At 62.9% G+C, this 47,656-nt stretch carries 47 protein-coding genes (1 of these 47 only partly in view); 20 read left to right on the top strand and 27 right to left on the bottom strand.

Translation table 11 applies throughout. The features are described 5' to 3' along the window. From GV819_RS23845 to bioB, 7 genes are all read right to left on the bottom strand, one after another. A protein-coding gene (locus tag GV819_RS23845; protein ID WP_161758497.1) for a phenylacyl-CoA dehydrogenase crosses the window boundary here: on the bottom strand, nt 1–590 show its 5' portion. 1,216 nt of this gene lie to the left of the window's left edge; 590 of the gene's 1,806 nt are visible here — the first part of the coding sequence; the start codon lies at nt 588–590; the stop codon falls past the left edge of the window. Between the two features lie 295 nt (nt 591–885). Continuing rightward, complete coding sequence (locus GV819_RS23850) at nt 886–1,182, bottom strand: pyrroloquinoline quinone biosynthesis protein PqqE (protein WP_161758498.1); 297 nt, start codon at nt 1,180–1,182, stop codon at nt 886–888. A 107-nt stretch (nt 1,183–1,289) separates the two neighbouring features. Next, entirely contained in the window at nt 1,290–1,970 is a 681-nt protein-coding gene (gene bioD, locus GV819_RS23855; RefSeq protein ID WP_161758499.1) for a dethiobiotin synthase, read from the bottom strand. Next, a complete protein-coding gene (gene bioC / locus GV819_RS23860; RefSeq protein WP_161758500.1) occupies nt 1,967–2,779 on the bottom strand; it encodes a malonyl-ACP O-methyltransferase BioC in 813 nt (270 codons plus the stop codon). Before bioC ends, bioD begins: the two co-directional genes overlap by 4 nt. Continuing rightward, nucleotides 2,772–3,503, bottom strand: coding sequence for an alpha/beta fold hydrolase (locus tag GV819_RS23865; protein WP_161758501.1), 732 nt, complete (start codon nt 3,501–3,503; stop codon nt 2,772–2,774). The genes bioC and GV819_RS23865 overlap by 8 nt, the downstream gene beginning before the upstream one ends. Then, entirely contained in the window at nt 3,496–4,674 is a 1,179-nt protein-coding gene (gene bioF / locus GV819_RS23870) for an 8-amino-7-oxononanoate synthase (protein ID WP_161758502.1), read from the bottom strand. The genes GV819_RS23865 and bioF overlap by 8 nt, the downstream gene beginning before the upstream one ends. A 132-nt stretch (nt 4,675–4,806) precedes the next feature. Continuing rightward, nucleotides 4,807–5,862 carry a biotin synthase BioB gene (gene bioB / locus GV819_RS23875; RefSeq protein WP_161758503.1) on the bottom strand — a complete coding sequence of 352 codons (1,056 nt, stop codon included), beginning with the start codon at nt 5,860–5,862 and terminating at the stop codon, nt 4,807–4,809. A 91-nt stretch (nt 5,863–5,953) separates the two neighbouring features. Here bioB and GV819_RS23880 point away from each other — a divergent pair, with 91 nt between their 5' ends. The 5 genes from GV819_RS23880 to rarD all read left to right on the top strand — a co-directional run bounded on the left by GV819_RS23880 (nt 5,954) and on the right by rarD (nt 11,721). Further along, the gene (locus GV819_RS23880) at nt 5,954–6,694 is read left to right on the top strand and encodes a ComF family protein (protein ID WP_161758504.1); all 741 of its coding nucleotides are present in this window, start codon (nt 5,954–5,956) and stop codon (nt 6,692–6,694) included. Nucleotides 6,695–6,758: 64 nt separating this feature from the next. After that, nucleotides 6,759–7,523 (top strand): TOBE domain-containing protein, encoded by a 765-nt coding sequence (locus GV819_RS23885; protein WP_161758505.1) that lies wholly within the window; start codon nt 6,759–6,761, stop codon nt 7,521–7,523. A gap of 83 nt (nt 7,524–7,606) precedes the next feature. Next, a complete protein-coding gene (locus tag GV819_RS23890; RefSeq protein ID WP_161758506.1) occupies nt 7,607–9,508 on the top strand; it encodes a PhoX family protein in 1,902 nt (633 codons plus the stop codon). A gap of 168 nt (nt 9,509–9,676) precedes the next feature. Then, a complete protein-coding gene (locus tag GV819_RS23895; RefSeq protein WP_161758507.1) occupies nt 9,677–10,651 on the top strand; it encodes a serine/threonine protein kinase in 975 nt (324 codons plus the stop codon). 182 nt (nt 10,652–10,833) lie between these two features. After that, nucleotides 10,834–11,721 (top strand): EamA family transporter RarD, encoded by an 888-nt coding sequence (rarD, locus tag GV819_RS23900; protein WP_161758508.1) that lies wholly within the window; start codon nt 10,834–10,836, stop codon nt 11,719–11,721. 225 nt (nt 11,722–11,946) lie between these two features. Here rarD and GV819_RS23905 read toward each other — a convergent pair whose 3' ends face one another. Further along, nucleotides 11,947–12,465: a glycine cleavage system protein R gene (locus GV819_RS23905; protein ID WP_161758509.1), complete on the bottom strand. Its 519-nt coding sequence runs from the start codon at nt 12,463–12,465 to the stop codon at nt 11,947–11,949. 598 nt (nt 12,466–13,063) lie between these two features. Between GV819_RS23905 and GV819_RS23910 the strand changes: the two genes are divergently transcribed. After that, the gene (locus tag GV819_RS23910) at nt 13,064–15,241 is read left to right on the top strand and encodes a malate synthase G (protein ID WP_161758510.1); all 2,178 of its coding nucleotides are present in this window, start codon (nt 13,064–13,066) and stop codon (nt 15,239–15,241) included. Between the two features lie 73 nt (nt 15,242–15,314). Here GV819_RS23910 and GV819_RS23915 read toward each other — a convergent pair whose 3' ends face one another. Continuing rightward, nucleotides 15,315–15,761 carry a response regulator gene (locus tag GV819_RS23915; RefSeq protein WP_161758511.1) on the bottom strand — a complete coding sequence of 149 codons (447 nt, stop codon included), beginning with the start codon at nt 15,759–15,761 and terminating at the stop codon, nt 15,315–15,317. A gap of 335 nt (nt 15,762–16,096) precedes the next feature. Here GV819_RS23915 and GV819_RS23920 point away from each other — a divergent pair, with 335 nt between their 5' ends. The 7 genes from GV819_RS23920 to GV819_RS23950 all read left to right on the top strand — a co-directional run bounded on the left by GV819_RS23920 (nt 16,097) and on the right by GV819_RS23950 (nt 24,370). Continuing rightward, nucleotides 16,097–18,031: a putative nucleotidyltransferase substrate binding domain-containing protein gene (locus GV819_RS23920; RefSeq protein WP_178126073.1), complete on the top strand. Its 1,935-nt coding sequence runs from the start codon at nt 16,097–16,099 to the stop codon at nt 18,029–18,031. Beyond that, the gene (locus GV819_RS23925) at nt 18,028–18,735 is read left to right on the top strand and encodes a 3'-5' exonuclease (protein WP_161758512.1); all 708 of its coding nucleotides are present in this window, start codon (nt 18,028–18,030) and stop codon (nt 18,733–18,735) included. The genes GV819_RS23920 and GV819_RS23925 overlap by 4 nt, the downstream gene beginning before the upstream one ends. A gap of 133 nt (nt 18,736–18,868) precedes the next feature. Then, on the top strand, nt 18,869–19,387 hold the full coding sequence (locus GV819_RS23930; protein ID WP_161758513.1) for an RNA polymerase sigma factor: 519 nt from the start codon (nt 18,869–18,871) through the stop codon (nt 19,385–19,387). Beyond that, nucleotides 19,384–20,361 (top strand): FecR domain-containing protein, encoded by a 978-nt coding sequence (locus GV819_RS23935; RefSeq protein WP_161758514.1) that lies wholly within the window; start codon nt 19,384–19,386, stop codon nt 20,359–20,361. Before GV819_RS23930 ends, GV819_RS23935 begins: the two co-directional genes overlap by 4 nt. Nucleotides 20,362–20,541: 180 nt before the next feature. Then, the gene (locus tag GV819_RS23940) at nt 20,542–23,001 is read left to right on the top strand and encodes a TonB-dependent siderophore receptor (RefSeq protein WP_161758515.1); all 2,460 of its coding nucleotides are present in this window, start codon (nt 20,542–20,544) and stop codon (nt 22,999–23,001) included. A 62-nt stretch (nt 23,002–23,063) separates the two neighbouring features. Then, complete coding sequence (locus GV819_RS23945) at nt 23,064–24,185, top strand: PepSY-associated TM helix domain-containing protein (RefSeq protein WP_161758516.1); 1,122 nt, start codon at nt 23,064–23,066, stop codon at nt 24,183–24,185. After that, a complete protein-coding gene (locus GV819_RS23950; RefSeq protein ID WP_161758517.1) occupies nt 24,182–24,370 on the top strand; it encodes a hypothetical protein in 189 nt (62 codons plus the stop codon). Before GV819_RS23945 ends, GV819_RS23950 begins: the two co-directional genes overlap by 4 nt. Here the strand turns inward: GV819_RS23950 and GV819_RS23955 are convergent. After that, nucleotides 24,317–24,769, bottom strand: coding sequence for a hypothetical protein (locus GV819_RS23955; RefSeq protein ID WP_161758518.1), 453 nt, complete (start codon nt 24,767–24,769; stop codon nt 24,317–24,319). The genes GV819_RS23950 and GV819_RS23955 overlap by 54 nt on opposite strands. 100 nt (nt 24,770–24,869) lie before the next feature. Here GV819_RS23955 and GV819_RS23960 point away from each other — a divergent pair, with 100 nt between their 5' ends. Next, nucleotides 24,870–25,499 carry a glutathione S-transferase N-terminal domain-containing protein gene (locus GV819_RS23960; RefSeq protein ID WP_161758519.1) on the top strand — a complete coding sequence of 210 codons (630 nt, stop codon included), beginning with the start codon at nt 24,870–24,872 and terminating at the stop codon, nt 25,497–25,499. A 162-nt stretch (nt 25,500–25,661) separates the two neighbouring features. On the opposite strand, the gene creD is transcribed toward GV819_RS23960, so the two are convergent. The 4 genes from creD to GV819_RS23980 all read right to left on the bottom strand — a co-directional run bounded on the left by creD (nt 25,662) and on the right by GV819_RS23980 (nt 29,836). Continuing rightward, a complete protein-coding gene (gene creD / locus GV819_RS23965; RefSeq protein ID WP_161758520.1) occupies nt 25,662–27,038 on the bottom strand; it encodes a cell envelope integrity protein CreD in 1,377 nt (458 codons plus the stop codon). A 96-nt stretch (nt 27,039–27,134) separates the two neighbouring features. Then, the gene (gene creC / locus GV819_RS23970) at nt 27,135–28,553 is read right to left on the bottom strand and encodes a two-component system sensor histidine kinase CreC (protein WP_161758521.1); all 1,419 of its coding nucleotides are present in this window, start codon (nt 28,551–28,553) and stop codon (nt 27,135–27,137) included. Continuing rightward, a complete protein-coding gene (gene creB / locus GV819_RS23975) occupies nt 28,553–29,233 on the bottom strand; it encodes a two-component system response regulator CreB (RefSeq protein ID WP_161758522.1) in 681 nt (226 codons plus the stop codon). The genes creC and creB overlap by 1 nt, the downstream gene beginning before the upstream one ends. A 102-nt stretch (nt 29,234–29,335) precedes the next feature. Beyond that, nucleotides 29,336–29,836, bottom strand: coding sequence for an ATP-dependent zinc protease family protein (locus GV819_RS23980; protein ID WP_161758523.1), 501 nt, complete (start codon nt 29,834–29,836; stop codon nt 29,336–29,338). A gap of 237 nt (nt 29,837–30,073) precedes the next feature. Between GV819_RS23980 and GV819_RS23985 the strand changes: the two genes are divergently transcribed. Continuing rightward, on the top strand, nt 30,074–30,961 hold the full coding sequence (locus GV819_RS23985; RefSeq protein ID WP_161758524.1) for an acyltransferase: 888 nt from the start codon (nt 30,074–30,076) through the stop codon (nt 30,959–30,961). On the opposite strand, the gene GV819_RS23990 is transcribed toward GV819_RS23985, so the two are convergent. The 4 genes from GV819_RS23990 to GV819_RS24005 all read right to left on the bottom strand — a co-directional run bounded on the left by GV819_RS23990 (nt 30,962) and on the right by GV819_RS24005 (nt 33,970). After that, nucleotides 30,962–32,116: a glutathionylspermidine synthase family protein gene (locus tag GV819_RS23990; protein WP_161758525.1), complete on the bottom strand. Its 1,155-nt coding sequence runs from the start codon at nt 32,114–32,116 to the stop codon at nt 30,962–30,964. Next, complete coding sequence (locus GV819_RS23995) at nt 32,113–32,835, bottom strand: DUF1190 domain-containing protein (RefSeq protein ID WP_161758526.1); 723 nt, start codon at nt 32,833–32,835, stop codon at nt 32,113–32,115. Before GV819_RS23995 ends, GV819_RS23990 begins: the two co-directional genes overlap by 4 nt. Nucleotides 32,836–32,845: 10 nt before the next feature. After that, complete coding sequence (locus tag GV819_RS24000; RefSeq protein WP_161758527.1) at nt 32,846–33,274, bottom strand: DUF350 domain-containing protein; 429 nt, start codon at nt 33,272–33,274, stop codon at nt 32,846–32,848. Nucleotides 33,275–33,412: 138 nt separating this feature from the next. Then, on the bottom strand, nt 33,413–33,970 hold the full coding sequence (locus tag GV819_RS24005) for a DUF2780 domain-containing protein (RefSeq protein WP_161758528.1): 558 nt from the start codon (nt 33,968–33,970) through the stop codon (nt 33,413–33,415). Between the two features lie 214 nt (nt 33,971–34,184). On the opposite strand from GV819_RS24005, the gene GV819_RS24010 reads away from it, so the two are divergent. The 4 genes from GV819_RS24010 (at nt 34,185) to GV819_RS24025 (ending at nt 36,884) form a co-directional block, all read left to right on the top strand. Continuing rightward, entirely contained in the window at nt 34,185–34,778 is a 594-nt protein-coding gene (locus GV819_RS24010; RefSeq protein ID WP_161758529.1) for a fasciclin domain-containing protein, read from the top strand. Between the two features lie 57 nt (nt 34,779–34,835). Then, the gene (locus GV819_RS24015) at nt 34,836–35,480 is read left to right on the top strand and encodes a sigma-70 family RNA polymerase sigma factor (protein ID WP_368668931.1); all 645 of its coding nucleotides are present in this window, start codon (nt 34,836–34,838) and stop codon (nt 35,478–35,480) included. Then, nucleotides 35,477–36,151 carry an anti-sigma factor gene (locus GV819_RS24020; RefSeq protein ID WP_161758531.1) on the top strand — a complete coding sequence of 225 codons (675 nt, stop codon included), beginning with the start codon at nt 35,477–35,479 and terminating at the stop codon, nt 36,149–36,151. The genes GV819_RS24015 and GV819_RS24020 overlap by 4 nt, the downstream gene beginning before the upstream one ends. A gap of 148 nt (nt 36,152–36,299) precedes the next feature. After that, nucleotides 36,300–36,884, top strand: coding sequence for a hypothetical protein (locus GV819_RS24025; protein WP_161758532.1), 585 nt, complete (start codon nt 36,300–36,302; stop codon nt 36,882–36,884). Nucleotides 36,885–36,946: 62 nt separating this feature from the next. Here GV819_RS24025 and GV819_RS24030 read toward each other — a convergent pair whose 3' ends face one another. Then, nucleotides 36,947–37,267, bottom strand: a complete 321-nt coding sequence (locus tag GV819_RS24030; RefSeq protein WP_306108856.1) for a type II toxin-antitoxin system YafQ family toxin — start codon at nt 37,265–37,267, stop codon at nt 36,947–36,949. Continuing rightward, on the bottom strand, nt 37,227–37,517 hold the full coding sequence (locus GV819_RS24035; RefSeq protein WP_161758534.1) for a type II toxin-antitoxin system RelB/DinJ family antitoxin: 291 nt from the start codon (nt 37,515–37,517) through the stop codon (nt 37,227–37,229). Before GV819_RS24035 ends, GV819_RS24030 begins: the two co-directional genes overlap by 41 nt. Nucleotides 37,518–37,959: 442 nt before the next feature. On the opposite strand from GV819_RS24035, the gene GV819_RS24040 reads away from it, so the two are divergent. Next, on the top strand, nt 37,960–38,232 hold the full coding sequence (locus GV819_RS24040) for a hypothetical protein (protein ID WP_161758535.1): 273 nt from the start codon (nt 37,960–37,962) through the stop codon (nt 38,230–38,232). A 101-nt stretch (nt 38,233–38,333) separates the two neighbouring features. Here GV819_RS24040 and fdhA read toward each other — a convergent pair whose 3' ends face one another. From fdhA to glyA, 7 genes are all read right to left on the bottom strand, one after another. Beyond that, nucleotides 38,334–39,533, bottom strand: coding sequence for a formaldehyde dehydrogenase, glutathione-independent (fdhA, locus tag GV819_RS24045; RefSeq protein ID WP_161758536.1), 1,200 nt, complete (start codon nt 39,531–39,533; stop codon nt 38,334–38,336). A gap of 186 nt (nt 39,534–39,719) precedes the next feature. Further along, nucleotides 39,720–40,577, bottom strand: a complete 858-nt coding sequence (purU, locus tag GV819_RS24050; protein WP_161758537.1) for a formyltetrahydrofolate deformylase — start codon at nt 40,575–40,577, stop codon at nt 39,720–39,722. A 155-nt stretch (nt 40,578–40,732) separates the two neighbouring features. Further along, nucleotides 40,733–41,365: a sarcosine oxidase subunit gamma gene (locus GV819_RS24055; RefSeq protein ID WP_161758538.1), complete on the bottom strand. Its 633-nt coding sequence runs from the start codon at nt 41,363–41,365 to the stop codon at nt 40,733–40,735. Nucleotides 41,366–41,500: 135 nt separating this feature from the next. Next, nucleotides 41,501–44,518, bottom strand: coding sequence for a sarcosine oxidase subunit alpha (locus GV819_RS24060; protein WP_161758539.1), 3,018 nt, complete (start codon nt 44,516–44,518; stop codon nt 41,501–41,503). Further along, on the bottom strand, nt 44,515–44,844 hold the full coding sequence (locus GV819_RS24065) for a sarcosine oxidase subunit delta (protein WP_161758540.1): 330 nt from the start codon (nt 44,842–44,844) through the stop codon (nt 44,515–44,517). Before GV819_RS24065 ends, GV819_RS24060 begins: the two co-directional genes overlap by 4 nt. 14 nt (nt 44,845–44,858) lie before the next feature. Continuing rightward, complete coding sequence (locus GV819_RS24070) at nt 44,859–46,109, bottom strand: sarcosine oxidase subunit beta family protein (RefSeq protein ID WP_161758541.1); 1,251 nt, start codon at nt 46,107–46,109, stop codon at nt 44,859–44,861. A 23-nt stretch (nt 46,110–46,132) separates the two neighbouring features. Beyond that, a complete protein-coding gene (gene glyA / locus GV819_RS24075) occupies nt 46,133–47,386 on the bottom strand; it encodes a serine hydroxymethyltransferase (RefSeq protein WP_161758542.1) in 1,254 nt (417 codons plus the stop codon). Nucleotides 47,387–47,656 lie beyond the last annotated feature (270 nt).

Here is a 47,656-nt window from a genome sequence, read left to right on the forward strand (position 1 = left end):
AAGATCTTGGTGCCGGTAACTTTGTAGGAACCATCAGCCTGAGGTTCGGCCTTGGTGCGCAGCATGCCCAGGTCGGTGCCACAGTGCGGCTCGGTCAGGCACATGGTGCCGGTCCATTCGCCGGACACCAGCTTGGTCAAGTAGGCCTCTTGCTGCTCGGGAGTGCCGTGCTCGGAAATGGTGTTCATCGCGCCATGGGACAGGCCTGGGTACATGCCCCACGACCAGTTGGCCTCGCCGACCATTTCGCTGACCGCCAGGCCCAGGGATTCAGGCAGGCCCTGACCACCGTGCTCAACGTCGTGAGCCAGGCTTGGCCAGCCGCCTTCGACGAATTGCTTGTAGGCTTCTTTGAAACCAGTCGGAGTCTTAACGCCGGATTCACTCCAGGTGCAACCTTCCAGATCGCCCACACGGTTCAGCGGAGCCAACACCTGCTCACAAAACTTGGCACCTTCCTCGAGAATGGCGTCAACCATGTCCGGAGTGGCGTCCTGGCAAGCCGGGAGGCTCTGATAGTGCGCCTCATAGCCGAGCAGCTCGTCACGAACGAAGCGAATATCACGCAAGGGGGCCTTGTAGTCAGGCATAGCGATAAACCTCTGCTGATGTAACCGGGAATGAACAACCGCGTTGAATTTTTATAGCGGTCAAACAGTTGTTTGAAACATACGTTTACGCCTAAATCTTGTCAAGCGTCGCGCCAATGCCTTTCGTCACCGGCACAAAATCAACGCCCAGGCGAACACCCACAGCACCGGCCGTGAAATTCTAGGAGCCGGCTTGCCGGCGATCAGCTAGGGAGAGGAATAAAGGGTATTTAAGAAAGCAAAGGCATGAGAAAAAACCCGCCTTCCATGGGAAGCGGGCTTTGGCAGAGGAGCATCAAGCGTAGGTATCGATCAGCGTACCGAGGACTTCATCAGAGGCCTTGGCGACCTTCACACCCAGTTCCACCTGGACCTTGCCCATGGACATCTCGACCATGCTGCTGGCCAGATCCGACTCCTGGCTGCGGTCCACGCCACGCAGGCGATTGACCTGATTGACCGACGCCTGGCTGTCGGCAGAGCGCTCAACGGCGCTGCTGGCGATCTGGCTGGAACCTTGATCGACACGATTCTGCCCAGTCTGAATCGCGTTCAGTCCGGCGTAGAAAGCGCTGTTCCCGGAAATGTCCATAGGAGAACTCGACCTTGAAAATGAGTGACAGGCGTTATTGAAGCAGACCCGTCAAGAAAACACCCGTCAAAAACACTAATGGCAATATGCCTTGCCATAGACAAAATCTAGTCCAGCAGATCCAGTTGCAGGTGCTCGGCCACCGCTTCGGCACTGGCCGGCCGGAGTCTCGGAACGCGCCCCAGGCAAGGTGCCGGCAGGCGTTCGGCCAGGGTTGCCAGGTTCTCTTCCAGACGAGAGGTCTTCGGATCAATGATATTGGCCACCCATCCAGCCAGTTGCAGACCATCCTGAGCAATAGCCTCGGCGGTGAGCAATGCATGGTTGATACAGCCCAGGCGCACGCCCACCACGAGGATCACCGGCAATCCCAAAGCCATCGCCAGGTCCGACAGATTGTCTTGATCCGCCAGGGGCACTCGCCAGCCGCCCGCGCCTTCGATCAAGGTGAAGTCCGCACCCTTGGCCAAAATGTGGCGCATGGGCGTCAACAACGACTGCACCGTCAACGCCACCCCGGCTTCCCGCGCCGCCAGGTGGGGAGCGATGGCCGGCTCGAAGGCGATCGGATTGACCTCTTCATAGCTCAATGGCAACGACGACTGTTCCAACAGCGCCAGAGCATCGGCGTTGCGCAGGCCCTTGGCGCTCAACTCACACCCGGAAGCCACAGGCTTGCCTGCCGCGGTGCTCAGCCCGGCCAGCCGAGCTGCATGCAACAAGCCCGCGGCAATGGTGGTTTTACCCACATCGGTGTCGGTGCCGGTAATGAAATAGGCAGCACTCATAGCGGTTTCTCCAACACGGCATACACCACCTGATAGGTCGCCGGCAGTCCCTGGGACTGACGAAAACCCTCGTAAGCCTCGATCAACCCGGCGATACGCGCCCGTCCGGTGAGGCCACCGGGGCGACCGGGATTCAGATTGTGTGCACCCAAGGCTTTCAATTCATGGGTCAGACTACGCACATCCGGGTAATGCAGGACATGGGGAACGCTTTCCAGACTACGTACCTGCAATCCACTGGCATCGCACAAGTGCCTATAGCGTGCGAACTCACGAAAGCGATTGACGTGGACCTGGCCATCGACCTGCCCCCAGCTCTCACGCAGCTCCTGCAAGGTGCCGACACACAGACTGGCGAACGCCAGCACGCCTCCCGGTTTCAGCACCCGCCGGGCTTCACTGAGCACCGCTGCAAAATCCGCGCACCATTGCACCGCCAGGCTGGAGAAAATCAGCTCGCAGCTGCTGCTCTGCAACGGCAGGTGCTCGGCATCTCCGGCGAAGAAGTGCTCGGCGCCACCCAGAGGCCGCGCGTGCTTGAGCATGCCCTCGGCAATATCCAGGGCCAGCCCCTGACTGCCGGCGAAGCGCTCTGCCAACACCCGGCTGAAATGCCCTGTACCACAACCCAGGTCCAGCCAGCGCGCAGGCGTCCAGCCTTCCGGCAAACGGCTCAGCAATTGCTGGCCGACCGTACGCTGCAACTCGGCAACGCTGTCGTAACTGGCTGCGGCCCGGGAAAACGAAGCCGCCACCTGACGCTTGTCAGGCAGGCCTGCGGGTAAGACAGGAACAGACAAATCAGTCATCACCGGACTCATGCAAGAAAGCCTGGATCGCCCCCGCCACTCCGTGGGGGTCCTCCAGAAGAAAACCGTGACTGGCCTGTTCAATCAGGCCAACTTCTACATCCGGCAACAACGCCAGCAGCTCACTGGCGGCCTCGGCGGGCACCAGGCCATCGAGCCCGGCGAACAGGTGCAACTGCGGCCCGCGAAAGCTCTGCAAGGCGGCGCGAGTATCCAGCTGCGCCAGCAACTCCAGGCCCGCCATCAGCACCGGCCCCGGGGTCGTTGGCGCGCCCCCCAGCAGCAACCGCGACAGGCCTCGTGGGTCGCCTGCACCTTGGGCACAAAGCAAGGAAAAACGCTTGAGGGTCGTTCGCGGATCAGCGGCGCAGCCGGCCAGAAAACCGTCAAAGGTTTCCGCCGCCATGGCACTGGACCACTGCTCGTGGGCAACAAAACAGGGATTGCTGGCCAGAGTCAGCAAGCCGCAGCAACGCTCGCCACGTCGTGCTGCCAACTCCGAAGCCAGCATGCCCCCCAGGGACCAGCCCCCCAGCCAGGCATTGTCCGGCAGTGCATCATCGAGTTCGTCCAGCCACTCCTGCAGATCACTGGAAGTCAGCTCTGGCAGTGGCTCGATTGCTACCCGCAAATGTTCATCCAGCCCCTGCAACGCCGCCGCCAAGGGCTCCAGGGGTGACACCCCCAACCCCCAGCCAGGCAACAGAATCAGTCGATCACGCATGGTTCGGCCCCGTTTGCAGTTCGCTGAAACAATCCGCCAACGCGCTTAACAATAGCTGGAGCTGAGCCTCGCTGTGGGCTGCGGACAAGGTCACCCGCAGCCGCGCACTGCCGGCCGGCACAGTCGGCGGACGAATAGCAGTGACCATCATTCCCCGCGAACGGAGCATCCGTGACAACTCCACGGCCCGGGCACTGTCACCCACCATGATCGGCTGGATCGGCGTAAAGCTGTCCATCAGCTCCAGGCCGATCTGCTCGGCGCCCTGACGGAACTGACGGATCAAGTTGGCCAGGTGCTCGCGCCGCCAGTGTTCGCTGCGCAGCAACTCCAGGCTTTTCAGAGTGGCGCAGGCCAGGGCCGGTGGCTGACTGGTGGTGTAGATATAAGGTCGGGCGAACTGGATCAGGCTTTCGATCAGATCTTCGCTGCCGGCGACAAAGGCGCCGGCGGTACCAAAGGCCTTGCCCAGGGTACCCACCAACACCGGTACGTCATCCAGCCCCAGCCCGAAATGCTCCACCAGCCCGGCACCCTTGGCCCCCAGTGGCCCGAAGCCATGGGCATCATCGACCATCAACCAAGCCCCCCTGGCTCTGGTTTCCCGGGCCAGGGCGGGCAGGTCGGCAACATCGCCGTCCATGCTGAACACCCCGTCGGTGACCACCAGGGTATTGCCGGTGGCCTTCTCCAGACGCTTGGCCAGGCTCGACGCATCGTTGTGCAGATAACGATTGAAACGCGCACCGGAAAGCAGACCGGCATCCAGCAGGGAGGCGTGGTTGAGACGATCCTCCAGCACCGTATCGCCCTGCCCGACCAGGGCCGTGACCGCGCCCAGGTTGGCCATGTAGCCGGTGGTAAACAGCAACGCCCGCGGTCGGCCAGTGAGTTCGGCCAAAGCCTCTTCCAGGGCGTGATGGGGCGCGCTGTGGCCGATCACCAGATGGGAAGCGCCACCGCCCACGCCCCAGCGGTTAGCACCGGCGCGCCAGGCTTCGATCACCTGCGGGTGATTGGCCAGGCCCAGGTAGTCGTTGTTGCAGAAGGCCAGCAGCGGCTGGCCATCGACCACCACTTCCGGCCCCTGGGGGCTCTCAAGCAGCGGACGTTGGCGATAGAGGTGTTCAGCACGGCGGGCAGCAAGGCGCGCGGCGAGATCGAAAGACATGCAGGCCTCGATGTTGGCTTACAGACACATTACCTGTAGGAGCTGGCTTGCCAGCGAAGCAGGCGACGCGAAATCCCCGGAGTCCGCGGGATTTGCGGGATTCGCCGGCAAGCCGGCTCCTGCAACGGAAGGTCAGACGGCGGCGTTGTAGAACTGCTCGCTGCTCTTCTGCTCGACCAGGGCCTGCTCGATGGCTGCCTGGTGCACCTCGTCGGCATGCTCTTCCCGGGCTTCAGGCTGGATACCCAGGCGGGCGAACAACTGCATGTCCTTGTCGGCCTGGGGGTTGGCGGTGGTCAGCAGCTTGTCGCCGTAGAAAATCGAATTGGCACCGGCGAAGAAGGCCAGGGCCTGCATCTGCTCGTTCATCGCCTCACGGCCGGCGGACAGACGCACATGGGATTGCGGCATGAGGATGCGGGCCACGGCGAGCATGCGGATAAAGTCGAACGGGTCCACTTCCTCGGCGTTTTCCAGGGGCGTGCCGGCAACCTTCACCAGCATGTTGATCGGCACCGATTCCGGATGCTCCGGCAAGTTGGCCAGCTGGATCAGCAAGCCGGCGCGGTCATCCAGGGATTCGCCCATGCCGAGAATGCCGCCAGAGCAGATCTTCATCCCCGCATCACGCACATAGGCCAGGGTCTGCAAGCGCTCGCCGTAGGTGCGGGTGGTGATGATGTTGCCGTAGAACTCCGGCGAGGTATCGAGGTTGTGGTTGTAGTAGTCCAGGCCGGCACTGGCCAAGGCTTCGGTCTGGTCCTGATCGAGACGCCCCAGGGTCATGCAGGTCTCCAGGCCCATGGCTTTCACGCCTTTGACCATCTCCAGCACGTAGGGCATGTCCTTGGCGGAAGGGTGCTTCCAGGCCGCACCCATGCAGAAACGCGTGGAACCGATGGCCTTGGCCCGAGCGGCCTCCTCCAGGACTTTCTGCACCTCAAGGAGCTTTTCCTTTTCCAGGCCGGTGTTGTAGTGACCGGACTGTGGACAATATTTGCAATCTTCCGGGCAAGCGCCGGTCTTGATCGACAGCAGCGTGGAAACTTGGACCCGATTGGCGTCGAAATGCGCGCGGTGCACCGTCTGCGCCTGGAACAACAAGTCATTGAACGGTTGGACGAACAGGGCTTTGACCTCAGCCAATGTCCAATCATGACGCAGGGTGGCGGTGGTGCTGGCGCTCATGGGCGATTCCTTGATTATGCTTGGCAAGCGGCGCTGGAAAGGCAAAGTCCACAGCCGCGACACGGATGTTCGGCATATTTAAGGAAGAGCCATGCACTGTCAACCCACATACAAGGGACAGGTTTACATCTGGTTAAAAAACAAACAGTCCTGTTTGCTTTGCGACGAGCCCAGCGATTCGGCCCTGGCCCTCTGCACTCCTTGCCTGGACGAACTGCCCTGGCTTAATGCCCAGTGCTCGGTCTGCGCCCTGCCATTGCCCGCCACCGACCTGACTTGTGGCCAGTGCTTGCAGCAACCTCCTGCGTTTCACCAGGTCGTCGCCCCCTGGCACTACGACTTCCCCGTCGACAGCCTGATCAGCCGTTTCAAACACCATGCAAAATGGCCTTTTGGCCGACTAATGGCCGAGCTTCTCTGCCAACTCCTCCATTTTCGCTTCGACGAAGGCCTGCCACGACCGGACTGCCTGCTACCGGTGCCGTTGTCTCGCCAGCGCCTGCGTCAGCGAGGCTTCAACCAGGCCGGCATGCTGGCCCGCTGGCTCGGGGAACAACTGCAAATGACGGTGGAACCTCATCTGCTCCTGCGCCCCCAGGACACCCCCGCACAGCAGGGTCTGGATGCCAGGGCCCGGCACCGCAACCTGCGCCAGGCTTTCGCCCTGGCCGGCGATGCCTCGGTTGCCGGACGGCACCTGGCCCTGGTGGACGATGTCCTGACCACCGGTGCCACGGCCCAAGCCCTGGCCCGCCTGCTGATCAACGCCGGCGCTCGCCAGGTCGACGTCTATTGCCTGGCCCGAACTGCAAGGCCAGATACACCCGACTGACTTGACTCTCGACGCTCAAGCCGCACACTCCCTGTCCATCTTCAGTGCTCAAAGCGCCCCAGCCATGTCATTGCCCACTCTGTTGACCCAGCACATCGTCCGCCGCCCACAGCGCATCGCCTTGTTGCAGCACATTGCCGAACAGGGCTCCATCACCCGCGCGGCGAAAAGCGCCGGCCTGAGCTACAAGGCCGCCTGGGATGCCATCGATGAACTGAACAACCTGGCCCAGAGCCCACTGGTAGAGCGCAGCGTCGGCGGCAAAGGTGGCGGCGGTGCCAAGCTGTCCGCCGAGGGCGAACGAGTGCTGCGTCTCTACCAACGCCTGCAGGCGCTGCAGGCCCAGGTCCTGGAAGCCGCGGAAGACAGCAGCGACCTCGACCTGCTGGGGCGCCTGATGCTACGCACCAGTGCGCGCAACCAACTGCACGGCAAGGTTCGGGGCATCGAACGTCTAGGCTGCAACGACCTGATCAGCCTGGAGCTGCCCGAAGGGCTGCTCCTCAAGGCCCAGATCACCCACGACAGCACCCAGCGCCTGGAGTTGCTACCCGGCACCAACGTAGTGGCGCTGATCAAGGCCGGCTGGCTGGACGTGCACGCCGACGACGCCGAAGTAACAACTGGACACAATTGTCTGACAGGGACGATCGAGCAGATTATCGACGCCGAAGATGGCCCCTGCGAGGTCAGAATCACTCTTCCCAACGGCCAGATCCTCTGCGCTTTGGCCGAGCCACAACGACTCAAGACTTTGGATTTGACGGAAAGCAAACCGGTCCAGGTGCAGTTCTCTCCGTCTCATGTCCTTATAGGCACCCCGCTCTAACCCGCGCCCAACGCTCTCTGCCTGCAACATTTCCGTCATCGGTGCTCATTAAGGTGGCTGCAAAAACCCGCAGGGAGCCTGATATGAGCCTGTTAGAAGAAGACCAAACCACCGATCTGGAACAAATCGTCGGCCTCAGCCGCCGGGGCTTCATCGGCGCCGGGGCCCTGTGCGGCGCAGCACTGTTTCTCGGTGGCGGCCTGCTGAGCCGCAGCGCCCTGGCCGCCGGTGTCAGCGCCGGTAACAGCCAACTGCTGGGTTTTGCCGGCATTGCCGCCGCCACCAGCGACAGCATTACCTTGCCGCCCGGCTACAAATCCTCGGTCCTGATCAGCTGGGGCCAGCCGTTGCAAAAGAACGGGCCGGCCTTCGATCCCAGTGGCAATGGCACCGCCCAGGCCCAGGAAGTCCAGTTCGGCGACAACAACGACGGCATGAGCCTATTTGCCTTCCCGGACGACAAGCATCGCGCACTGATGGCGATCAACAACGAATACACCAACTATCGCTACCTCTACCCCCATGGCGGCCTGCCGCAGTCCGCCGAGGACGTGCGCAAGGCCCAGGCCAGCGAAGGCGTGTCGGTGATCGAGGTGCAACGCAAGAACGGCCAATGGCAGTTCGTCCAGGGCTCGCGCTATAACCGGCGCATTCATGGCAACACACCGATCCGCCTGGGTGGCCCTGCCGCTGGTCATGAGTTGCTGAGAACCGCTGCCGACCCCAAGGGCAAGAAAGTCCTCGGCACCTTCCAGAACTGCGCCAACGGCAAGACGCCCTGGGGCACCTACCTGACCTGCGAAGAGAACTTCACCGACTGCTTCGGCAGCAGCAACAGCGAGCAGAAGTTCGACACCGCACAGAAACGCTACGGTGCCGTGGTCGCCAGCAAGGAGATCAACTGGCACCCCCACGATCCACGCTTCGACCTTGCGAAGAACCCCAACGAGCTCAATCGTCACGGCTGGGTGGTGGAAATCGACCCCTTCGACCCGCAATCGACGCCCGTCAAACGCACCGCTCTCGGCCGTTTCAAACATGAAAACGCCGCACTGGCCGAAACCCGCGATGGCCGTGCCGTGGTCTACATGGGCGACGACGAGCGTGGCGAGTTCATCTACAAATTCATCAGCCGCGACAAGATCAACCACCGCAACCCCAAGGCCAACCGCGACCTGCTGGATCACGGCAGCCTGTATGTGGCGCGCTTCGACGCCGGTGACAACAACCCGGATCGTCCCAAGGGCCAGGGCCAGTGGGTCGAGCTGAGCCACGGCAAGAACGGCATCGACGCCAGCAGTGGCTTCGCCGATCAGGCCCAGGTACTGATCCAGGCTCGACTGGCCGCCAGCGTGGTCCAGGCCACGCGCATGGACCGTCCGGAATGGATCGTGGTCAGCCCCAAGGACGGCCAGGTCTATTGCACCCTGACCAACAACTCCAAGCGCGGTGAAGACGGCCAGCCCGTGGGCGGCCCCAACCCGCGGGAGAAGAACGTCTACGGGCAGATCCTGCGCTGGCGCACCGGCGGCGAGGATCATGGTGCAATGAGTTTTTCCTGGGACCTGTTCGTGGTCGCCGGCAACCCCGGCGTGCATGCCGGCCAACCCAAGGGCGGCTCGTCCAACATCACCCCGCAGAACATGTTCAACAGCCCCGACGGCCTGGGTTTCGACAAGGCCGGGCGCCTGTGGATCCTCACTGATGGTGACTACAGCAACAGCGGGGATTTCGCCGGCATGGGCAACAACCAGATGCTCTGTGCCGACCCCGACAGCGGTGAGATCCGGCGCTTCATGGTCGGACCGATAGGCTGCGAAGTTACCGGGATCGCCTTCGCTCCGGACCAGAAGACCCTGTTCGTGGGCATTCAGCACCCGGGAGAAAACGGCGGCTCGAGCTTCCCCGAACACCTGCCCAACGGTAAACCGCGCTCCTCGGTAATGGCCATCAGCCGTGAAGACGGCGGTATCATCGGCGCCTGACGCCCGCCTCGCCAACCCAGCTCCTGCAGCCCATCAGCAGGAGCTGGCTGACCAGCGCAAGGGCTAGCCACCCCTTCATAATCTCCGGCAAACCCTCCCCCCGTTGGCCCCCCGTCTGCGTTACCATTCCCGGTCGGACGCGGCAGCCTGCTGCGCGCAGGAGTAAGCATGTCGCACCCGTTTGAAACACTGACCCCCGACCTGGTTCTCGACGCCGTTGAAAGCATCGGTTTTCTCAGCGACGCTCGAATATTGGCGCTCAACAGCTACGAAAATCGCGTCTATCAAGTGGGCATCGACGAAGGCGAACCGCTGATCGCCAAGTTCTACCGGCCACAGCGCTGGACCAACGACGCGATTCTCGAAGAACACCGTTTCACCTTCGAACTCGCCGAATGCGAGGTACCCGTGGTGGCGCCGATCATCCACGACGGTGCCAGCCTGTTTGAACATGCCGGCTTTCGCTTCGCATTGTTTCCCCGTCGCGGTGGCCGTGCTCCGGAACCGGGTAACCTGGACCAGTTGTATCGCCTCGGACAGTTACTCGGCCGCCTGCATGCCGTGGGAGCCACCCGCCCTTTCGAACACCGCGAAGCCCTGGGCGTGAAGAACTTCGGCCACGACTCCCTGGCGACCCTGCTGCAAGGCAACTTCATTCCCAAGAGCCTGCTACCGGCCTACGAGTCAGTCGCCCGGGACCTGCTCAAGCGTGTGGAAGAGGTGTACCAGGCCACGCCGCATCAGAACATCCGCATGCACGGTGATTGCCACCCCGGCAACATGATGTGCCGCGACGAGATGTTCCATATCGTCGACCTCGACGACTGCCGCATGGGCCCGGCGGTGCAGGACCTGTGGATGATGCTGGCCGGCGACCGCCAGGAATGCCTCAGCCAGCTGTCCGAACTGATGGACGGCTACAGCGAGTTCCACGATTTCGACCCACGGGAACTGGCGCTGATCGAACCGCTGCGGGCCTTGCGCCTGATGCACTACAGCGCCTGGCTGGCACGGCGCTGGGATGATCCGGCATTCCCCCATAGCTTCCCCTGGTTTGGCAGCGAACGTTACTGGGGCGATCAGGTGCTGGCCTTGCGCGAACAGCTGGCGGCCCTCAATGAAGAGCCCCTGAAGCTGTTCTGAACCCTTTGCAAGAGCGCCAGGGCGGCGCTCCGCTGTCGGCGATTGACCTGCCACGCGATGCGTCAGAATGCGTTCGCTGGCAAACCGGCGCCTACACGCTGCGGCGGTGCAAAAGTCAGGACAGGCCTAGACCATTGTCCTTACAATCGCGTCTTTGTTAGCTGCCTAAGCAAGGACTCTGCATGCAAGCCGCCAACCCGCGTCGCGGTTACATTCTGGGCCTGACCGCCTACATCATCTGGGGCCTGTTTCCGCTCTACTTCAAAGCTATCGCCAGCGTGCCCGCCGTGGAAATCATCGTCCATCGGGTGCTCTGGTCGGCGCTGTTCGGCGCCCTTTTGCTGATGGTCTGGAAACACCCAGGCTGGTGGCGCGAGCTGCGGGACAATCCCAAGCGCCTGGCCATCCTGACCCTGAGTGGCAGCTTGATTGCCGCCAACTGGCTGACCTACGTCTGGTCGGTGAACAACGGACGCATGCTTGAGGCCAGCCTCGGCTACTACATCAACCCACTGGTCAATGTGCTGCTGGGCATGCTGATTCTCGGCGAGCGCCTGCGGCGGCTGCAGTGGCTGGCGGTGATCCTGGCGGCAGTGGGCGTGGCCCAGCAAGTCTGGCAAGTCGGCAGCCTGCCCTGGGTCTCGCTGATGCTGGCGCTGAGCTTCGGCTTCTATGGCCTGATCCGCAAACAGGCCCCGGTCAAGGCGTTGCCGGGATTGGTAGTGGAAACCTGGATGCTGGTGCCCATTGCCCTGGCCTGGCTGCTGCTGCACCCGGATGCCAGCAGCGCCCATGCCGCGTTCTGGACCACCTCCGAAGCCTGGTGGCTAGTGGCCGCGGGGCCGATCACGCTGATCCCCCTGGTGTGCTTCAACGCCGCCGCCCGGGACCTGCCCTACACCACCCTGGGCTTCCTCCAGTACCTGGCGCCGACCCTGGTGTTACTCCAGGCCGTGCTGTTGTTTGGCGAGCACCTGTCCTCCAGCACACTGCTGGCCTTCATGTTCATCTGGGGCGGTCTTGCGGTGTACAGCGTCGATGCCTGGCTCAGCCTGCGGCGCCGTCGCTGATCAATAAACATACAAATCCCTGCAGGCCATATGCGCCGTGGCCTGCAACGGTTCTTCCCAAGGTTATCCACAAGCTGATCCCCGTCGTTTGTGCACAAGCCCTTGAAACTGCTGATTTTTTGATCACGCAGTGCAAAGCCACGGCGGGGTTGGGCCAGCGGCGAGTCTCTACAGGTTATCCACAGGTGCATGCACGGTTTACTGGGATAACCCGCAGAGTGGATTTCAGGCCTCGCTGCGCAGCACCAACTCCACCATCAAATCGTCCGCCAGGGTTTCCAGGCGCGACTGCAGCACTTCCAGGGACAAGGTCAAAGGCACCGCCAGAATCGCCTCGGCATGGAACAGCGGCTCACTGCTCATGGGGGCCGGCCGCACTTCAGTAACCAACCGTTCGAGGTTGACGCCCTGCTCCGCCAACAAACGGGTGATGTCTCGGACAATTCCCGGACGGTCATTGCCCACCAGTTCCATGGCGATGGGTTTCCAGGTACAGGACTGCTCGATGCCACTTTCCGCGATCAACACCCGAATGCCTTGGGCCGACAGGCCCTGCAAGGCATCTACCAGTTCATCGTAGGCCTCGGCCGGAACCCCGACCCGCAAGATCCCGGCGAACTGCCCCGCCATGCGCGACAGACGACTTTCCAGCCAGTTGCCGCCGTGCTCGGCAATGCATTGGGCAATGCGTTCGACCTGGCCGGCCTTGTCCGGGGCAAATACCGTGAGAACGAGATGATCCATGGCGCAGCCCTCTTTTTGTGGGTGAAAGATCAATTATAGGCAGCCTCACTCCCCGCGCCTTGCCCCAAACGAAACCAGCTCATAGCAACAGGTTGTAGGCCCTGGCTTGCCAGCGAAGGCCACACCGCGATCTCAATCCAAGGCCTGCTACCGCTATCTCCCGGCCAGCTTCGCCGGCAAGCCGATTCCTGCCATAGGTTGGATGAAGCAGCAGGCCGAAAGGGCAAAACACAAATCGTGTACAACTTTTTGTATTTATATGGAACAATCCACCGGCTTTTTGAGAACACCGCGTTCCCCAGCGTGACCGCACGGCTTTCTTGAGTCGCGGAACGACGTATTTAGTCTAATTTTCACAAGCGCAATTCATCATGTAGTATGCCGCAGCGCGCACTACATAACGTTGGAACGATGTCTGCCAAGGCTTGATCACAACCCCCGCGACCGCCCATCAGCAAGGCTCTGCCGTTGATTGGAAGGACCCAGCCGCCAGCAATGGCATGTACTGGCGAGCAGGGTTGTGCTTTAAATGGCCGCCGGCTTCATTGTTAATTTGAAGAGCTGAAAAGCGAAATAGCTGAGCAGAGTGAGGCAAGCAATGACTGAACACGTTCAAGTCGGTGGCCTGCAGGTCGCCAGAGTCCTGTTCGACTTCGTGAACAACGAAGCCATTCCCGGTACCGGCCTCACCGCCGACGCGTTCTGGGCCGGTGCCGACAAGGTTATCCATGACCTGGCGCCGAAGAACCAGGCCCTACTCGCCAAACGCGATGATTTCCAGGCGCGGATCGATGCCTGGCACCAGTCTCGTGCCGGCCAGGCGCATGACGCCGTGGCTTACAAAGCCTTCTTGCAAGACATCGGCTACCTGCTGCCAGAAGCGGCGGATTTCCAGGCCACGACGCAAAACGTCGATGAAGAAATCGCCCGCATGGCCGGCCCGCAGTTGGTGGTGCCGGTGATGAATGCGCGCTTTGCCCTCAACGCCTCGAACGCCCGCTGGGGCTCGCTGTACGACGCCCTGTACGGCACCGACGCGATCAGCGAAGCCGATGGCGCGGAAAAGGGCAAAGGCTACAACAAGGTCCGCGGCGACAAGGTCATCGCCTTCGCCCGCGCCTTCCTCGATGAATCCGTGCCGCTGACTGCCGGCTCCCACGTCGATTCCGTGAGCTACAAGATTGTCGGCGGCAAGCTGGTAGTGGGCCTCAAGGGCGGCAGCAACAGCGGCCTGCGCAACGACGCCCAGCTGATCGGCTATCAAGGCGAAGCTGCAGCACCTACCGCGATCCTGCTCAAGCACAACGGCCTGCACTTCGAAATTCAGATCGACGCCGCGAGCCCGGTCGGCCAGACCGACGCCGCCGGGGTCAAGGACCTGCTGATGGAAGCGGCCCTGACCACCATCATGGACTGCGAAGACTCGGTCGCCGCCGTCGACGCCGATGACAAGGTGGTGATCTACCGCAACTGGCTCGGCCTGATGAAAGGCGACCTGGCGGAAGAAGTGGCCAAGGGCGGCAAGTCCTTCACCCGCACCATGAACGCCGACCGCGAATACACCGGCGTCGACGGTTCGACGGTGAAGCTGCATGGCCGCTCGCTGCTGTTCGTGCGTAACGTCGGCCACCTGATGACCATCGACGCAATCCTCGACAAGCATGGCAACGAAGTGCCGGAAGGCATCCTCGACGGCCTGATCACCAGCCTCGCGGCAATCCATAACCTCAACGGCAGCAGCTCGCGCAAGAACAGCCGCACCGGCTCGGTCTACATCGTCAAGCCGAAGATGCACGGCCCTGAAGAAGCCGCGTTCACCAACGAACTGTTCGGTCGCATCGAAGAGGTGCTGAACCTGCCGCACAACACCCTGAAAGTCGGGATCATGGACGAGGAGCGCCGCACCACGGTCAACCTCAAGGCCTGCATCAAGGCGGCCAGCGAGCGCGTGGTGTTCATCAACACCGGCTTCCTCGACCGTACCGGCGACGAGATCCACACCTCCATGGAAGCCGGCGCCATGGTGCGCAAGGCCGATATGAAGGCCGAGAAATGGATCGGTGCCTACGAAAACTGGAACGTCGACATCGGCCTGTCCACCGGCCTGCAAGGTCGTGCGCAGATCGGCAAGGGCATGTGGGCCATGCCGGACCTGATGGCTGCCATGCTCGAACAGAAGATCGCCCACCCGCTGGCCGGTGCCAACACCGCCTGGGTGCCGTCGCCGACCGCTGCTGCGCTGCACGCGCTGCACTACCACAAGGTCGACGTGTTCGCCCGTCAGGCCGAACTGGCCAAGCGCACCCGGGCTTCGGTGGACGACATCCTGACCATCCCTCTGGCCAGCAATACCAACTGGTCGGCCGAGCAGATCAAGAACGAACTGGACAACAACGCCCAGGGCATTCTCGGTTACGTGGTGCGCTGGATCGACCAGGGCGTGGGCTGTTCGAAAGTGCCGGACATCAACGATGTCGGCCTGATGGAAGACCGTGCAACCCTGCGCATCTCCAGCCAGCACATCGCCAACTGGCTGCGTCACGGTGTGGTCACCCAGGAGCAGGTGCTGGAAAGCCTCAAGCGCATGGCTCCGGTGGTTGACCGGCAGAACGCCGGCGACGCGCTGTACCGTCCGCTGGCACCGAACTTCGACAGCAACATCGCCTTCCAGGCGGCGCTGGAGTTGGTGATCGAAGGCACCAAGCAGCCCAACGGCTACACCGAGCCGGTCCTGCACCGTCGCCGTCGCGAGTTCAAGGCCAAGAACGGCCTCTAAGAACCCGCTGCAAGCGCAATGAAAAAGCCCCGGTCCTGCGACCGGGGCTTTTTTATGGGCGCTGAACCGACGCCTACAGGACCACGCCCAGTTCGTGCTTGACCAAGGCCAGGAGCTTGCTGGTGTCGATGGGCTTGAGCAGAAAGTCCACCACGTTCAGGTGCATCGCAGCGATTGCATCACGCACATCGGCATCGCCGGAAATGATGATGATCGGCAGCTCCGCCCGCTCCGATTCACGCACCTGGCGGATCAGGTCCAGACCACTGCAGGGGGCCATGCGCAGATCGGTGATCAACAAGCCAATGGATTGGTTCGATTCGAGCAATTCAAGCGCCGCCTTGCCGCTGGCGGCCGTGAGGCAACGGATGCCGTCCAGACCAAGAATTTCCGCCAACAGTTCCCGTGCATCCTTGTCGTCATCGGCGATCAATACGCGCAGCGACGGCAGATCCGGCTCCAGCATGATCGCACTCAGCGCCTCGCGCTCGGCGTCACTCAAAATATCGTGGTCGGACATACATTTCTCTACATGAACAGATCAATCCCCTAGCACAGTGGTCAGACATCGCTAAGCAGGCCTTCAATGTGCACTTCGTCGGAAAATTTTCCAAGAGTCTTGATCAGAGCTTTTTCGCATTGATTACCGACGGCTCAAAGCCAAATGTCAGAGGTTGTACCCGCGCACGAGCCTGTTGCGGCGTAGCGCCCAAGGCACCCGGCGCGCAGCATGATCAACGCTCAGGCGGTCTGCGGGCTGAACCTAGACTTACGTCCAATGGGCACCCTCGGCACGGGGGCCGACCATGACCGTGATCCGACCACAACAAATCCAAAAAGACTGCGGTAATCGTTATGAGTAAAACGGACGCCTTCACCCAGGCCGGGAAGACCGCGGTGTTGCAGAACATTCAAGGGACGGTGCAGTTCCTACAGCGGTTCCCGCCCTTCAACCAGATGGAGAACACCCATCTGGCCTACCTCGTGGAACAATGCCAGCTGCGTTTCTATGGCCCCGGCGACAGCATCATCAAGCCCACCGACGGCCCGGTTGAGCACTTCTACATCGTCAAGCAAGGTCGTGTGGTCGGCGAACGTACCCACGCCGCCAAGGGCGGCACCGAAACCACCTTCGAAATCACCAGCGGCGAATGCTTCCCGCTGGCCGCACTGCTAGGCGAACGGGCGACACGCACCGAGCATCGTGCCGCCGAAGACACCTTCTGCCTGCAACTGAACAAGAGTGCCTTCATCAAGCTGTTCGCCCTGTCCGCGGAGTTTCGCGACTTCGCCCTGCGTGGGGTCAGCAGCCTGCTGGACCAGGTCAATCAACAGGTCAAGCAAAAGGCCGTGGAAACCCTCGGCACCCAATACTCGCTGAACACTCGCCTTGGCGATCTGGCCATGCGCCATCCGGTGGCCTGCAGCCCGCAGACGCCCCTGCGCGAAGCCGTGTCGCTGATGCACGAACAACAAGTGGGCAGCATCGTGGTGGTGGACGAACACAAAGCGCCCCTGGGCATCTTTACCTTGCGCGACCTGCGCCAGGTAGTGGCCGACGGCAGCCAGGACCTCAACCAGCCCATCGAACGGCACATGACCCAGACGCCGTTCTTCCTCAGCCCGGACCACAGCGCCTTCGATGCAGCCATCGCCATGACCGAGCGGCACATCGCCCACGTCTGCCTGGTGAAAGAGCAACGCCTGTGCGGCGTGGTCTCCGAGCGCGACCTGTTTTCCCTGCAACGGGTCGACCTGGTGCACTTGGCGCGGACCATCCGTAACGCGCCCCGGGTCGAACACCTGGTGGCGCTGCGGGGCGAGATCAGCCAGTTGGTGGAACGCATGCTGGCCCACGGCGCGTCGTCGACCCAGATCACCCACATCATCACCCTGCTCAACGATCACACGGTGTGCCGGGTGATCGAACTGACCCTGGCCGACAAGGGCGACCCGGGCGTGCCCTTCAGCTGGCTGTGTTTCGGCAGCGAAGGCCGGCGCGAACAGACCCTGCACACCGACCAGGACAACGGCATCCTGTTCGAGGCCCAGGACGCGGCCCACGCAGCGCAGATCCGCGGCCAGCTGCTGCCCATCGCCCAACAGATCAACCAGAGCCTGGCCCAGTGCGGCTTCACCCTGTGCAAGGGCAACATCATGGCCGGCAACCCCGAGCTGTGCCTGTCCCGTGCCGAGTGGGCCCGGCGCTTTGCCGCCTTCATCCGCGAGGCGACCCCGGAGAACCTGCTGGGTTCGAGCATCTATTTCGACCTGCGGGTGGTCTGGGGCGATGAACAGAGCGCCGAACAGCTGCGCCGGGGCATCCTCGACCAGGTGGCGGACAACCGTCTGTTCCAACGCATGATGGCGGAAAACGCCCTGCGCCAGCGCCCGCCCGTGGGGCGTTTTCGCGAGTTCGTGCTGGCCAGGAAGAATGGCGAAAAGGCCACCCTGGACCTCAAGGTCCAGGGCCTCACCCCCTTCGTCGACGGCGCCCGGCTGCTGGCCCTGGCCAACGGCATCGGCGCGATCAATACCCTGGAGCGCCTGCGCCAACTGGTGTCCAAACAAGTGATCGAGCCCCTGGACGGCGCCGCCTATGAAGAGGCCTATCACTTCATCCAGCAGACCCGCATGCAGCAGCACCAGCGCCAGACCCGCGAGAACCAGCCCTATTCCAACCGGGTCGACCCGGACAGCCTCAACCACCTGGACCGGCGCATCCTGCGCGAATCCCTGCGCCAGGCCCAGCGCCTGCAAAGCAGCCTGGCATTGCGGTACCAGCTATGAGCCTGTTTGCCTGGTTCCGCCCTGCGGTCAGCGTACTGAGCGCCGAGCAGCAACAGCGTCGCGATCGCCTGCCGGCCTTCACCGAACTCAATGAAAGCAGCCTGCGCGAGCAGCGCTGGGTGGTGGTGGACGTGGAAACCACCGGCCTCAACCTCAACCGCGACCAGGTGTTGTCCATCGGCGCGGTGGTGATCGAGGACGGCGCCATCGACTTCAGCCAACAGTTCGAGCGCACCCTGCAGCGCGAGGGACACAAACTCAGCCCCAGCGTACTGATCCATGGCCTGGGCCCCAGCGCCATCGCCGCGGGATGCGACCCAGTGGAGGCGCTGCTGGACTTCATGGAGTTTGTCGGCGACAGCCCGCTGCTGGCCTTTCATGCCCCGTTCGACCAGCACATGCTCGGCCGGGCGTTGAAGGACAGCCTGGGCTATCGCCTGCAACACAGCTTCCTCGATGTCGCTGACATGGCGCCTTTGCTGTGCCCTCAGGCACTGATTCGTGAAGCCGGGCTGGATGATTGGGTCCAGTGGTTCAAGCTGCAGGTGGTGGAGCGGCACAACGCGGCCGCCGATGCCATGGCCACCGCGGAGTTGGCGCTGATCCTGTTCAACCGCGCGCGCCAGCAGCAGATTCACAGCCCCTTGAACCTGCAGCAACGCCTCGGTCAATGGAAGCGCCGCCAGCAAGCGCCCTCGTTCTGATCCTCGATGAGGGAGCTTGCTCCCTCATTGCAACCGGTCGGCAGCCGACCAGCGTCAATTGCGCCACTGTTTCGCCTCTGCCACAATCGCGAATAATTCTCGTTAGTTTAAACTTCACGATTGGTGAGTCCCGTTGTCCTCAGTCCAAAGCCCTCACAATGAGCTGGTTGGTGCGTTGTATCGCGACCATCGCAGTTGGCTATTGGCCTGGCTGCGGCGCAACGTTGCCTGTGCACAACGGGCCGAGGACCTGAGCCAGGACACCTTCGTACGCCTGCTGGGCCGCGAAGAGTTCAAGGCCCCCCGGGAGCCGCGGGCCTTTCTGGTGGCCATCGCCAAGGGCCTGCTGTTCGACTATTTTCGCCGCGCCGCGCTGGAACAGGCCTACCTCACTGAGCTGATGCTGATCCCGGAAGACGAGCAACCGTCGCCGGAAGAACAGCAGATGATCCTCGAGGACCTCAAGGCCATCGACCGCCTGCTGGGCAAACTCTCGAGCAAGGCCCGGGCGGCCTTCCTCTATAACCGTCTCGATGGCTTGAGCCACGCCGAGATCGCCGAGCGCCTCGGGGTCTCGGTGCCCCGGGTGCGCCAGTACCTGGCCCAGGGCATCCGCCAGTGCTACATCGCCCTGTACGGGGAGCCGGCATGACCCCCATCAGTTCCAAACCGGTGTCCGCCCAGGTGCTGGATGCCGCCATTGCCTGGCAGTTGTCCCTAGACGGTGGCGCCAGTGCAGTAGAGCGCGAAGAGTTCGCCAAATGGCATGCCGCCCATGAAGAACACGCCCGCGCCTGGCGTCAGCTGGGCATGCTCGATCAGCGCTTCAGCGTGGCGTCGGGCCCGGCCCGCAGTGCCTTGCTGCAGTCCCGGGAAGGCCTGCGGCGGCGCATGCGCAGCTTCGGACGCGGCGTCGCCAGCGTGGTGCTGGTAGTCGGGCTGGCGTTGTTTGCTGGGCAGCGTTACCTGCCCGTGGACTACTGGCTGGCCGACCAGCGCACCGCCACCGGCGAGCAGCGCACCTTGCGTCTATCCGATGGCACCCTGATCAACCTCAATACCCACAGTGCCCTGGACGTGCACTTCGATGAGAAGCAACGACGGATCGTGCTCCAGGAAGGCGAGATCCTCATCCAGACCGGGCACAACGATAGCCGCCCATTCATCGTCGAAACCCGTGATGGGCGGATGCGCGCCCTGGGCACGCGGTTCCTGGTCAAGCGCGAAGCACAAGGCACCCGCCTGAGCGTGCTGCAATCTGCGGTGGCCGCACGCGCGCAAGCCGGCCAGGACGAGCAGGTGTTCAAGGAAGGCCAGCAAGTACTGATGCGCCGCGACGGCCTCGGTCCGCTGCAGGCCCTGAACCTGGGGGCCGATGCCTGGACCCGGGGCATGCTGGTGGTGGACAACGCCCGCCTCGCAGACCTGATCGACGAGTTGGGCCGCTATCGCCGCGGCCACCTCGGCGTCGCCCCGGAAGTGGCGGACCTGCGCATCACCGGCAGCTTCCCGCTACAGGACACCGACCTGGCACTGAATGCCCTGCTGCCAACCCTGCCAGTGAAGATCGAGCGGCACACCCCTTGGTGGGTAACCGTGGTGGCCAAGGCCGACGCCAAACCCTGAGGTCGGTGTCGCAGCCTTCGCCAGCAAGCTGGCTCCTACACCGGCCCGGTAGGAGCTGGCTTGCCAGCGAATCGCCCTCAATCAATCTAAATCTAAATTATTTTCAATCCGCCCTATCACTTTTCCAATCTCGTCCGGCACCTAGGCAATTGCGAAATATTTCCATTCAGGAGCCGCCGTATGTCCCGCCCGCTAGACACCCTGTTGCGCCCCAGCCTGCTGGCCGTTGCCATCGCCTTCAGCGCCCCCTTGGCCAGCCCGGCGCTGATGGCTGCCGAACAGGCCTCCAGCGTGCGCGCCTACAACCTGCCGGCCGCGCCCCTGGCCAGCACCCTGAACCAGATTGCCAGCCAAGCCGGCCTGGCCCTGAGCCTGCCCCCTTCCCTGGCGACCGGTAAAACCTCGGCTCCCGTCAAAGGCCAGTTCGACGCCCCGGGCGCCCTGCGTGAAGCACTGCGCGGCACCGGCCTGCAACTGGAGCACAGCAGCGCCGGCACCTACAGTCTGGTGGCGGCACCTGAAGGCGTAGTGGCCCTGCCGGAAACCAGTATCACCGGCCAGGGCAGCTATGAAACGGCCTGGGGACCGGTCGAGGGCTACATGGCCAAGCGCACTGCCGTCGGCACCAAGACCGATACCGAACTGCGTGAAGTGCCCCGCTCTATCTCGGTCGCGACCCGTGAGCAGATGAGCGACCGTGCGGTGCAGAACCTCGACGATGCCGTGCGCTACATGCCCGGCGTCACCGCCAGCAGCTACGGCAGCGACAGCCGCGCCGAATGGCTGAAGGTCCGGGGCTTCGAGCCCACCCAGTTCCTCGATGGCCTGCCCCTGCCAAAGGGCACCTACACCATGCCCAAGCTGGAAACCTGGGACCTGGAGCGGGTGGCCCTGCTCCGCGGCCCGGCGTCTTCGGTCTACGGCCAGACCCCACCCGGGGGCTTGCTGGACATGGTCAGCCGCCGTCCGGAAGACAGCAGCAGCCACGAAGTGCAACTGCAGATCGGCAGCTACCAGCGCAAGCAGATCAGCTTCGACAGCACCGGCCCCATCGATGACCAGGGGCGCTTCCTGTACCGCGTCAGCGGCGTGGTCCGCGACAGCAACACCGCCATCGAGCACAACCAGGACAAGCGTTACAACCTGGCTCCCAGCCTGACCTGGAACATCGACGAAGACACCAAGCTGACCTTCCTCAGCCAGTTCAACCGCGACGATACCGGCATCACCAGCCAGTTCCTGCCGTTGCAGGGCACCAAGCTGGCGAGCCCGGCGGGCGAGATCAAGTACCACAAGAACCTCGGCGATCCGAGCTGGGAATACTACGACAAGACCTACTACGCACTGGGTTATGCCTTCGAGCACCGCCTGGACGACGTCTGGCAGTTCCGCCAGAACCTGCGCTACACCAAGAGCGACCTGTCGTTCCAGGGCATCACCGCCGGCGGCAGCTACTGGCCCAACAAGCCCGACCAGGCGGTGAGTGCCGACGGCACCGTGCGCCGTGGCGCCAACATCGTCGACGAGGACATCAGCCAGTTCGCCGTGGACAACAACTTCCAGGCCGACTTCAACACCGGCGAGCTCAAGCACACCCTGTTGCTGGGCCTGGACTACCAGCGCGTCAACACCAACTACAAGTGGCTGTACGGTGAAGCGCCCACCAGCAACATCATCAACCCGATCTACGGCCAGGACTTCAGCAAGGTCGCCTACTTCGCGTACAACGACTACAACCAGAAACGCCAGGGCACCGGGCTCTACGTCCAGGACCAGATGGCCCTGGACAACTGGCGCCTGACCCTGGGCGGACGCCAGGACTGGCTGCACACCGACTCCAGGTTCTACAACATCGCCAACAAGCCCCAGGATCAGCGCAACGACCAGGCCTTCACCGGCAATGCGGCCCTCAGCTACGTCTTCGATTCAGGCTTCACCCCTTACATCTCCTACGCCGAGTCCTTCCAGGCCGAACCCGGCGGCAACGCCAAGGGCCAGGCCTTCGAACCCAGCACCGGCAAGCAGTACGAACTAGGCCTCAAGTACCAGCCTCCAGGCAGCGACATGCTGTTCACTGCCGCGGTATACGACCTGACCCGGCAAAACATCGTCCTCACCGACAGCCTGGGCGTCAGCCGGCCCCTGGGTGAAGCCAAGGTCCGCGGCTTCGAGCTGGAAGCAGTGGGCAACGTCAACGAGAACCTCAAGCTGACGGCCGCCTATACCTACGCCAACAGTAAGATGACCAAGGTCGGCGACCCTCAGGACAAGAACCGTCCGCTGCCTCTGACCCCGGAAAACCAGGCTTCGATCTGGGCCGACTACACCTGGCACAACGGGCTGCTGGACGGCTTCGGCGTAGGCTTCGGTGCCCGCTACATCGGCGAGACCAACAACGTCCCGGCAGGCAACCTGGCCTATGTCGCCCGCAAGTCCGACGGCGACACCGCGTCCTACACCGTCTATGACGCCGCGGTGCACTACGACCTCGGCCGCCTGGACAATTCGCTCAAGGGCGCCAGCGTGGCCCTCAACGCCAACAACGTGTTCGACAAGGAATACATGTCGACCTGCGACGGCACCTACTGCTACTACGGCGACCGCCGCAACGTCATGGCCAGCGTGAATTACAAATTCTAAGAAGGGAAAACCCTCACCTAAGGGCCGCCTGAACCGCGGCCCTTTTGCCTGTTGGAGCCTCGATGAAAAGCAAGACAATCCGCCGTTGGTCCTTTATCCACACCTGGACCAGCCTGATCTGCACGATGTTTCTGCTGCTACTGGCGCTCACCGGCCTGCCGCTGATCTTCCACCACGAAATCGACCACCTGCTGGGGGATTCCCCCGAGCTGCGGGAAATGCCCGCCGACACCCCGCACCTGGATCTGCAACAGCTGGTCAAGGCCGCCGAGGCTCACCGCCCGGGCGAGGTGATGCAGTACTTCGGCTGGGACGACGACGAGCCCAATGGCGTGATGACCATCATGGCCAAGACCGCCGGCACCGAGCCCAACTCCTCCCACACCTTCATGCTCGACGCCCGCACCGGCGAGCCCGTGGCCATGCCCTCGGCCAATGGCGGACTGATGATGGTCATGCTGCGCCTGCATGTGGATATGTTTGCCGAGCTGCCGGGCAAGCTGCTGCTGGCCTTCATGGGCATTCTCTTCGTGCTGGCGATCATCTCCGGCACGGTGCTCTACCTGCCGTTCATGCGCCGACTGAAGTTCGCCACGGTGCGCCAGGACAAATCCAGCCGGCTGCGCTGGCTCGACCTGCACAACCTGATCGGCGTGGTGACCCTGACCTGGGCGCTGGTGGTCGGCGTGACCGGGGTGATCAGCGCCTGCGCCGACCTGATCATCGCCGCCTGGCGCAACGACAGCCTCAGCGCCATGGTCGCGCCCTATCGCGATGCACCGCCACTGGCCTCGCTGGCCCCGGCCAGCCGATTGCTGGATATCGCCCGGGAAGCCGCTCCAGGCATGCAGCCGGACTTCATCGCCTTCCCCGGCACGCGCTTCTCCAGCGAGCACCACTACGCGGTGTTCCTCAAGGGCAGCAGCCACCTGACCTCGCACCTGCTGACCCCGGTGCTGATCGACGCCAGCAGCCTGCAAGTCACCGCCGTCGGCGGGCGGCCCTGGTACATGGACGCCATGGGCATGGCCCAGCCGCTGCATTTCGGCGACTACGGCGGCATGCCGATGAAGGTGCTGTGGGCAGCAATGGACGTGTTGACCATCATCGTCCTGGGCAGCGGCCTGTACCTGTGGACAGTTCGCAGGCGGACCGCCAGGCCGATTCAGGAGGCGCGCCCATGAAGCCCCGGCAGTCGAACTTCTGGAAGGTCTTCGCCGCGCCCCTGGGCATCGGCCTGTTGAGCGCCGCCGGGTTGTTCGCGGCACTGCTTGGGGATGGCGCCTGGGACAGCCTGAGCTGGCTCGGCCTGGGCCTACCGACGCTGATCGCCCTGCGCGGCCTGTTGCGGCGCAAGCCTGCGGCCTGAACCCGGCGCCGGGAAACCACGCCACAGGTACATCGAGAGCCCGAGGCCGACCAGCATCACCGGAATGAACACACGGTTTTCCTGGAACGCCTCGATGGCCACCAGCACGCTGAACAAGGCCAGCCCCAGCAGCGGTACATAGCTGGCCGCCAGGCTCCAGCGCCACAGTTGGGTCACCGGATCGGGACCGCGCAGGCACAGCAGGGCGCACACCAGGCCTGGCAGGGCCAGCGCCGGCAGGGCCCAGTACCAGGCCATGTAGGCGAACGCCATGATCAGCTCCGGTTCACCCTCGCCCTTGCGGCGGAATTCGTATTGCAGGGCCAGATACACCGCCAGCGCACCCAACAGGGTCAGGGCCAGGCTGTACAACCCGTGTAGAAGATAGGACCTGCGCACTCATTGCTCCTTGTCTGTACTGCCAGTCGCCCCTGTGGCCAATGCCACAGGCTGCGCTAAGATCCCCGGGCTGCGAGACTTCCACCCGCGAGGAATATTCATGTCCACCCCAAGCATGACGCTGTTCCACAACCCGGCATCACCTTACGTACGCAAAGTCATGGTGCTGCTGCATGAAACCGGACAACTGAACCGTGTGGCCCTGCAAGCCTGCCAATTGACCCCGGTCAGCCCGGACGCCGCACTGAACCAGGACAACCCCCTGGGCAAGATCCCCGCCCTGCGCCTGGACGACGGCCAGGTGCTGTACGACAGCCGGGTGATTCTCGACTACCTGGACCAGCAGCATGTCGGCAACCCACTGATTCCTCGTGAAGGCCCGGCCCGCTGGCGGCGCCTGACCCTGGCAGCGCTGGCTGACGGCATCATGGATGCCTCGGTGCTGATCCGCTACGAACTGGCCCTGCGCGCCCCGGAGAAACACTGGGAGCAGTGGCTCGACGGCCAGCGCGACAAGATCCGGCGCGCCCTGGCAGTGCTTGAGGCCGAGGCGATTGCCGAGTTGGCCAGCCACTTCGACGTGGCCGCCATCAGCGTCGCCTGCGCCCTGGGTTACCTGGATTTCCGTCACCCGCAGCTGGACTGGCGCCAGGACCAGCCCAAGCTTGCCGGCTGGTACGCCGAGGTCAGCCAGCGAACCTCAATGCTCGAGACCCGGCCACCGGCTTAATCGGTCAGGCGGTCCGGCCTCTTCGCCCCGCTCCTGCAGGAGCCGGACGGACGGCGTTGCGCCTGCTGGCGAAGCGCCCCCCACGGATCAACCGGAAACAACCCGCCAATCCTCAGCGCCAGGGTCTCCCCCAGGCGCTGATCCTCACGCAATCCCAACGACCTACTCACCGGCCACCTCCAGATCGAACTGCAAGGGCTTCGGCTCCTTGCGCAAGCCAATGCCATACCAGTCCAGCTTGCGGGTCAGCACCATGAACACACCCAACAGGCCGAACAACAGCAACGACCCCATCAGCAATGCATAGTCCTCGGCACTCAGCAGGCCATAAAGCAGGCCATACAACGCCGCCAGCCCTGCAGCAAAGGCCGCACCGTTGCGCCAGCTGTGCAGCACGTAGCTGACGTAGAAACCAATCAGTCCTACACAGGCCGCCGCCGACAAGGCATACGCCAGCGCGAACCCCAGGTGCTCGGACAACGACAGCAGCAACAGGTAGAAGAACGCCAGGGCCACCCCCACCAGACCGTACTGGATCGGGTGCACCGACAAACTCTTGAGCACCTCGAACAAGAAGAAGCCGGCAAAGGTCAGGCCGATGAACAACAGTGCATATTTGATCGCCCGATCGCCTTTCAGGTATTGGTCCACCGGGTCGATGAAGCTCACGCCAAAGCTGCGGCCATTGAAGTCATGGCATTGCTCGCTCACCACGCAACGCTCAAGGGCCTGCTGCAGGTTGGTGGAAAAGAATGAAGTCTGCCAAAGCGCCGAGAAGCCCTGTTCGGTCACTTCCCGTTGTACCGGCAGGTAGTTGCCGATAAAGCTCGGGTGCGGCCAGTTGGCCGTCAGCAGCACTTTGCTGGTCTTGCCCACCGGCAGTACTTCCAACTGTCCCGTGCCCTGCAGGCGCAGGTCGAAGGCGAAGTCCAGGCGGGTAGCCTTTTTCAGGTCCAACGGTGGCAGGACCACGTGCACGCCTTCATCCAGCCAACTGACAAAGGTTCCCGGGGCAAAGTCCAGGCTCTGGCCGTTGAGCTGCAGTTGCAGGGCGTTTTCAATCCCGCGGATATCGCTGATGCCCACCGCCAGGAACGGCTGCTCGAACTGGTAATCGCTGAAGTCTTCCTTGATTCCGTATTGTTCAGGTACGGCGAAGTAGCCACTGACGTGGTTGTCGGCATGGAACAGCCGCGCCTCGTAGATGCCCCGCGCCCGCAGCTCGGTCTGGGCCTTGCCTTGCAGCTCGAAGTGCTCCGGCAGGAAGAACAGCCGGCCCTGCTTCTCGTGGGTTTCCTGGTAGCGCTTCTGGGTTTTCTCGTCGGTCTTCCAGGTGCGCACGGTCTTGCGGTAGTCCACCACCATCACCGGTCCGCTGATCTGCTGCTGGGTGCTGGAGCTGCGGGCAATGTCGTCGAGCACGCCGTCACGCAGGCGCTGACGCTCGCTGATCAGGCCACTGATCATCAACAGCGGTATCAGCAACAGCAGGATCAGCAGGCCGATGGCCCCGAGTTTGAAGGTCAGATTGCGGTTCATGAAGCTCTCCCTGTTCGAATGAGGGAGAGTCTGGGACGCGGGCGTGGGGGTTTTATGGGGGCAATGTGGAGACTCTGTGGAGAATCCCCCTGCCCGTCAGGGCAGGCGCAAAGTGACTTGTACGCCGCCGGGGACATTCTCGATGTGCATGTGGCCGCCATGCAACTGCACCACCTCTTCAACGAAATTCAGCCCCAGGCCGGTACTCTTGCGCCCACTGTCCGGACGCGGCAGTGAGTAAAAACGCTCGCACAGGCGTGGCAGGGCATAGTCCGGAATCGGCTCGCCCTGGTTGAACAGGACAAACTCCACGCCCTCTTCCACACGCCGCGCAGTGCAACGCAACAAACCCTGGGGCGGGCTGAAGTCCAGGGCATTGGTCAGCAGGTTGCCCAATGCCTGGCGCAATAGAAACGGCTCTCCGGACCACGTCAGGTCAGCCGGCACCTGTTGCTCCAGCTGCAATTGCTTCCCCTCGATGCGCCCGTGCTGGCTGTCCAGCAGCTCCTTGAGCAACGGCGCCAGCGGCACGCTTACCCGCTCTTCCAGCCCCTGGCGCTGCTCGACTTGCGCCAGGTTCAGCAGGCGTTCGATCAACTGCTGCATGCGCGCACTTTCACTGTCGATATTGCCGACGAAGCGCTGGCGCTGCTCCGGTGGCATCTCGCTTTGCAGCAGTTCCGCCGCGCCGCGAATCGCCGCCAGAGGGCTCTTCAACTCGTGGGTCAGGGTGTGCACGTAGCGTTCGACATAGGCCTTGCCTGCCAACTGGGTCCGCATGTGCTCCACCGCGCTGGCCAATTGCGCCAGTTCTCCGCCGCGATAGTGCGGCAACTCGGCCCGACGACCTTCGCTCACCGCCAACGCGTAAGCCGTCATCCGCCGCAGCGCAGCGCTCAGCCACCAGGACAGCAAGGCGCCAAACAGCAAGCCCATGGCGATCAGCCCCGCGCCGTACCACAGTAGGCGCCGCTCGGTGCGGTCGACGTAGGGTTGCAGCGAGCTGTTGGGCTTGGCCACGGTGACCACGCCGATGATCTCGCCGTTATCACGGATCGGTGCTCCGACGTGCATCACCGAGGAGTTGGGATCATCGGCCAGCGACCGCGACGAGCGCGCGCCGTATTGCCCACGCAGGGTCAGGTAGACATCGTTCCAGCGCGAGTAGTCCTGGCCCACCGCCAGGCCGCTGGAGTCCAGGACCACGATGCCCTTGGCGTCGGTCACGTAGATACGGTGGTTGACCTGATTTTTCGGCAGGCCCCAGATACTCGCCGCGGGCTTGCGCTCACCATAGGCGCGCAACAACTGCGGCCAGCGGTTCTCGTTCAAGGTGCCGGCCTTGAAATCATCCCGCAGGATCTCCGCCAGCAGGTTGGCGGTGTCCACCAGGGTCTCTTCGGTGGACTGGCGCACTCCCGGGCGGATCTCCTGCATCACCGTGTTGAGCACGAAATAGCCGGTCAGGCCGATGAACAGCAGATACACCAGGAAGATACGGATGCCCAGGGTCATCAGGCGTGGCTCGGGCTGTAGCTGTAGCCCAGACCCCGGTGGGTCTGGATCGGCTCGGCCTGGGCCGCGACCAGCCGCAGCTTGGCCCGCAGGCTTTTCACATGGCTGTCGATATTGCGCTCGTAGCCGACGTCCGCGACTACCCCCAATGCGTCCAGCAACTGCTCACGGCTGAAGACCCGTTCGGGCTGTTCCAACAGGCATTGCAGCAGGCGGAACTCATGCCGGGTCAGGCTCAGGGGCTGGCTGCGGTAGCTGATCTGCACCCGCTCCGGGTCGATGACGAACAGCACCGGCGCCACCTCGAGAGCCGCTCGCGGAGTCATGCGTTTGAGGATCGCCTTGACCCGCGCCGCCACTTCCCGGGGACTGAAAGGCTTGACCACGTAATCGTCGGCGCCGATCTCCAGGCCCACCACCCGGTCGATCTCGCCGTCCCGGGCGCTGAGGAACATCACCGGCACCTCGCTGATGCGCCGCAGTTGCTTGCAGGTTTCGAAACCGCTGATATCCGGCAGGCCGATATCGAGGATGATCAGGTCCGCCGGGGTCGCCCGCTGATGTTCCAGGGCCGCGCGACCCAGGCTCAGCCAGGTGGTGGTGAAACCTTCGCCCTGCAGGGCAAAGATCAGGGTGTCGGCAATCGCCGCTTCATCTTCGACAATCAGGATATGAGGCATGGCATCCAAGCACGGAGGTTCAATGGGCGAACGGTGCCGGATGCCCCTGGCGGCGTCAATCAAACCTGCTGAAAACCTCGCCGTACTGCGTCGCTGGCCCGATCAGCAATCCGGCTTGTCCGCGGTGTAGCGCCGCGCTGGGTTCACCGCCGCGCCAAACTCGCGCAAGGCCTTGGCACCGATCAGCAGCGGGTAATTGAAACTGCTGCGGTCGGTGAGGTTGACCTCCACCGTGCGCTTGATGTTGCCCAGGCACATCTCCAGTTCCACCACTGGACGCTTGGCGGCCTGGGGTTCGTCGCGGTCGTCGTCCTCGTCGGAACGGCTCTTGATCTTGCTGATCCGCGCCACCTTGTGTTCATAGACCTTGCTGCCCGCATCCTTGGTGGCCAGGCGGAAACGCACCCAGTCTTCGCCGTCACGGGTAAAGGTCTGGATGTCCTTGGCTGACAACGACGCCGTCAGGGCCCCGGTGTCCATCTTGGCCTGGAGGGTTTCGCCGATCTCCGGCAGACGGATGTATTCATAGCGACCGTACAGGGTCGGCTCGGCGGCCATCACGGGCAAGGCCAGGAGAGACAAGAGAGCAAGGACGGATTTCACGGCAGTGGGTTCCTTGGAAAAAGGGGCAGCGGGATTTTAGACCGCCGCCGCCGAATTGGTTCTGTTTGGGTCTCTGGCCTGCAAAAGCTGGCGGGCGAAGAGCCCTTCACCGACATCACACAAACTGCCAGCCAGCCTACTCGGGTCCAAGTGAAACATTCGTCAGCACACTAGAATTTGGCCTGTCCGCCGAAGCTGCTTATCATGGCGCGCTCAAAAGATTGTAAAGAGTGCCTTATGCGCCGCCTGCTCACCGGCTGTTTCGTCACCCTGCTGCTCCTGCTCAATACCCTGGTGCTGTTCGGCCCTCTGATGGTATTCGCCCTGCTCAAGCTGATCCTGCAGGGGCACCTGCGCGACTGTGCCTCCAGCGCGGTGATGTGGATCGCCGAGACCTGGGCCGAGATCGACAAGCTGATCTTCGCCCTGTGCATCCCCACCCGCTGGGAGATTCGCGGCGGTGAAGGCCTGCGGGTCGACACCTCGTACCTGGTGGTGAGCAACCACCAGTCCTGGGTGGACATCCCGGCACTGATCCAGACCCTCAACCGGCGCACACCGTTCTTCAAGTTCTTCCTCAAGAAGGAGTTGATCTGGGTGCCCTTTCTCGGCCTGGCCTGGTGGGCGCTGGACTACCCCTTCATGAAGCGCTACAGCAAGGCATTCCTGGCCAAGCACCCGGAGCTGCAAGGCAAGGACCTGGAAATCACCAAGGCCGCCTGCGAGCTGTTCAAGCGCCAGCCGGTGACCGTGGTCAACTACCTGGAAGGCACCCGTTTCACCCCGGCCAAGCGTGAGCAACAAGCCTCGCCCTTCCAGCACCTGCTCAAGCCCAAGGCCGGCGGCGTGGCGTTCGTCCTCGCCGCCATGGGCGAACAGCTGGACGCCATACTGGATGTCACGGTGGTGTATCCCCAGGCACGCATCCCAGGCTTCTGGGACCTGATCAGCGGCAACGTGCCCAAGGTCATCATCGACATCCGCACCCGCGAGCTGGACCCGACGCTGTGGCAGGGTGATTACGAAAACGATCCGGTGTTCCGCCAGCAGGTACAGGACTGGGTCAACCAGCTATGGACCGACAAGGACCAGCGCATCAGCGCATTGCTGGCCGAACGCAGTTGATCAATCACTGATCACATGGGGCAGGAAGCGGCTGCTGTCCTTGGTGATCGGCGAATGGTCTTCGCGAATGCCGATCCCCGCCGGCTGATCGCCGATCACCCAACTGCCAATCACCGTATGGTTGCCGGCAAACACCGGCAGTGGGTGAAACTGCTGGCGAATGCACGGCCCGCCGTAGGGCCCGGCCTCGATCAGGCGCTCGCCACCTGCGGTGCAGATCTCCACATTGGCCCCTTCCCGGGAAAAGAACGGCTTGCGCACCCAGCCCGGGCCCAGGTGGGCGGCCGGGTCGGCATCGATAAACGCCGGCAGCAGATTCGGGTGCCCCGCATGCCGCTCCCAGAGCAGGGCCATGGCGCCCTTGTTGGAGAGGATGGCCTTCCACGGCGGCTCGACAAACTGCGTGCGGCTGCCGGCAATCGCCGGGCCATAAGCTTCGTTGAACAGCTGCTCCCAGGGATAGAGCTTGAACAGGCTCTCGATGGGCATCTCCAGCAGGTCGACGAAACGCCCGCCGGCATTCAGGCCGATATCTTCGATGGCGATCAGCCGCGTACCCAGGCCAGCCTGGCGGGCGATATCGCGCAGGTATTCGACGGTGCCGCGATCCTCCAGCGAATCCCTGACCGAGGCAAAGTGCATCGGCGACTTGAAGCCGCCCTGGGCGAACGCCTGGAGCAGCTTGTCCTCGATGCTGTTGAACTGATCGCAGCCGGCCGGCAACTGCCCGCGCTGCATCTGCTGCTCGAGCCACACGTACTGGAAGAAGCTCGCCTCATACAGCGAGGTCGGGGTGTCGTAGTTGGTTTCCAGCAGCTTGGCCGGGCCTGTACCGTCGTAGCACAGGTCCATGCGCCCATAGAGATGAGGGTCGCCCTGCTTCCACGACTGGCGGATCAATTCATGAAAGGCCGGGGGAATGGCCAGGCGCTGCAACAGTTCTTCACTGTCCACCACCTCGGCCACCAGGGCCATGCACAGTTCGTGCAGTTCCTGGCTCGGGTCCTCCAGGTCGTCCTCGATCTGCCGCAAGCTGAAGCGGTAGTAAGCCGACTCGTCCCAGTACGGCTCGCCGTCGAAGGTGTGGAAGGCAAAGCCCAGTTGCTCCGCCGTGGCCTGCCAGTCCGGGCGCGGGGTGCTGGCGATACGCTTCAAGAGCCGCCCCCCCAGCTGTGCCCGGAACCGAAACCGCCTCGACTGACCACCTCATGGGCGCCGGCCATGGAGTCACCGGCGCGAGTGAAGCGCTCCGGACTGGAAATGCCGAAACGGCCACCGTTGCTGGCATTACTGAAGGTCTTGCCGGCCTCCACTTGCTGGGTGAGGGTGCTCAACTGCGAGCCGCCACGACCGTCGCGCTCCTTGTACAGGGCCTCGCTGAAGTAGCGTGGCTCCGGTTCCAGGCCGATCCAGCGCCAGAAACTCGAGCCGGAACTGGAAGAGCCACCATTGCCGACGCTCATCGCGCTGCCGCCACCGCTGGTGGTGCCGCTGGAACCGGAGCCGGCCTGCTGTTGCTCCTCCTCGCCGGGCTTGACCGGCACCGTGCGCTGGCTGGTCAGGGCAAAACCTTGGAAGGTCGGTATGTAGGTCCGGTTGTAGATGGAGACCTTGCAATGGCCGGGGTAGAAGTCCTCCTCGCAGTCTTGCAAGTCCTTGTAACGCGGGGCCACCACGTCACTACGCTCCCAGGCGTCGTCACGGGCTGACTGGCAGATATCCAGTGAAATCTGCGCCTGCTCACATTCCTGCGGGCTGGTGAAATGCTGGACTTGGCGAACCTCTCGAGTCGCCTGGGGCTGGCCGTCACAGGCGGCCAGGGCGAACGGCACACTGCCCAGCAGCACCAGGCGCACGCTTTTACTGCGTTTCATGCCGGCGCCCTCAGACTGATGGGGTCATGCAGGCCGCGTTGAGCAGGCCGACACCGACAGAGACCGAAGCCACCAGGATCGCCGCGGCGTTTTCCTGGTTGGCGATGCGCTGGGACAGCCCCTTGAGGGTCAGGCTGACGACAAAGAACGCCAGCAACTGCACCACCGAGGCGATACCGGCCCAGAGCAGGAAGTCGATGATCGAAATGGAATGGGAAATCGCGCTGGCCACCGGGATTGCAAAGCCCAGCAAGGCGCCGGACAGGGCGATGGCGGCGGCGCTGTTGCCCTGGCGGATCAGGGCGAATTCGTTATAGGGGGTCAGACGCGTGTAGATGAACGCGTAGAGGGCAAAAACCAGGCCGGCGCCCAGCATGTAGAGCATGAAACCGAGCACCGCATCGGCGGGCAGAGACATCTTCAGTGCATCCATGAACATCGCGTTCAAGCTTCCTTGGAAAACGGGGCGCGAGATATAGCACAGGCCCGATTCGGCGAAAACTCCGAGATAGGCACTGCTGCCCGTTTCAAGGATCAAGGGCAGCCCCGACGCACCAGGCGCCGGGGCCCCAGGGCGTTACTTGGCCACGCCCCAGATGCCGCTCAGGCTTTGCAGCAAGGAACCACCGACGCCCTGCTGGCCCAGGTACTGCAGGATCACCGGGGCAAACTGGCCGATCATGCCGCTGTCCATGCCCAGGGCACCAAAGGCGTTGTTCAGGTCATTGGTGTCTTTGACATTGCCCAGGGCACTGTCCAGGCCGGCGGATTGCCCTGAAGACTGGCCGAGCAGGCCGCTCAACGCGCCCAGGCCGTTACTGCCCGAGAGCTTGTCCAGGCCCGGCACGCTTTTGCTCAGTTGCGAATAGTCGGAACCGCTCAGTTGATTCTTCGCCAGGCCAAGCATGGCGCCAGTGCCGCCGATGGCTTGCTGGGGGGTGATATTCAATTGCGAGCCCAGCGAACCCAGCAGGCCGGCGGTTTGTGAAGTCGGTGCTGCAGCAGCGGCCTTGTCGCCACCCTGCATGCCGGAAATGGCATTGGCTGCATCGTTCAGGCTGAAACCGCCGGCCAAAGCCGAACCGGCGGCCAGGGTCATCAGGGTAGCCAGGGCAAAACCGCGTGGAATATTCATCGAAACAACCTCATGGGGCGATAAACCAACCGTGTTCGGGTGGAGGGAAAACAGCCTTTTGACTGGATGTCACCGCGAATGTTCCGAGACGCCTCAAGATCAGTAGCGGCTGTTTGAAATCTAGTTGATAAACCTCGCATCCAGTGTCCGACGGTCTGCGTATATCTCGCACGGACAGAAAATGCCTGGCCGCTTTCCCACAAGGATCACCACCATGAAGCGCAATTCGATCAAGACTCCGTTGATTGCCAGCTTGTTGACCCTGAGCCTTGCCAGCGGCCTGGCCATGGTCACCGCCCAGGCTGCCGAAATCAGCCACGACACCGTGATGGTCGGCGGCCAGGCCATGCTGCCGGCCAAGGACATCATCGATAACGCAGTCAACTCCGCCGATCACACCACCCTGGTGGCCGCAGTCAAAGCCGCCGGGCTGGTCCAGACCTTCAAGGGCAAAGGGCCGTTCACCGTATTCGCCCCCGTCAACTCGGCCTTCGCTGCGTTGCCCGCCGGCACAGTCGACACCCTGCTCAAGCCGGAGAACAAGGCCACCCTGAGCCACATCCTCAGCTACCACGTGGTGGCCGGGAAACTGGACATGATGGAGCTGGCCAAACGCATTCAGGCTGGCGGCGGCAAGGCCGAACTGACCACGGTCGCCGGCGGCAAGCTGTGGGGGATGATGAATGGCCCGCACAACATCCAGATCAAGGATGAAAAAGGCGGCGTCGCCGACATCACCACCTACGATGTGTACCAGTCCAATGGCGTGATTCAGGTCATCGACAAAGTACTGCTGCCAAAAAGTTGAGCCATGGGTGCCGGCCCCTAGGCATCGGGGCCGGCCTCTGCCATGAGGTAGATGATCGTGAATGGAACAACGGCCCACCCTGGACTAATCTCTGGCGGCACCTGCCGTTGCCAGCCGTTGTCCATCCTCTTGTCACTCGCCAGGAGAACCGCCATTTCCACCCTCGACCCTGATCAGCTCAGGCACCTGCTGGCCCAGTGTTCACTGGGTGATCGCCGCGCCTTTGAAACCCTGTATCGCAGCGTTGCCCCACGCCTGCACGGCATCGCCCTGCGTTTCATGGGACGTCGCGACCTGGCAGAGGAAGTGCTGCAGGAAAGCTTCGTGCGTATCTGGAACAACGCCTCGCGCTACCAGTCGCACTTGTCCGCGCCCTTGACCTGGATGATCAACATCACCCGCAACCAGGCCATCGACCAGCTGCGCAAACACCGCGAACGGCCCTTGGCCGAGCATGAAGAGCAACAACTGGTGGATACAACGCCCTCGGCCCACGATCAATTGCACAGCGCCCGCGAAGCCCAGGCCCTGAACCGCTGCCTGGAAAGCCTGGAAGGCATGCAGCGCCAGTCCATCACCGTGGCCTACTTCCAGGGCCTGTCCTGCTCGGAGCTGGCAGAACACCTGGCCGCGCCCCTGGGCTCGGTGAAATCCTGGATTCGACGAGGCATGGAGCGCCTGCGCAGGTGCCTTGAATCATGAACTATCAAACCCCTGAACGGCGCCGCGCCCTGGCTGCCGACTACGCCATCGGCCTGATGCAAGGTGCTGCCCGCCGACATTTCGAGAGGCTGTTGCTGGACGATGCCGCCCTGCGAGAAGAACTGGCGAAATGGCAGGAAAGCCTCGCCAGCCTGACCGAGGCCATCCCCGAGCAGGGCGTGCCGGAACACCTGTGGCAGGCCATCCAGGCGCGCATCGAACCCCAGGTCCTGCATGTACCGAAGAAGAATCCACTGTGGATGCGCCTGCGCCTGGCGGTTGCCACCTGCGCAGTGCTGGCAACCCTGTACATCGGTTTCATTCACCAGAGCGACAGCGTGCGCTACAGCGCTACCCTGCTCAGCGCCGATCAACAGCCGGCCTTGCAGATCAAGGCCCATGCCCAGTACCTGCAAGTCGAACCCTTGACCCTGGCCGCCGTCGGCCTGGACCGCAGCCTGGAGCTCTGGGCGATCCCCGCCGATGGCCAGCCGATTTCCCTGGGCGTGGTGCCCGTGGGAGGCAAAGGCAAGATCAACCTGAGCCCGGCTCAGCGCGAACTGCTGGGCACCCCGATCGCCCTGGCGGTGAGCCTCGAACCCCACGGCGGCTCGCCTACCGGACAACCCACCGGGCCGGTGCTGTACCAGGGGCAATTGGCGGCGCTCTGACGGGCGTCTTCGCCGGCAAGGCTTGGCTTGTGTAGGAGCTGGCTTGCCAGCGAAGCAGCCAACGCTAAACTCCCCTGCCCACTCACCAACAGGGTCTGCGCCAGCCTGAGGTTGCCGCGCGAGCCCCACACACCTTTCGGCGTCTCAAGTGAAACCATCCCCCATCAGAGCGACTCTCTACGGCTGCATCGCCCTGGCCCTGGCCATCCCCCTCGTCATCTGGACCCTCGGCCGCCCCGTCGACGGCAACCGCTGCACGGACGCGACCCGAGCCTCCGGCCCCCTGACCGAGGTCATCAGCCAATACTTCCAGGAGACCCACGGCGCCGCCTGGCAAGAGGAAATCAGCTCACTGATCATTCTCGAAGTCCCGGAGGCCCAAGCTCTGGCTCGCCAGGCCCAGGCCCACTACTGCGAAGCCCTGGGCCTGCTGGAAAACCCGCAACGAGCGCCCACGGAAAAATTTCATACCGCAGTGCTGATGCTCTCACTGCCCATCGACTACTACCTGGACTTCATGGACCGCAGTCACACGCTGTATCAGCGCGGGCTCATCGATCGATCAGTCCTCACCATGGTGCTGCTCCCAAGAAGCACGGCGCTGAATTACTGGTGGCTGCCCCAGTGGCGGTCACGCTTCCTGCGGGATGCGCCAGGGATTTTTAGCGATGCCCACATGGAGGAGATCCTGAGTGGGGAACACTGGTTCGACTACCCGGGCCGGGGTTACTGATCGAGCCTGGTTCGCAGGCAACGAAAAGCCCGCCAATCGGCGGGCTTTTCAGTCGGAATGAATTATCTGAACAACTCGGCATGGCTGCCCAGGTCGACAAAGGTCACAAGACCCGCTCGGGCAACGTCATAAATCAGCAGAAAGTCGCCACCAATATGACACTCCCTGAAACCGTCCCACTCCCCCTTCAGCGCATGATCGAGGTACTGCGCCGGTAGCGGCTCCCCCAGGAACAGCATCACCATGACCGTGCGGACTTCGTGCATGTCACGACGCCCTGCGCGCTGGTAGCGCTCCCAGGACTTTTTGAACTCCGGCGTTTGTGCGCATTGCCTGGGCAGGTCAGCGCGCTTGGGTTTCCTCTCCGGCTTCGCCATCAGCATCCCTCAACATGTCGTCAATCGAGTCGTACTGACGACGAATCTCACGCGCCTGCGCCATGGCACGAGCGGTTTTCTCCGATGGGACACGCACTTCGAAAGGCAGCCCCTGCACGGCCACAACCTGACGCAGGAAAAGACGCATGGCATCGCTCAGGCTCAGCCCACAGGCATTGAGCACAGCAGTGGCACTCACCTTCAAATCCTCGTCTATGCGGCAACGCACGTCAGTGGTTTTCAGTAATGCAGCCAAGGTATCACCTCTATTAGTTGTTTGTAGCTACTTTGTGGCTACGTTTTTCCATTCTGCGAGGTCGACTCTTTGCGGTCAACCGATTTCAGTGGACCCGACTCGTGAACAAGACCTCGTGCACGTTCAGAGACGCAACGGCGGACGAAACCTCCTACAAGACATCCGCCCCCAACGCCTTGCTGCCTCACGTACCGGCGGCTTATAGTCCCCCGGTCGCTCAAATAGCGACCGGGTTTGGCGACCCGATGAACTACGGTCAGAAGCGTCCTGCTTTGTTGGCAGGACGTTCTGCACCCGCAACGTTGCCGTTATGGCAGCTGTGCGTGGGAGACCTTCAGGTCTGCCGGTTACGTGTTCCCGGTTCGCCAACCTGCGTACAGCTGCCACCCATCGTTTGGCGACGAATCAGTGGCGGTTCTCACTGAACTGCGGAGAACTTTCCATGAACCGTTACATGCCGATCACCGGCCACGACTGCCACGTTCCCTCCCTACTGATCGACACCCAGGCGCCGCTGGACGTGCTGCATGAGGCCGCCGCCTTCCGTATCCGCGCCGTGACCCAGGTGCTGGAGCAACTGGCCTTGAGCGATGCGCTGGGCAAGAACCCGGTACTGGCCCAGGAGTTGGCCCAGCTCTGCGCCATTCCCCTGCGTGATGGCTGCGACCTAATGGATGTGCTGGGACGGCGCTTGCGCGCAATACTGATCGCCTGATTGAAAGTGCCCTCGCCCCAGAAGAAAAAACGCCGCCTTCCCGGCAAGAGAAGGCGGCGTTTTCCGTTACTGACAGGCCTCAGCCCAAAGGTCGACTGTCCTCAGGCGGCGCTGAACAGCTTGTGCGGGTCGATGACGAATTTCTTCGGCACGCCGGCGTCGAACTCGCCATAGCCACGCGGGGCGTCGTCGAGGCTGATGACCTGCACCCCCACCACTTCGGCAATGTTGATGCGATCCCACATGATCGCCTGCATCAGTTGGCGGTTGTACTTCATCACCGGGGTCTGGCCGGTGTGGAAGCTGTGGGACTTGGCCCAGCCCAGGCCGAAACGGATGCTCAGGCTGCCGATCTTCGCTGCGGCGTCCACGGCGCCCGGGTCTTCGGTGACGTACAGGCCGGGAATACCGATCTTGCCCGCCACACGCACAACCCCCATCAGCGAGTTGAGCACGGTGGCCGGGGCTTCGTGCTGGGCACCGGCATGGCCGTGGCCACGGGCTTCGAAGCCTACGGCGTCCACTGCGCAGTCGACTTCCGGCTCACCCAGCAAATCGGCGATCTGTTCGTGCAGTGGGGTGTCCTTGGACAGGTCGGCAATTTCAAAGCCCTGGGCCTTGGCGTGGGCCAGGCGCACCGGGTTGACGTCACCGACGATCACCACCGCGGCCCCCAGCAAGCGCGCGGACGCCGCAGCGGCCAGCCCCACCGGGCCGGCACCGGCCACGTAGACGCTGCTGCCCGGACCAACACCGGCCGTCACGGCACCGTGGTAGCCAGTAGGCAGGATGTCGGAGAGGCAGGTCAGGTCGCGGATTTTCTCCATGGCCTTGTCGCGATCCGGCAGTTTCAGCAGGTTGAAGTCGGCGTAAGGCACCAGTACATATTCGGCCTGGCCACCGGTCCAGTCGCCCATGTCGACATAGCCATAGGCACCGCCGGCGCGGGCCGGGTTGACGGTCAGGCAGACCCCGGTGTGTTGCTCCTTGCAGGAACGGCAGCGCCCGCAAGCAACGTTGAATGGCACGGAAACCAGATCACCGAGCTTCAGGTTCTCGACGTCGCTGCCCTTCTCGATCACCTCGCCAGTGATTTCATGGCCGAGCACCAGGCCGACCTGGGCGGTGGTACGGCCGCGGACCATGTGTTGGTCCGAACCGCAGATATTGGTGGAGACCACGCGCAGGATGACCCCATGTTCGATCTTCTTGCCGCGCGGGTCCTGCATTTTTGGATAGTCGATTTTCTGTACCGCGACCTTGCCGCCGCCCAGATACACGACACCACGATTACCAGACATGCTTTCACCTCGCTGTTGTTGTTATGGAACCGCGTTACCCAAAGGGGGAACACGTGGATTGCTCGGGTACAGATGCTGTTTCGTTTTCACAATCGCTTTCGCGAGCAAGCTCGCTCCTACGGGAGTCACACCATCCTTGTAGGAGCGAGCTTGCTCGCGAAGGGCTGCGCAGCAGCCCCTAAATCATCAGAGCACCACCGTCCGGTTGCCGTTCAAGAACACCCGCCGCTCGATGTGATAACCCACCGCCCGAGCCAGGGTCAGGCCTTCGATATCCCGGCCCTTGGCGATCAGGTCTTCGGGGTAATAGCTGTGGTCCACCACCTCCACGCCCTGGGCGATGATCGGGCCTTCGTCCAGGTCGTTGTTGATGTAGTGCGCCGTGGCGCCCACCAGCTTCACGCCCTTGTTGTAGGCCTGGTGATAAGGCTTCGCACCCTTGAACCCCGGCAGCAGCGAGTGGTGGATGTTGATCGCCTTGCCATCGAGCTTGCGGCACAGCTCCGGCGACAGCACCTGCATGTAGCGGGCAAGGATCACCAGCTCGGCGCCGGACTCCTCGATCACCTGCCACACCTGGCGTTCCTGGGACGGCTTGTCATTGGGGTCGAGGGGGAAGTGGTGGTAGGGAATCTGATGCCAGTCGGCCAGAGGCTTGAGGTCCGGGTGGTTGGACACCACCGCCACCACGTCCATGGGCAACTGGCCGATGCGCTGGCGATAGAGCAGGTCGTTGAGGCAGTGGTCGGCCTTGGAGACCATGATCACCACCTTCGGCCGGTAATGCGGCGCGGTCAGTTCGAAGTTCATCGCGAAGGCCTTGGCCCGCTCGGCCAGGCCCTGGCGGAAGCCTTGTTCGTCGAGGCCATCGGGCTGGCGGAACTCCACACGAATGAAGAAGCGGCCCGAGAGCCGGTCGTCGAACGAGTGGTGCTCGGTGACGTAGCAGCCCTGCTCGAACAGAAAGCGGGTCACCGCGTCCACCGTGCCGAGCACGCTGGGGCAGTCGGCGGTGAGGATCCAGGTATCGGGGGCGCGGCTCATACGGGATAACTCCTGTTCGTTAAGGCAACCGCAGCGCGGTCGATTCTCTGTAGGAGCGAGCTTGCTCGCGAAGGACGGATGTCCCGCAAGACCATAGCGCCCTTGGATCTTTCGCGAGCAAGCTCGCTCCTACCGATCAAAGCCAAAGCCGGGCGTCAGGCCTGGACGCTCAGGCCGTATTCGGCCGCGGCATCCTGCAGCCACAGCCACCAGTAATCGGAGAAACTGCGGCGAATCAGCAGTTCCCAGGTGTCTTCAGCGGTGTGGCGGATCACCAGTTGCGACTTGGCGAACACCGTGCCCACCGCCTTGCCCACGGGGAAGTTATTGGGGTGCACGTCGTAGCTGGTGGATTTCATCAGCACCTGGCGCACATTGGGGCCGGACAGTTCGAGGATCTGCTGGCCGCCGCTGACGTTGACGATCTGGATATGCAGCTCGCCCAGGGCCGCGCGCAGGTTCTGCTCGGCGGCAAACTCTTCGCCGCTGGGCACGATCAGCAGCCACTCATCCGGGCCCAGCCATTGCAAGCTGGTTTCACCCTTGATGATGACGCTCAAGGCACCCGGCAATTCGATGCCCAGGGCCTTGTGCACGCCGGCGGCGAAGGCCGGATCATGGCCGTCGCCACGGATCGTCAGATGGCCGAGGAGTTTCTTCTCGCGCAGGGTGACCCCGGCGTTCTTGCGGCCCTTGCCCACCAGGCTCGGCAGGTCGGCGTGGTGCAACGACGACTCGGCCTTGGCTCCGGTGGTGGGGCGCTGTTGGTAAACGTTGACTGCGGTCATAGAGCACCTGTCCTGAATTCTGTTGATAACACCCTGTAGAAGCCGGCTTGCCGGCGAAGAGGCCCTTGAGCCTTGTGCCAGCCCTGAGGCCGCCTTCGCTGGCAAGCCAGCTCCTACACAAGCCAGCTCCTGGCCCTAAATGTTCTGGCGATCGCCCTTGGGATCGAAGAACACCGAGGAAACGATTTCCGCCTCGATCACCCGGCCATCGGCCAGCGGCGCGAAGACCCGCTCGCCCAGGCGCTTGAGCCCGCCCTTGACCACACCCAGGGCAAAGGAATAACCCAGGGAGTTGTGGGCATAGCTGGAGGTCACGTGGCCGACCATGGTCATCGGGATCGCCTGCTTGGGGTTGAACACCAGCTGCGCGCCTTCCGGCAGCCATTGGCTCGGGTCGATCGGCTTGAGGCCCACCAGTTGCTTGCGCTGGTCACGCACGCAGTCTTCGCGGTTCATCCCGCGCCAGCCGATCCACGAGAACGGCTTGGTCCGCCCCACGCACCAGCCCATGTTGAGGTCGTCCGGGGTCATCGAACCGTCGGTATCCTGGCCGACGATGATGAAGCCCTTCTCGGCCCGCAGCACGTGCATGGTCTCGGTGCCGTAGGGGGTCAGGTTGTATTTCTTGCCAGCCTCGACGATCTGTTCCAGCACGCCCATGGCGTAGTCGGCCTGGATGTTGACCTCATACGACAGCTCACCGGTAAACGAGATGCGGAACACCCGGGCCGGCACGCCGCCCACCAGGCCTTCCTTCCAGGTCATGAACGGGAAGCCGTCCTTGTCCAGGTCGATGTCGGTGACTTCGCTGAGCAGCTTGCGGCTGTTCGGCCCGGACAGGGTCATGGTCGCCCAGTGGTCGGTGACCGAGGTGAAGTACACCTTCAACTCTGGCCATTCGGTCTGCTGATAAATCTCCAGCCACTGCAGAACCCGCGCAGCACCGCCGGTGGTGGTGGTCATCAGGAAATGGTTGTCGGCCAGACAGGCCGTGACGCCGTCGTCGAAGACCATGCCGTCTTCCTTGCACATCAGGCCGTAGCGGGCCTTGCCGACGTCGAGCTTGGTCCACGCGTTGCTGTAGATACGGTTGAGGAATTCCCGGGCATCCGGGCCCTGGATATCGATCTTGCCCAGGGTCGAGGCGTCCAGCAGGCCGACGCTGTCGCGTACTGCCTGGCATTCGCGCTTGACCGCGGCATGCAGGTCTTCGCCGTTCTTCGGGAAGTACCAGGGGCGTTTCCACTGGCCGACATCTTCGAACTCGGCGCCATTTTTCAGGTGCCAGTGATGCAGCGCGGTGAAACGCACCGGCTCGAAAATGTGCCCGCAGTGACGGCCGGCTACGGCGCCGAAGGTCACTGGGGTGTAGTTCGGCCGGAACATGGTGGTGCCCATCTGCGGGATGCTCACGTTCAGCGAGCGGGCCGCGATGGCCAGGCCGTTGACGTTGCCGAGCTTGCCCTGATCGGTACCAAAACCCAGGGCGGTGTAGCGCTTGACGTGCTCCACCGACTCGAAGCCTTCGCGGGTCGCCAGTTCGATGGCGGCGGCGGTGACGTCGTTCTGCAGGTCGACGAACTGCTTCGGTGCACGGGCGGTGCCTTTTTCATGGGGCACCTGGAACAGCGCCAGCGTCGGCTCTTCCAGACGGCTCAAGGCTTTCGGCAACAGGCCTTCCACCGCCTTGAACCCGGCTTCGCTGGCTGCGCGCACGCCGCCTTCAAAACCGTCGGCCAGGGAATCACCAAGGCCGTAGACACCGTTGATGCCACCGACACACACGCGCTTCTGCGGAGCTTCGCCCGGTACGAAACCGAGGATGTCTTCACGCCAGGTCGGCTTGCCGCCCAGGTGCGAAGCCAGGTGCACCACTGGGCTGTAGCCGCCGGAGCTGGCAATCAGGTCGCAATCGAGCCACTCGCCCGGGCTGGTGACCTTGTGCGCCTTGACATCGATGGCCGCGACGCGAGCGCCGGTCACATGCTTGCTGCCACGGGCTTCGATCACGGCACTGGAAGTGAGGATGCGAATGCCCTTGGCACGGGCTTCTTCCACCAGCGCGCCGCGCGGGTTATGCCGCGCATCGGCAATAGCCACCACTTGCAGGCTGGCGTCGAGCCAGTCCAGGGCCACGCGATAGGCGTGATCATTGTTGGTGGTCAGCAGCAGTTTCTTGCCCGGCGCCACGCCATAACGACGCACGTAGACCGACACCGCACCGGCCAGCATGTTGCCCGGCACATCGTTGTTGCCATAGACCAGTGGACGCTCGCAGGCACCGGTGGCGAGCACCACCCGCGTAGCGCGAACACGGTGGATGCGCTGGCGCACCTGGCCGATCGGCGCACGGTCACCGAGGTGATCGGTGAGGCGCTCGTGAATGGTCAGGAAGTTATGGTCGTGGTAGCCGTTCACCGTGGCCCGTGGCAGCAGGGTCACTTCCGGCAGGGCCTTGAGCTCAGCGATGACGCTGGCAACCCACTCGGCCGCCGGCTTGCCGTCCAGGCTTTCGCGGCTGTCCAGCAGGCTGCCGCCGAACTCTTCCTGCTCGTCCGCGAGGATCACCCGCGCACCGCTGCGCGCTGCAGCCAGGGCTGCCGCCAGACCGGCCGGGCCGCCGCCGACGATCAACACGTCGCAATGACGGTTCATGTAGTCGTAGGTATCCGGATCGTTCTCGGTCGGTGAACGACCCAAGCCTGCCGCCTTGCGGATGTACTTCTCGTAGGTCATCCAGAACGATTGCGGGTACATGAAGGTCTTGTAGTAGAAACCCGGCGGCATCAGCTTGCCGCCGACCTTGCCGAGAATCCCCATCATGTCGTTGTTCACGCTCGGCCAGCCGTTGGTGCTGGTGGCGACCAGACCTTGATACAGCGCCTGTTGCGTGGCGCGTACGTTGGGGATCTGGGTGGCTTCGGTGGCGCCGATCTGCAGCACCGCGTTCGGCTCTTCAGCACCGGAGGCAAAGATGCCCCGTGGCCGGGAGTACTTGAAGCTGCGGCCGATGATATCGACGCCATTGGCCAGCAGCGCAGCGGCCAGGGTGTCGCCCTCAAAGCCTTTGTAGCCCTGGCCGTTGAAGGTGAAACTCAACACCTTGTTGCGGTCGATCCGTCCACCGTTGGACAGGCGATTGCTCTGGCTCATACCTTCTCTCCCAGCGCCGTGGTGGCCGCTTTCGGGCTCTCGGTCTTGTCGGTGAATTGCGGTTTACTGCCAATCTTGTAGGTTTCGAGAATCTCGTAGGTCACGGTGTCGCGGGTGGCGTTGAAGTACTGGCGGCAACCGGCGGCGTGAATCCACAACTCGTGGTGCAATCCACGCGGGTTATCGCGGAAGAACAGGTAGTCGCCCCACTCCTCGTCGGTGCAGGCATTGGGGTCCAGCGGGCGCGGGATGTGCGCTTGGCCGGAGCCGTGGAATTCCTCTTCGGAGCGCAGCTCAAAGCAGTGAGGACAGAAGATATGCAACATAGAGGTGCCTCCTGTTAGTGGGCGACAGCGGCAGCGCCGTGTTCGTCGATGAGCGCGCCGTTGTGGAAACGGTCAATGGCGAAAGGCGCCGCCAACGGGTGCATTTCACCCTTGGCCAGACTCGCGGCAAACACGTTGCCCGAACCCGGCGTAGCCTTGAAGCCACCGGTGCCCCAGCCACAGTTGAAGAACATATTCGGCACCGGGGTCTTGGAAATGATCGGGCAGGCGTCTGGCGTGGTATCGACGATGCCGCCCCACTGGCGGTTCATGCGCACCCTGGAGAGGATCGGGAACATCTCGACGATGGCCTGGATGGTGTGCTCGATCACCGGGTAAGAACCGCGCTGGCCATAACCGACCCAGCCGTCGATACCGGCACCGATCACCAGGTCGCCCTTGTCGGATTGACTGATGTAGCCATGCACCGCGTTGGACATGATCACGCTGTCGATGATCGGTTTGATCGGCTCCGACACCAGCGCCTGCAGCGGGTGCGATTCGATTGGCAGGCGGAAACCGGCAAGCTTGGCCATGTGCCCGGAGTTGCCGGCGGTGACCACGCCGACGCGCTTGGCGCCGATAAAACCCTTGTTGGTTTCAACACCGATGCACACGCCGTTTTCCTTGCGGAAGCCGATCACTTCGGTCTGCTGGATCAGGTCCACGCCCAGGGCGTCGGCGGCCCGGGCAAAACCCCAGGCCACGGCGTCGTGACGGGCCACGCCACCGCGTCTTTGCACGGTGGCGCCGAGTACCGGATAACGGGTGTTCTTCGAGCAATCCAGGTAGGGAATCTCGTCCGCCACCTGCTGGGTATTGAGCAGTTCGCCGTCGATGCCGTTGAGGCGGTTGGCGCTGACCCGGCGCTCGGAGTCACGGATGTCCTGCAGGGTGTGGCATAGGTTGTAGACCCCACGCTGGGAGAACATCACGTTGTAGTTGAGGTCCTGGGACAGGCCCTCCCACAGTTTCATCGCGTGTTCGTAGAGTTGCGCCGACTCGTCCCACAGGTAGTTGGAACGCACGATGGTGGTGTTGCGCGCGGTGTTGCCGCCGCCCAGCCAGCCTTTTTCCACCACCGCAACGTTGGTGATGCCGTGCTCCTTGGCCAAATAGTAGGCGGTCGCCAGGCCGTGCCCGCCACCGCCAACGATGACCACGTCATAGACTTTCTTCGGGGTCGGCGTGCGCCACATGCGCTGCCAGTTTTCATGGTGGCTGAGAGAGTGCTTGAAGAGGCCGAAGCCTGAATAGCGTTGCATAGTCATTGCTCCAGTTGCGGCTCTCAGCGGTAAACCGGGAAATCAGCGCACAGGGTCGCCACCTGGCGGGCGACATTGGCCTCGACGTCGGCATCACCGAGGTGGTCGAGAATGTCGCAGATCCAGCCGGCCAGTTCAGTGCACTGGGCGACCTTGAAACCGCGGGTGGTGACTGCCGGGGTGCCGATGCGCAGGCCGGACGTCACGAACGGCGACTGCGGATCGTTAGGCACAGCGTTCTTGTTCACGGTGATGTGGGCACGGCCCAGAGCGGCATCCGCCTCTTTGCCGGTCAAGCCTTGACGGATCAGGCTGACCAGGAACAGGTGGTTGTCGGTGCCGCCGGACACTACATCGTAGCCGCGTTTGATAAATACGCCGGCCATCGCCTGAGCGTTGTCGATCACTTGCTTCTGATAGGCCTTGAAGCTCGGCTCCAGCGCCTCCTTGAAGCACACGGCCTTGGCCGCGATCACATGCATCAACGGGCCGCCCTGGCCGCCGGGGAATACTGCGGCGTTGAATTTCTTTTCCAGCTCTTCATTGGCCTTCGCCAGGATCAGCCCGCCACGGGGACCGCGCAGGGTCTTGTGAGTGGTGGTGGTGACCACGTCGGCGTAAGGCAGCGGGTTCGGATACAGGCCGGCTGCGACCAGACCGGCAACGTGCGCCATATCGACAAACAGGTAGGCACCGACCTTGTCGGCAATCTGCCGGAAGCGCGGGAAGTCCAGGGTCTTGGAATAGGCCGAGAACCCCGCAATGATCATTTTCGGCTGATGTTCCACCGCCAGGCGCTCGACCTCGTCGTAGTCGATCAACCCGGTGTCGGTATTGATGCCGTACTGCACGGCGTTGTACAGCTTGCCGGAGAAACTCACCTTGGCACCGTGGGTCAAGTGACCGCCGTGGGCCAGGCTCATGCCCAGCACGGTGTCGCCAGCCTGCAACAGGGCCAGGAACACCGCAGCGTTGGCCTGACTGCCGGAGTGTGGCTGGACGTTGGCGTAATCGGCGCCGAACAGCTGCTTGGCGCGCTCGATGGCCAGGGCCTCGACCTTGTCCACGTGCTCGCAACCACCGTAGTAGCGCTTGCCCGGATAGCCTTCGGCGTACTTGTTGGTCAGGCCGCTGCCTTGCGCCTGCATCACCCGCTTGCTGGTGTAGTTCTCCGACGCGATCAGCTCGATGTGATCTTCCTGGCGTTGCTCCTCGGCATTGATCGCCGCCAGCAGTGCATCGTCGTAACCCTGGATCTGATCTTGCTTGCTGAACATCACGTCTCTCCCAGCGGCGGCGGTGCGCCTTTCGTCTCGGTGAGGCCAGCCCGCAAGCTGTGCCCTTTGGATGCGATGGTATGACCGGGACGGCGAACCCAAATGCCTATGGACGCCACGCAAAGGTGCGTTTACGACATGCCCTGGCGCCCACGGACAAATGCCAGCCCGCGCCACCTGTCAACGGCTCTGGATCGGGCCTGTCCCCGCCTCCCCCGCCCCGTAGGAGCTGGCTTGCCGGCGAAGAGGCCCTCAAGCCCTGCACAAATC

This window comes from Pseudomonas sp. Fl5BN2, from assembly GCF_009908205.1.
GTDB lineage: Bacteria > Pseudomonadota > Gammaproteobacteria > Pseudomonadales > Pseudomonadaceae > Aquipseudomonas.

Bases quoted from the DNA above. Each gene is read 5' to 3' on its own strand.
- GV819_RS23850 (WP_161758498.1), bottom strand. From the start codon at position 1,182: ATGGACATTTCCGGGAACAGCGCTTTCTACGCCGGACTGAACGCGATT.
- bioD (WP_161758499.1), bottom strand. From the start codon at position 1,970: ATGAGTGCTGCCTATTTCATTACCGGCACCGACACCGATGTGGGTAAA.
- bioC (WP_161758500.1), bottom strand. From the start codon at position 2,779: ATGACTGATTTGTCTGTTCCTGTCTTACCCGCAGGCCTGCCTGACAAG.
- GV819_RS23865 (WP_161758501.1), bottom strand. From the start codon at position 3,503: ATGCGTGATCGACTGATTCTGTTGCCTGGCTGGGGGTTGGGGGTGTCA.
- bioF (WP_161758502.1), bottom strand. From the start codon at position 4,674: ATGTCTTTCGATCTCGCCGCGCGCCTTGCTGCCCGCCGTGCTGAACAC.
- bioB (WP_161758503.1), bottom strand. From the start codon at position 5,862: ATGAGCGCCAGCACCACCGCCACCCTGCGTCATGATTGGACATTGGCT.
- GV819_RS23880 (WP_161758504.1), top strand. From the start codon at position 5,954: ATGCACTGTCAACCCACATACAAGGGACAGGTTTACATCTGGTTAAAA.
- GV819_RS23885 (WP_161758505.1), top strand. From the start codon at position 6,759: ATGTCATTGCCCACTCTGTTGACCCAGCACATCGTCCGCCGCCCACAG.
- GV819_RS23890 (WP_161758506.1), top strand. From the start codon at position 7,607: ATGAGCCTGTTAGAAGAAGACCAAACCACCGATCTGGAACAAATCGTC.
- GV819_RS23895 (WP_161758507.1), top strand. From the start codon at position 9,677: ATGTCGCACCCGTTTGAAACACTGACCCCCGACCTGGTTCTCGACGCC.
- rarD (WP_161758508.1), top strand. From the start codon at position 10,834: ATGCAAGCCGCCAACCCGCGTCGCGGTTACATTCTGGGCCTGACCGCC.
- GV819_RS23905 (WP_161758509.1), bottom strand. From the start codon at position 12,465: ATGGATCATCTCGTTCTCACGGTATTTGCCCCGGACAAGGCCGGCCAG.
- GV819_RS23910 (WP_161758510.1), top strand. From the start codon at position 13,064: ATGACTGAACACGTTCAAGTCGGTGGCCTGCAGGTCGCCAGAGTCCTG.
- GV819_RS23915 (WP_161758511.1), bottom strand. From the start codon at position 15,761: ATGTCCGACCACGATATTTTGAGTGACGCCGAGCGCGAGGCGCTGAGT.
- GV819_RS23920 (WP_178126073.1), top strand. From the start codon at position 16,097: ATGAGTAAAACGGACGCCTTCACCCAGGCCGGGAAGACCGCGGTGTTG.
- GV819_RS23925 (WP_161758512.1), top strand. From the start codon at position 18,028: ATGAGCCTGTTTGCCTGGTTCCGCCCTGCGGTCAGCGTACTGAGCGCC.
- GV819_RS23935 (WP_161758514.1), top strand. From the start codon at position 19,384: ATGACCCCCATCAGTTCCAAACCGGTGTCCGCCCAGGTGCTGGATGCC.
- GV819_RS23940 (WP_161758515.1), top strand. From the start codon at position 20,542: ATGTCCCGCCCGCTAGACACCCTGTTGCGCCCCAGCCTGCTGGCCGTT.
- GV819_RS23945 (WP_161758516.1), top strand. From the start codon at position 23,064: ATGAAAAGCAAGACAATCCGCCGTTGGTCCTTTATCCACACCTGGACC.
- GV819_RS23950 (WP_161758517.1), top strand. From the start codon at position 24,182: ATGAAGCCCCGGCAGTCGAACTTCTGGAAGGTCTTCGCCGCGCCCCTG.
- GV819_RS23960 (WP_161758519.1), top strand. From the start codon at position 24,870: ATGTCCACCCCAAGCATGACGCTGTTCCACAACCCGGCATCACCTTAC.
- creD (WP_161758520.1), bottom strand. From the start codon at position 27,038: ATGAACCGCAATCTGACCTTCAAACTCGGGGCCATCGGCCTGCTGATC.
- creC (WP_161758521.1), bottom strand. From the start codon at position 28,553: ATGACCCTGGGCATCCGTATCTTCCTGGTGTATCTGCTGTTCATCGGC.
- creB (WP_161758522.1), bottom strand. From the start codon at position 29,233: ATGCCTCATATCCTGATTGTCGAAGATGAAGCGGCGATTGCCGACACC.
- GV819_RS23985 (WP_161758524.1), top strand. From the start codon at position 30,074: ATGCGCCGCCTGCTCACCGGCTGTTTCGTCACCCTGCTGCTCCTGCTC.
- GV819_RS23995 (WP_161758526.1), bottom strand. From the start codon at position 32,835: ATGAAACGCAGTAAAAGCGTGCGCCTGGTGCTGCTGGGCAGTGTGCCG.
- GV819_RS24000 (WP_161758527.1), bottom strand. From the start codon at position 33,274: ATGTTCATGGATGCACTGAAGATGTCTCTGCCCGCCGATGCGGTGCTC.
- GV819_RS24005 (WP_161758528.1), bottom strand. From the start codon at position 33,970: ATGAATATTCCACGCGGTTTTGCCCTGGCTACCCTGATGACCCTGGCC.
- GV819_RS24010 (WP_161758529.1), top strand. From the start codon at position 34,185: ATGAAGCGCAATTCGATCAAGACTCCGTTGATTGCCAGCTTGTTGACC.
- GV819_RS24020 (WP_161758531.1), top strand. From the start codon at position 35,477: ATGAACTATCAAACCCCTGAACGGCGCCGCGCCCTGGCTGCCGACTAC.
- GV819_RS24030 (WP_306108856.1), bottom strand. From the start codon at position 37,267: ATGCTGATGGCGAAGCCGGAGAGGAAACCCAAGCGCGCTGACCTGCCC.
- GV819_RS24040 (WP_161758535.1), top strand. From the start codon at position 37,960: ATGAACCGTTACATGCCGATCACCGGCCACGACTGCCACGTTCCCTCC.
- fdhA (WP_161758536.1), bottom strand. From the start codon at position 39,533: ATGTCTGGTAATCGTGGTGTCGTGTATCTGGGCGGCGGCAAGGTCGCG.
- purU (WP_161758537.1), bottom strand. From the start codon at position 40,577: ATGAGCCGCGCCCCCGATACCTGGATCCTCACCGCCGACTGCCCCAGC.
- GV819_RS24055 (WP_161758538.1), bottom strand. From the start codon at position 41,365: ATGACCGCAGTCAACGTTTACCAACAGCGCCCCACCACCGGAGCCAAG.
- GV819_RS24060 (WP_161758539.1), bottom strand. From the start codon at position 44,518: ATGAGCCAGAGCAATCGCCTGTCCAACGGTGGACGGATCGACCGCAAC.
- GV819_RS24065 (WP_161758540.1), bottom strand. From the start codon at position 44,844: ATGTTGCATATCTTCTGTCCTCACTGCTTTGAGCTGCGCTCCGAAGAG.
- GV819_RS24070 (WP_161758541.1), bottom strand. From the start codon at position 46,109: ATGCAACGCTATTCAGGCTTCGGCCTCTTCAAGCACTCTCTCAGCCAC.
- glyA (WP_161758542.1), bottom strand. From the start codon at position 47,386: ATGTTCAGCAAGCAAGATCAGATCCAGGGTTACGACGATGCACTGCTG.